This is a genomic window from Clostridium sp. YIM B02551 (assembly GCF_022324735.1).
GTDB classification, from domain to species: Bacteria; Bacillota; Clostridia; order Clostridiales; family Clostridiaceae; genus Clostridium_T; species Clostridium_T paridis.
Genome location: NZ_JAKGTF010000004.1, coordinates 57,672 through 115,342, shown reverse-complemented (window position 1 = coordinate 115,342; position 57,671 = coordinate 57,672). Strand labels below are relative to the sequence as shown.

General features: G+C 30.4%; 56 protein-coding genes (2 of these 56 cut by a window edge). 1 reads left to right on the top strand and 55 read right to left on the bottom strand.

From position 1 onward, the window contains the following. The 38 genes from L1S47_RS06315 to L1S47_RS06130 form a co-directional block, all read right to left on the bottom strand. Positions 1 to 125, bottom strand: partial view of a pyridoxal phosphate-dependent aminotransferase gene (locus L1S47_RS06315; RefSeq protein WP_238882612.1) — the beginning only. 1,069 nt of this gene lie to the left of the window's left edge; 125 of the gene's 1,194 nt are visible here — the first part of the coding sequence; its start codon is at positions 123 to 125; its stop codon lies beyond the left edge, outside the window. Next, the gene (locus L1S47_RS06310) at positions 122 to 961 is read right to left on the bottom strand and encodes a PHP domain-containing protein (protein WP_238882611.1); all 840 of its coding nucleotides are present in this window, start codon (positions 959 to 961) and stop codon (positions 122 to 124) included. The genes L1S47_RS06315 and L1S47_RS06310 overlap by 4 nt, the downstream gene beginning before the upstream one ends. Positions 962 to 1,106: 145 nt before the next feature. Continuing rightward, the gene (locus L1S47_RS06305) at positions 1,107 to 1,367 is read right to left on the bottom strand and encodes a stage V sporulation protein S (protein ID WP_202766278.1); all 261 of its coding nucleotides are present in this window, start codon (positions 1,365 to 1,367) and stop codon (positions 1,107 to 1,109) included. Between the two features lie 182 nt (positions 1,368 to 1,549). Further along, positions 1,550 to 3,082 (bottom strand): ribonuclease Y, encoded by a 1,533-nt coding sequence (rny, locus tag L1S47_RS06300; RefSeq protein WP_373689039.1) that lies wholly within the window; start codon positions 3,080 to 3,082, stop codon positions 1,550 to 1,552. A 221-nt stretch (positions 3,083 to 3,303) separates the two neighbouring features. Further along, a complete protein-coding gene (locus L1S47_RS06295; protein WP_238882609.1) occupies positions 3,304 to 4,263 on the bottom strand; it encodes a hypothetical protein in 960 nt (319 codons plus the stop codon). Between the two features lie 144 nt (positions 4,264 to 4,407). Further along, positions 4,408 to 5,478, bottom strand: coding sequence for a recombinase RecA (gene recA / locus L1S47_RS06290; RefSeq protein ID WP_238882607.1), 1,071 nt, complete (start codon positions 5,476 to 5,478; stop codon positions 4,408 to 4,410). 143 nt (positions 5,479 to 5,621) lie between these two features. Then, a complete protein-coding gene (gene pgsA, locus L1S47_RS06285) occupies positions 5,622 to 6,209 on the bottom strand; it encodes a CDP-diacylglycerol--glycerol-3-phosphate 3-phosphatidyltransferase (protein ID WP_238882606.1) in 588 nt (195 codons plus the stop codon). After that, a complete protein-coding gene (gene rimO / locus L1S47_RS06280) occupies positions 6,193 to 7,527 on the bottom strand; it encodes a 30S ribosomal protein S12 methylthiotransferase RimO (protein ID WP_238882604.1) in 1,335 nt (444 codons plus the stop codon). Before rimO ends, pgsA begins: the two co-directional genes overlap by 17 nt. A gap of 77 nt (positions 7,528 to 7,604) precedes the next feature. Continuing rightward, the gene (locus L1S47_RS06275; RefSeq protein WP_238882603.1) at positions 7,605 to 9,932 is read right to left on the bottom strand and encodes a DNA translocase FtsK; all 2,328 of its coding nucleotides are present in this window, start codon (positions 9,930 to 9,932) and stop codon (positions 7,605 to 7,607) included. A 95-nt stretch (positions 9,933 to 10,027) separates the two neighbouring features. Beyond that, on the bottom strand, positions 10,028 to 10,756 hold the full coding sequence (locus tag L1S47_RS06270; protein WP_238882601.1) for an ATP-dependent Clp protease proteolytic subunit: 729 nt from the start codon (positions 10,754 to 10,756) through the stop codon (positions 10,028 to 10,030). Between the two features lie 109 nt (positions 10,757 to 10,865). After that, positions 10,866 to 12,062, bottom strand: a complete 1,197-nt coding sequence (dapG, locus tag L1S47_RS06265) for an aspartate kinase (RefSeq protein ID WP_238882599.1) — start codon at positions 12,060 to 12,062, stop codon at positions 10,866 to 10,868. Positions 12,063 to 12,083: 21 nt separating this feature from the next. Then, positions 12,084 to 12,359, bottom strand: coding sequence for a YlmC/YmxH family sporulation protein (locus L1S47_RS06260; protein WP_202766269.1), 276 nt, complete (start codon positions 12,357 to 12,359; stop codon positions 12,084 to 12,086). Between the two features lie 89 nt (positions 12,360 to 12,448). Continuing rightward, positions 12,449 to 13,747: a pitrilysin family protein gene (locus L1S47_RS06255; protein ID WP_238882598.1), complete on the bottom strand. Its 1,299-nt coding sequence runs from the start codon at positions 13,745 to 13,747 to the stop codon at positions 12,449 to 12,451. A 49-nt stretch (positions 13,748 to 13,796) separates the two neighbouring features. Beyond that, complete coding sequence (locus L1S47_RS06250; RefSeq protein WP_238882596.1) at positions 13,797 to 15,902, bottom strand: polyribonucleotide nucleotidyltransferase; 2,106 nt, start codon at positions 15,900 to 15,902, stop codon at positions 13,797 to 13,799. A 90-nt stretch (positions 15,903 to 15,992) separates the two neighbouring features. Beyond that, positions 15,993 to 16,256 (bottom strand): 30S ribosomal protein S15, encoded by a 264-nt coding sequence (gene rpsO / locus L1S47_RS06245; RefSeq protein ID WP_202766266.1) that lies wholly within the window; start codon positions 16,254 to 16,256, stop codon positions 15,993 to 15,995. A 120-nt stretch (positions 16,257 to 16,376) separates the two neighbouring features. After that, positions 16,377 to 17,306, bottom strand: coding sequence for a bifunctional riboflavin kinase/FAD synthetase (locus tag L1S47_RS06240; protein WP_238882594.1), 930 nt, complete (start codon positions 17,304 to 17,306; stop codon positions 16,377 to 16,379). A 19-nt stretch (positions 17,307 to 17,325) separates the two neighbouring features. Continuing rightward, positions 17,326 to 18,204 carry a tRNA pseudouridine(55) synthase TruB gene (gene truB / locus L1S47_RS06235; protein ID WP_238882592.1) on the bottom strand — a complete coding sequence of 293 codons (879 nt, stop codon included), beginning with the start codon at positions 18,202 to 18,204 and terminating at the stop codon, positions 17,326 to 17,328. Then, on the bottom strand, positions 18,204 to 19,142 hold the full coding sequence (locus L1S47_RS06230) for a bifunctional oligoribonuclease/PAP phosphatase NrnA (RefSeq protein ID WP_238882591.1): 939 nt from the start codon (positions 19,140 to 19,142) through the stop codon (positions 18,204 to 18,206). The genes truB and L1S47_RS06230 overlap by 1 nt, the downstream gene beginning before the upstream one ends. A 2-nt stretch (positions 19,143 to 19,144) precedes the next feature. Then, on the bottom strand, positions 19,145 to 19,495 hold the full coding sequence (gene rbfA, locus L1S47_RS06225) for a 30S ribosome-binding factor RbfA (protein ID WP_202766263.1): 351 nt from the start codon (positions 19,493 to 19,495) through the stop codon (positions 19,145 to 19,147). A gap of 12 nt (positions 19,496 to 19,507) precedes the next feature. After that, entirely contained in the window at positions 19,508 to 21,589 is a 2,082-nt protein-coding gene (infB, locus tag L1S47_RS06220; protein ID WP_238882590.1) for a translation initiation factor IF-2, read from the bottom strand. Between the two features lie 23 nt (positions 21,590 to 21,612). Continuing rightward, entirely contained in the window at positions 21,613 to 21,927 is a 315-nt protein-coding gene (locus tag L1S47_RS06215) for a ribosomal L7Ae/L30e/S12e/Gadd45 family protein (RefSeq protein ID WP_207753582.1), read from the bottom strand. Beyond that, entirely contained in the window at positions 21,917 to 22,186 is a 270-nt protein-coding gene (gene rnpM / locus L1S47_RS06210; protein WP_238882589.1) for an RNase P modulator RnpM, read from the bottom strand. The genes L1S47_RS06215 and rnpM overlap by 11 nt, the downstream gene beginning before the upstream one ends. A 22-nt stretch (positions 22,187 to 22,208) precedes the next feature. Beyond that, positions 22,209 to 23,261, bottom strand: a complete 1,053-nt coding sequence (nusA, locus tag L1S47_RS06205) for a transcription termination factor NusA (protein WP_238882588.1) — start codon at positions 23,259 to 23,261, stop codon at positions 22,209 to 22,211. Between the two features lie 19 nt (positions 23,262 to 23,280). Continuing rightward, positions 23,281 to 23,736, bottom strand: a complete 456-nt coding sequence (rimP, locus tag L1S47_RS06200) for a ribosome maturation factor RimP (RefSeq protein ID WP_238882587.1) — start codon at positions 23,734 to 23,736, stop codon at positions 23,281 to 23,283. A gap of 290 nt (positions 23,737 to 24,026) precedes the next feature. Beyond that, a complete protein-coding gene (locus L1S47_RS06195; protein WP_275297791.1) occupies positions 24,027 to 28,352 on the bottom strand; it encodes a PolC-type DNA polymerase III in 4,326 nt (1,441 codons plus the stop codon). Between the two features lie 54 nt (positions 28,353 to 28,406). Then, positions 28,407 to 29,456 (bottom strand): flavodoxin-dependent (E)-4-hydroxy-3-methylbut-2-enyl-diphosphate synthase, encoded by a 1,050-nt coding sequence (ispG, locus tag L1S47_RS06190; RefSeq protein WP_238882586.1) that lies wholly within the window; start codon positions 29,454 to 29,456, stop codon positions 28,407 to 28,409. A gap of 12 nt (positions 29,457 to 29,468) precedes the next feature. Next, entirely contained in the window at positions 29,469 to 30,500 is a 1,032-nt protein-coding gene (gene rseP / locus L1S47_RS06185) for an RIP metalloprotease RseP (protein ID WP_238882584.1), read from the bottom strand. 11 nt (positions 30,501 to 30,511) lie between these two features. Continuing rightward, a complete protein-coding gene (locus tag L1S47_RS06180; protein ID WP_238882582.1) occupies positions 30,512 to 31,666 on the bottom strand; it encodes a 1-deoxy-D-xylulose-5-phosphate reductoisomerase in 1,155 nt (384 codons plus the stop codon). A 203-nt stretch (positions 31,667 to 31,869) separates the two neighbouring features. Beyond that, positions 31,870 to 32,664, bottom strand: a complete 795-nt coding sequence (locus L1S47_RS06175; RefSeq protein WP_238882581.1) for a phosphatidate cytidylyltransferase — start codon at positions 32,662 to 32,664, stop codon at positions 31,870 to 31,872. A gap of 13 nt (positions 32,665 to 32,677) precedes the next feature. Beyond that, entirely contained in the window at positions 32,678 to 33,445 is a 768-nt protein-coding gene (locus L1S47_RS06170) for an isoprenyl transferase (protein WP_238882579.1), read from the bottom strand. An 85-nt stretch (positions 33,446 to 33,530) separates the two neighbouring features. After that, entirely contained in the window at positions 33,531 to 34,088 is a 558-nt protein-coding gene (gene frr, locus L1S47_RS06165) for a ribosome recycling factor (RefSeq protein WP_238882577.1), read from the bottom strand. 20 nt (positions 34,089 to 34,108) lie between these two features. Further along, the gene (gene pyrH / locus L1S47_RS06160) at positions 34,109 to 34,816 is read right to left on the bottom strand and encodes a UMP kinase (RefSeq protein WP_238882576.1); all 708 of its coding nucleotides are present in this window, start codon (positions 34,814 to 34,816) and stop codon (positions 34,109 to 34,111) included. 61 nt (positions 34,817 to 34,877) lie between these two features. Next, positions 34,878 to 35,792: a translation elongation factor Ts gene (gene tsf / locus L1S47_RS06155; protein ID WP_202766250.1), complete on the bottom strand. Its 915-nt coding sequence runs from the start codon at positions 35,790 to 35,792 to the stop codon at positions 34,878 to 34,880. A 73-nt stretch (positions 35,793 to 35,865) separates the two neighbouring features. Next, the gene (gene rpsB / locus L1S47_RS06150; protein WP_202766249.1) at positions 35,866 to 36,567 is read right to left on the bottom strand and encodes a 30S ribosomal protein S2; all 702 of its coding nucleotides are present in this window, start codon (positions 36,565 to 36,567) and stop codon (positions 35,866 to 35,868) included. 233 nt (positions 36,568 to 36,800) lie between these two features. Then, positions 36,801 to 37,577, bottom strand: coding sequence for a GTP-sensing pleiotropic transcriptional regulator CodY (gene codY / locus L1S47_RS06145; protein ID WP_202766248.1), 777 nt, complete (start codon positions 37,575 to 37,577; stop codon positions 36,801 to 36,803). A gap of 144 nt (positions 37,578 to 37,721) precedes the next feature. Then, complete coding sequence (gene topA, locus L1S47_RS06140; protein WP_238882574.1) at positions 37,722 to 39,812, bottom strand: type I DNA topoisomerase; 2,091 nt, start codon at positions 39,810 to 39,812, stop codon at positions 37,722 to 37,724. A 40-nt stretch (positions 39,813 to 39,852) separates the two neighbouring features. After that, positions 39,853 to 40,926: a DNA-processing protein DprA gene (dprA, locus tag L1S47_RS06135; protein WP_238882573.1), complete on the bottom strand. Its 1,074-nt coding sequence runs from the start codon at positions 40,924 to 40,926 to the stop codon at positions 39,853 to 39,855. Continuing rightward, a complete protein-coding gene (locus tag L1S47_RS06130) occupies positions 40,923 to 42,437 on the bottom strand; it encodes a YifB family Mg chelatase-like AAA ATPase (RefSeq protein WP_238882572.1) in 1,515 nt (504 codons plus the stop codon). The genes dprA and L1S47_RS06130 overlap by 4 nt, the downstream gene beginning before the upstream one ends. Before the next feature lie 90 nt (positions 42,438 to 42,527). On the opposite strand from L1S47_RS06130, the gene L1S47_RS06125 reads away from it, so the two are divergent. Beyond that, positions 42,528 to 42,893: a YraN family protein gene (locus tag L1S47_RS06125; RefSeq protein WP_238882571.1), complete on the top strand. Its 366-nt coding sequence runs from the start codon at positions 42,528 to 42,530 to the stop codon at positions 42,891 to 42,893. Positions 42,894 to 42,966: 73 nt separating this feature from the next. On the opposite strand, the gene L1S47_RS06120 is transcribed toward L1S47_RS06125, so the two are convergent. From L1S47_RS06120 to L1S47_RS06040, 17 genes are all read right to left on the bottom strand, one after another. Further along, positions 42,967 to 43,779 carry a ribonuclease HII gene (locus L1S47_RS06120; protein ID WP_238882569.1) on the bottom strand — a complete coding sequence of 271 codons (813 nt, stop codon included), beginning with the start codon at positions 43,777 to 43,779 and terminating at the stop codon, positions 42,967 to 42,969. Positions 43,780 to 43,790: 11 nt separating this feature from the next. Next, positions 43,791 to 44,636 carry a ribosome biogenesis GTPase YlqF gene (gene ylqF, locus L1S47_RS06115; protein ID WP_202766242.1) on the bottom strand — a complete coding sequence of 282 codons (846 nt, stop codon included), beginning with the start codon at positions 44,634 to 44,636 and terminating at the stop codon, positions 43,791 to 43,793. Between the two features lie 73 nt (positions 44,637 to 44,709). Beyond that, on the bottom strand, positions 44,710 to 45,057 hold the full coding sequence (gene rplS / locus L1S47_RS06110; RefSeq protein ID WP_202766241.1) for a 50S ribosomal protein L19: 348 nt from the start codon (positions 45,055 to 45,057) through the stop codon (positions 44,710 to 44,712). 124 nt (positions 45,058 to 45,181) lie between these two features. Next, on the bottom strand, positions 45,182 to 45,892 hold the full coding sequence (gene trmD, locus L1S47_RS06105) for a tRNA (guanosine(37)-N1)-methyltransferase TrmD (RefSeq protein ID WP_238882568.1): 711 nt from the start codon (positions 45,890 to 45,892) through the stop codon (positions 45,182 to 45,184). Further along, positions 45,882 to 46,379 (bottom strand): ribosome maturation factor RimM, encoded by a 498-nt coding sequence (gene rimM / locus L1S47_RS06100; protein ID WP_238882566.1) that lies wholly within the window; start codon positions 46,377 to 46,379, stop codon positions 45,882 to 45,884. The genes trmD and rimM overlap by 11 nt, the downstream gene beginning before the upstream one ends. A gap of 170 nt (positions 46,380 to 46,549) precedes the next feature. After that, on the bottom strand, positions 46,550 to 46,777 hold the full coding sequence (locus L1S47_RS06095; protein ID WP_202766238.1) for a KH domain-containing protein: 228 nt from the start codon (positions 46,775 to 46,777) through the stop codon (positions 46,550 to 46,552). Between the two features lie 45 nt (positions 46,778 to 46,822). Next, positions 46,823 to 47,071, bottom strand: coding sequence for a 30S ribosomal protein S16 (rpsP, locus tag L1S47_RS06090; RefSeq protein WP_202766237.1), 249 nt, complete (start codon positions 47,069 to 47,071; stop codon positions 46,823 to 46,825). 43 nt (positions 47,072 to 47,114) lie between these two features. After that, on the bottom strand, positions 47,115 to 48,464 hold the full coding sequence (gene ffh, locus L1S47_RS06085) for a signal recognition particle protein (RefSeq protein WP_238882565.1): 1,350 nt from the start codon (positions 48,462 to 48,464) through the stop codon (positions 47,115 to 47,117). 10 nt (positions 48,465 to 48,474) lie between these two features. Next, positions 48,475 to 48,813 carry a putative DNA-binding protein gene (locus L1S47_RS06080; RefSeq protein ID WP_238882564.1) on the bottom strand — a complete coding sequence of 113 codons (339 nt, stop codon included), beginning with the start codon at positions 48,811 to 48,813 and terminating at the stop codon, positions 48,475 to 48,477. A gap of 177 nt (positions 48,814 to 48,990) precedes the next feature. Further along, positions 48,991 to 49,899 (bottom strand): signal recognition particle-docking protein FtsY, encoded by a 909-nt coding sequence (ftsY, locus tag L1S47_RS06075; protein WP_238882563.1) that lies wholly within the window; start codon positions 49,897 to 49,899, stop codon positions 48,991 to 48,993. A 14-nt stretch (positions 49,900 to 49,913) separates the two neighbouring features. Further along, positions 49,914 to 53,471 (bottom strand): chromosome segregation protein SMC, encoded by a 3,558-nt coding sequence (gene smc / locus L1S47_RS06070; RefSeq protein WP_238882562.1) that lies wholly within the window; start codon positions 53,469 to 53,471, stop codon positions 49,914 to 49,916. A gap of 442 nt (positions 53,472 to 53,913) precedes the next feature. Further along, positions 53,914 to 54,957 carry an elongator complex protein 3 gene (locus L1S47_RS06065; RefSeq protein WP_238882561.1) on the bottom strand — a complete coding sequence of 348 codons (1,044 nt, stop codon included), beginning with the start codon at positions 54,955 to 54,957 and terminating at the stop codon, positions 53,914 to 53,916. After that, positions 54,950 to 55,639, bottom strand: coding sequence for a ribonuclease III (rnc, locus tag L1S47_RS06060; protein WP_238882560.1), 690 nt, complete (start codon positions 55,637 to 55,639; stop codon positions 54,950 to 54,952). Before rnc ends, L1S47_RS06065 begins: the two co-directional genes overlap by 8 nt. A gap of 98 nt (positions 55,640 to 55,737) precedes the next feature. Next, on the bottom strand, positions 55,738 to 55,968 hold the full coding sequence (acpP, locus tag L1S47_RS06055) for an acyl carrier protein (protein ID WP_202766230.1): 231 nt from the start codon (positions 55,966 to 55,968) through the stop codon (positions 55,738 to 55,740). A 103-nt stretch (positions 55,969 to 56,071) separates the two neighbouring features. Then, complete coding sequence (plsX, locus tag L1S47_RS06050) at positions 56,072 to 57,070, bottom strand: phosphate acyltransferase PlsX (RefSeq protein ID WP_238882559.1); 999 nt, start codon at positions 57,068 to 57,070, stop codon at positions 56,072 to 56,074. Between the two features lie 126 nt (positions 57,071 to 57,196). Next, complete coding sequence (gene rpmF / locus L1S47_RS06045; protein WP_202766228.1) at positions 57,197 to 57,379, bottom strand: 50S ribosomal protein L32; 183 nt, start codon at positions 57,377 to 57,379, stop codon at positions 57,197 to 57,199. 12 nt (positions 57,380 to 57,391) lie between these two features. Next, positions 57,392 to 57,671, bottom strand: the 3' portion of a protein-coding gene (locus L1S47_RS06040; protein ID WP_238882558.1) for a DUF177 domain-containing protein. Its footprint extends 218 nt past the window's final position; only the last 280 of its 498 coding nucleotides appear in the window; its start codon lies beyond the right edge, outside the window; its stop codon occupies positions 57,392 to 57,394.

The following is a 57,671-nucleotide window of genomic DNA, read 5'->3' as shown; positions in this document are numbered from 1 at the left end:
AAATCTGGCTCACCTGCTCCAAAACTTACTACATCTATTCCATTAGCCTTCATTTCTTTAGCCTTTGCTGTAATAGCTAATGTAATTGACGGCGATATTGCTTCCCCTTTTTTTGATAAAATCATAATGTACCTCCATTTTTACTTTTGCTTATTAAAAGTTTATTTAATTGACATTCATTGATGCCATATTCACCTATAATACTTTCTTCTTTTGAAACAATAGTGTGACAATCGCTTCCCCCAGTTACAAGAAGTTTGTATTTGCTTGCAAAATTATAAATGCAATTTATTTTTTCGCAATTATGACTTGGATGAAATACTTCTATGCCTTTAAGTCCATGACACTTTAATCTTTTGATAGTATTCTCCAGCTCCATTGGTCTATTCATTTCACCTGGATGTGCTAAAACAGAAATTCCTCCAGAGTATTCTATAATATCTAAAATTTCTTTGTAAGGAAGTTTTTCTCTTTTTACATAAGCTGGCTTTCCTTCAATAAGATAATTAACAAATGCAGATTTGAATGTGTCTGCATATCCTTTTTTGACTAATGCAGAAGCAATATGCGCACGACCTAAAGAGCATAATTTATTAGCATTTAAATCTGAAAAATCAATTTTTATGTCAATTTTATTTAACTTATCTAATATTACTTCAACCCTTTTTGATCTTGATACCTTTAAATCATCCATCAATCCTAATAAGTGACTGTTTTTTATGTCTATGAAGTACCCCAATATATGTATTTCAATATCATTAAATTCAGTAGATAATTCTATACCTGGAATTATTGATAAGTTATCATACATATTTTCCGTTATGTATTGTGATTCTAGGGTATCATGATCAGTTATGGAAATGTAATTTATTTTTCGCCTCATTGCTAATTCAACAATTTCCTCAGGTGTTAATTTGCCGTCAGAATATGTTGAGTGAATATGTAAATCAGCGTATTTCATAACTTTCACCTGATTTCTCTTACTATATATAAAAAATATATCATTTTATCATTATATTGTAAACTTTAATATGTGAAAGTCTTATTAAAAGGAAAAAACTCGACATTGTCGAGTTAAATTCAAAAATAATTTATAAATATTATTATTACCTAGGTTGTACAATTAGTTTGATAGCTGTTCTTTCTTCTCCGTCAATTACAATATCAGTGAAAGCAGGAACACATACGATATCCTTTCCACTTGGGGCAACAAAACCTCTTGCTATAGCGATGGCTTTTACCGCTTGATTAATAGCTCCGGCTCCAACAGCTTGAATCTCAACTATATTTTTTTCTTTTATAATTGCTGCCAGTGCACCTGCTACTGAATTTGGATTAGATTTTGTTGAAACTTTTAATACTTCCATTATTTTGACCTCCTAGTCTTACTAAATTAGCATACGTTTACATATTGCATAATAATTACTTTACACCATATTATATATTCTATAAATTTCATTAAATTCCTTCTTCATAAATAAAAAAAATTAAATTTTTATTAAGAAAAAATAAAATACATTTTGTTTTCACAAAATGTATTTATTATCGATTATTTTGCATACTCTACAGCACGAGTTTCTCTAATTACATTTACTTTTATCTGACCTGGATATTCCAATTCTTCTTCAATGCTCTTTACAATATTTCGTGCCATCTCAGTTGCGACTGCATCATCGACTTGATCTGGTTTAACCATAATTCTAATCTCTCTTCCAGCTTGAATGGCATATGACTTTTCTACGCCTTCATATGAGTTTGCAATCTCTTCTAATTTCTCTAACCTCTTAATATAAGCTTCTAGTGTTTCCCTTCTAGCACCTGGTCTTGCTGCTGAAATTGCATCAGCTGCCTGAACCAATACTGCCTCCAACGAAATCATCTCAACATCTCCATGGTGAGCCGCAATAGCATTTACCACTACAGCTGATTCATGATATTTCTTAGCTAAATCTCCACCTATTAATGCATGAGGACCTTCGTACTCTTGATCTACACCTTTTCCTATATCGTGTAGCAAACCAGCTCTTCTTGCAATGTTAACATCTAGTCCTAACTCAGAAGCCATCAATCCAGCTAAATAAGCAACTTCTATGGAATGTTTTAAAACATTCTGACCATAACTTGTTCTGTATTTTAATCTACCTAACAACTTAATAATCTCAGGGTGCAATCCATGTACCCCAGTTTCAAAAGTGGCTTGCTCGCCTTCCTCTTTTATATCGTTTTCTACATCTTTTGTAGCTCTCTCAACCATTTCTTCAATTCTAGCAGGGTGTATTCTACCATCTACTATTAATTTTTCCAAAGCTAATCTTGCTACTTCTCTTCTTATAGGATCAAAGCTTGATAATATTACTGCTTCAGGAGTATCATCTATAATCAAATCTACCCCAGTTAGTGTTTCAAGTGTTCTAATATTTCTACCTTCTCTACCTATAATTCTGCCCTTCATTTCATCATTTGGAAGCGCTACAACGTGTACTGTTGATTCAGAAACGTGATCTGCAGCACATCTTTGAATAGCAGTTGTAATTATTTCTCTTGATCTCTTATCTGCTTCTTCCTTGGCCTTAGTTTCAACCTCTTTAATCATAATGGCAGCTTCATGTTTAATTTCTTTGTTTACTTCTTCAAGTAAAATATTCTTAGCATCTTCCGAGCTTAAACCAGATATTCTTTCTAGTTCCTCTCTTCTTTGCTTTAATAAGTCTTGAACATCAGCTTCCATTACATCAATTTCTTGCATTCTTTTGTTAACAACGTCTTCTTTCTTTTCTAACACTTCACCTTTTTTGTCAAGTGTTTCTTCTCTTTGAATTAATCTTCTTTCAAGTCTTTGAATTTCATTTCTTCTTTCTCTTGAATCTCTTTCAAAGTCATTTCTTAATCTATGAACTTCTTCTTTAGCTTCTAAAATAGCTTCCTTTTTCAAAGATTCTACATCTTTTTTAGAATTCTCAAGAAGTTCATGTGCTTCTTTTTCTAAGTTTTCAACTTTATTTTTTGAAACTTTTTTCACAACCATATATGTAGCAACTGCTAAAACAGCTAATACTACAATATCTATTAATATAAGTTTCATTTCCATTTAAACACCTCCTTCGCATCTATTTGAATGTATATAAAATTTAAATAAGATAGCGTAGAAAGGTGTCATATATATTCTCACTGTAAACTAGTGAATTTGATAAACCAGTATTTGTTATTATTGTATAGCAATTTTTTTCTTATGTCAAGCGACAACAATTGCTAGGTGAATTAACCATGGTATTATAAGCATAATATACCTAGCAAAAAAATTGGTTATTTTTTAATTTGAATTCCTACATTTGAAAATTCACAACTTGAGCAATCATAGTTTTTAATTTTAAGCTTTCTGTAATTATTATTAACTATAAATCTATACTTATTCAATTTATATTCGTCTCCGTTTATATGAATTGCATACTCGTAAAATTTTATTACTAGTGGAAGTAGGTCTTTAATATTTTTATTAAATAGATTACTTTTCTCTACTGGTGTATATATTGCTTGTATACCAAAAGAATCATATACTTCTATTCTATCTGTAGATGTACTTATTGATTTTATATTACCATTATCATAGAATTCTAAAGAGTTATTTTCCCCATGTATTCCTATTGCACTATAATCGTATGCATTTATATTTCCTATTGGTGTGATTATCTTTGTTATATCACTTGGTTCGCATGATTTAATACTCCCATTTTCATATAAAGATATGCCTATTCTTATTTTTATATCTTGTTCATTAGCTTTAATTAATATATTATCCTTTGGCCATAAGGTAATACTTTTGATTTTCTCATTTTCATAAAATTGAAGAGCCATAAATTTGGATTTAAAAGATCCAAAGCTAAAATGAAAATCATATTCTTGAGCAAGCTTATATTCATTTTCTTCACTCCAATATGCTGTGAGCTTGCCATTTAAGTGAAATAATCTTTTTATATAACCATTATCATAAAAAGTTATTTTCTCTGCAGAAAAATATTTGTCTTTAATTTTTATATTTGTATTCTCATTTAATGATATTACCTTTAGATTCCCACTTTCATAGAAAGATAGTGAATTAATATATTTTTTTCTTACCTCATCATATTCATATTGTGGGATCAATTGTCCATAAGAGGTTTCTAAGATGTTTTTCTCATTTAAAATACATTCTTTCAATTGACCATTATTATAATATATGGTTGAAGACATTCCTTTAATAACACCGTACTTTGTATTTATCTCCATATAATGTACCTCCTGTATCTTTCTAAAAATATATATTTTTATATAACAAAAAGGAGCAGTGAATTTCACTGCTCCTTTGCAACACCATTATATGGTATTAATTTTAGCATGATTTAGCTTTTATGTCATCTTAAAAAATTAAAATTATTTTACTTCTTCTTTAGCGGTCTCTTTAGCTTTAGTTTTATCTTTTTCAGCCTTAACAGGAACCACAGCTAATGGCAATTCATATTTTTTTCTAATTGTATTTTCTATTTCTAAAGATAGCTCTGGAGTATCTTTTAAGAACTGTTTAGCATTTTCTCTTCCTTGGCCTAGTCTAACATCGCCATAAGAGAACCAAGCTCCGCTTTTTTGTATTATGTTCTCTTTAACACCTACATCAACAATGTTACCTTCTTTTGATATACCTTCGTTATACATTATATCAAATTCAGCTTGTTTAAATGGTGGTGCCACTTTATTTTTAAGAACTTTAACTCTAGTTCTGTTACCAACTATGGTATCACCAAGCTTTATAGAATCTATTCTTCTTATATCCATTCTTACAGAAGCATAGAATTTTAGAGCTCTACCACCAGGAGTAGTTTCTGGATTACCAAACATAACACCAACTTTTTCTCTTAATTGGTTTATAAATATAGCTACACATTTAGTTTTGCTTATAGTTCCAGTAAGTTTTCTAAGCGCTTGAGACATTAATCTTGCTTGAAGACCTACATGAGAATCTCCCATTTCACCTTCAATTTCAGCTCTTGGAACTAAAGCTGCTACAGAATCCACAACTATAACATCAATTGCTCCAGAACGAACTAAAGCTTCAGCAATCTCTAACGCTTGCTCACCTGTATCTGGTTGAGATACTATTAAATCATCAGTTTTTACACCTAAGTTACGTGCATAGTTAGGATCTAACGCATGTTCTGCATCTATATATCCAACAGCTCCACCTGCTTTTTGTGCTTCTGCAACAATTTGAAGAGCTACTGTAGTTTTACCTGAACTTTCTGGACCGTATATTTCTATTATTCTTCCTTTTGGAACTCCGCCTATTCCTAAGGCTATATCTAAATCAAGACATCCAGTTGATATAGCTTCTATTCCGCTAGTAGTATGCTCGCCTAATTTCATTATTGAGCCTTTTCCGAACTGTTTTTCTATTTGGCCCATTGCAGCCTCTATTGCTTTTAGTTTATCCATATCTAAATTTGCCATGAGATTCCATCCTTTCTCGAACATCTGTTCTATATACTAATTATATGTTACTTTTTTATTTATGTCAACAATGGATATTATAAAAGTTCCAATAAGAATTGGAACTTTTATCTAAATTATTATCATTTATTTTTTTTTATATACTACTTATTTGTATCTATTGTATTTTTGTTTTTGTTGAAATAGTCAACCCCAGAAAGGATAGTAATTGCTACAGCTATATATAATAATACATCTGGTAAATAATTATATAAAGCATGAAGCGTATTATTAGTCATAAAAGTATTCAAAAGCATACTTGAATTATTTATATTTACTTTTAATAATAATGTTATTATTGCAATAATTTGAATTACAGTTTTAATCTTTCCCCACCAAGAAGCTGCAATAACAGTTCCTTCTGCAGCTGCTATAGTTCTTAAACCAGAAACAGCAAATTCTCTAGCTATAATTATAACTGCAGCCCAACTAGGTATGATTTGTAATTCAACTAAGGAAATTAATGCAGAAGTAACTAACAATTTATCTGCTAATGGATCCATGAATTTTCCAAAGTTAGTAATTTGATTTCTACTTCTAGCAATATATCCATCTAGCTTATCAGTTAATGATGCTAGTATAAATATAAAAGTAGCTATATATGTTCCATAATCAATTTTCAGTGCAATAAACAGTAAAAATACTGGTACTAAAACAATTCTAATAAGTGTCAATTTATTTGCAAGATTCATCACAAACAACCCCTAATAAATCATATTCCAAAGCCTCGGTAATTTTAACCTTAACAAACTCTCCAACCTTTAGGTCTTGATCTTTTATAAATACATTTCCATCAATATCTGGAGCCATTTCTTCACTTCTACCAAAGAAATATTCTCCATTATATCCTTCCACAAGAATATCATAGATTCTTCCAATTTTCAAACTATTTATTTCAGAAGAAATATTCTGTTGAATAAGCATGACTTCTTCTTCTCTTTTAGCCTTTAAATCTTCAGAAATTTGATTGCTCATAGTTGCAGCAGGAGTACCCTCTTCTTGAGAATATCTAAATACTCCAACTTTCTCTAATTTGTATTCTTGAAGAAAATCCTTTAGGGTATTAAAGTCTTCATCGCTTTCACCTGGGAACCCTACAATTAATGAAGTTCTTATAGTTATATCAGGTATAGATTTTCTTATAGTATTAATTTTATCTATTACATCTTCCTTTGATGTTTTTCTTCCCATAAGTTTAAGTATATTTGAAGAAATATGTTGTAATGGCATATCTATATATTTACAAATCTTTTCTTCTGAAGCCATAACATTTATAAGTTCTTCAGTTATCTCTTCTGGATAGCAGTACATAAGTCTAATCCATTTAAGATCATTTATTTTGCAAAGTTCTTTTAGTAACTTATGAAGTGTTTTCTCACCATATAGATCTATACCATAACGTGTAGTATCTTGAGCTACAAGAATTATTTCCTTTACCCCATTACTTACTAATGCTTCTGCTTCTTTTAAAATGTTTTCTACTGATCTACTTCTAAACTTTCCTCTTATTTTTGGAATTATACAGTAGGTACAGAAATTATCGCATCCTTCAGCAATTCTTAAATAAGCCGTTGCTTTATCAGTAGTTATAACTCTATTACCTTCATTTATATTTTCGTCTGAATAATCTATTGAGACAACTCTTTCATTACCAGCAATAAAGTCTTCTATATACTGATTAATTTTCTTATAATCATTTACTCCAAGCATTATATCTATTTCAGGCATAAGCTCTTCTAAATCTTTTCCATATCTTTGAGTTAAGCAACCAGTTGCAATTAAAAGCTTGCAATTATATTTATTTTTATATTTAGCCATTTCAAGTATTGTATCTATAGATTCTTGTTTAGCCTTTTCAATAAACCCACATGTATTTACAATAATTATTTCAGCTTCTTTTGGATTATTCGTAAATTCATAATTTGTTTTCATTTCACCTAGTAAGATTTCTGAATCTACTCTATTTTTGTCACACCCTAAACTTACTAAACCTACCTTATATTTTGTCAAAATTATTCCTCCTATGTTAGATAAATTACAAATTTAATTTTAAAACTCTTTATATTTTAAAACAAGTGTTTTTTTACTTAAAACTCCTCTAATTCGCTTTTTGATATTAATACCTGTCTTGGTTTTGTTCCGTCTTTTGCTGATATTATGCCTCTTTCTTCTAATTGCTCTATTATTCTAGCTGCTCTATTAAAGCCAATTCTCAATCTTCTTTGTATATATGAAGCAGAAGCTTGGCCGCTTTCAACTACAATATTTATTGCTTCATCTAGAAGTTCATCAGTATCATCATCAGAAATTTTATTATTTTCTACAGATTCACTATTTATATGGTCAATTATTTCCTCTTTATATTGTATGTTATTTTCATCTGATTTTATGAAAGAAACAACTTTTTCAACCTCTTCTTCAGAAATGAATGCACCCTGTATCCTTAGAGGTTTCGATTCACCAACGGGATAGAATAACATATCTCCTTTACCTAATAATTTCTCAGCACCAGAAGAATCTAGTATTGTCCTTGAGTCAACTTGCGAAGAAACTGCAAAGGATATTCTGGATGGTATATTAGCTTTAATTACGCCAGTTATAACATCTACTGATGGTCTTTGTGTTGCAAGAACTAAATGCATACCTGCTGCTCTTGCCATTTGTGCTAATCTTGCAATGTATTCCTCAACATCATTTGGACATACCATCATTAGATCTGCCAACTCATCTACAATTATCACTATATAAGGAAGCTTTGCTTCAATTTGTCCTTTTTCTAAAAGTGCATTATATGATTGTACATTTCTTACACCTAAATCAGCAAATAGCTTATATCTTCTTGTCATTTCATTAACAGCCCAATTTAACGCTGCAGCAGCTTTTTTAGGATCAGTTACTACTGGTATTAATAGATGAGGAATTCCATTATAAACATTTAACTCTACAACCTTAGGGTCAATCATAAGCAATGCCACATCTTCAGGAGAATATTTATATAAGATACTCATAATTAAGGTATTAATACATACTGATTTTCCTGAGCCAGTTGCACCGGCAATTAATAAGTGAGGCATTTTGCTTAAGTCTGTTACAATACACTGACCTGCAATATCCTTACCTAATGCAAAGGCAACATTACTTGTAGAATTTTTAAATTCATTGGATTCTAGCACTTCTCTTAAAAATACAGGGGTTACCTTTTTATTAGGAACCTCTATACCTACAGCAGACTTTCCGGGTATTGGAGCCTCAATTCTTACTCCAGAAGCAGCCAAACTTAATGAAATATCATCAGATAGGTTTACAATCTTTGAAACCTTAACTCCAATATTAGGTTGAAGCTCATATCTTGTAACAGCTGGTCCTTTTGTAACTTGTAAAACCTTTGCTTCAACTCCAAATGAACTAAGGGTCTCTTCAAGTTTATTAGCTGAAGCTATAAGTTCTTTTTTATCTTCCTTATTAATCTTAAGACCACTATTAGCATTTAAATAGTCTAAATTAGGTATAATATATTCCTTTTCTGCTTTTACCTCAGATATTTTTTCAACTATTTCTTTATTTACATCTTCTTTAACATTATTTTCAAGTTTTTTACTTTTAGTTGATTCACTTTTTACATTAGAAACATCAGAAGCTAGGTCACCCATTTGAAACACTGCAATTTCTTTATTTTTCTCTTCAGCAGACGGCTCATTATGAATTTCAGCATTTTTCATAAAATCTAATATTTTTATCTTCTTGTTTATACCATCTATATATTCATTTTCAACTTTGCTTTTTTCAACTTCTAAATTAATATCTGGTTCTCTTTCTTTTAATTGGATATTTTTATTTTTTAAATCTTCTTTAACTCTCTTACCTTTATCTTTTATATTTTTCCCCATATCTCTAATTGAGAGATTAAATGTTATTACTATACATATAACATATATAGCCATATAAACAATTATTGAACCTACAAATCCTAAAATTTTATATAGAGGATATGCTAATGTAAAACCTAAAATCCCACCATCTAATGGTGATGAGTTCTTAATTATGTCTCCTATAATTGTAAAAAAGTCAGATGTGTTATTACTACGTATGTCCATATTTATTGAGGCTACTAATAGTAATGTATTAATTGCTAAAAAGGTTATAGGGTAAAATTTATACCCTAGTTGAAGCTCACCTTTATGATATATTATCATAGCACCAAAATATATTAGATATAATGGCATTACAAATGCTCCTATTCCTAAAAGAGAGAATAAAACATTCTTTGAAAAAGCAGAAAAGTATCCTGCTAAATTAGTATATATACCTATTGCTAAAATGAATCCTATAACAATCCACATAAAACCTTTTATCTCTGAATATTGCTTTATCTCTGTTTTTTTCTTCTTTCTTGCTCTAGTCTTTCTCCTTGCCATTTTACCACCCCTATCTCTCTATTCTATATTATAAATTAATATCCTTTTTTACACAAATAAACCATAGGATTTTTCCTATGGTTTATTCAACATTTCTATTCTATCATAGATTCAAGTTTATCTAAAGCAGATTTCACTCCACCCACTTCATCTATTAATCCAATATCAACTGCTTCTTTTCCAATGAGTATAGTTCCCATATCATTGAGAAGTTCATCTGTCTGCAACATTAAACGCTTTAATTCATCCGTTTCTATTCTAGAAGTTCTAACAATAAAATCATTTATTCTTTGTTGCATCTTATTGAAATAATTAAAGGTTTGAGGAACTCCTATTATTAGTCCGTTCATCCTTATGGGATGAATAATCATTGTTGCTGACGGAGATATAAATGATGCTTTAGCAGAAGTTGCTAATGGAGCACCTATGGAGTGGCCTCCACCAATTACTAATGAAACTGTTGGTTTAGACATACTATTAATCATTTCAGCTATTGCAAGCCCAGCCTCTACATCTCCACCAACGGTATTAAGTATAAATAAAACCCCTTTAACATTTGGATTTTGTTCTATTGATAAAAGTTGAGGTATTAGATGCTCATACTTTGTAGTTTTGGTGTTTGGCGGTAAAATCATATGCCCTTCAATTTGACCAATTATTGAAATAACTTGAATTCTTTCATCTGGTTTTACTGGTTCTGTATTTCCAACTTCTTTAATTGATTCAATTTCTTCATTTTTTTCTTCAGCTCCAGATTCAGCAGAATAAAAATTATTTTTATTAGTATACTTTTTATTTAAATTTATAGGATCATCATAAGTCATAACAAACATTCCTCCTGTACCTTTATATTTTGTACAGGAGGAGTATTTTTATACTATAGGAAACCTAATTTATTCTTGTTTGAATAAGTTATTAGTTAAACTTAAAAATCTATAATTGAAAAGTCTGGTGTAAAATATTTGTAGCTTCATTTACCTTATCACTTTCAATTAAACACCAAATAGTGCTATGAGAGTCAGCAGTTTGAAGTACATCTATATTACTATCACTTAACGCTTTTATTATCTTTGCCATTACTCCAGGTATTCCTGCCATTCTTGAGCCTATGACAGAGATCTTACTACAATTTTCTATTAAGGTATATTTAATATTAATATTTTTAAATATTGTTTCTAGCATATTTTTCTTGCTGCTATCAATTGTAAATATTTTTTCTTTTGGAAATATATTTATTAAATCTAAACTGATATCATTATTTGCAACAATATCTAATAGTTCCTTATAATGAGGGTTGCCTTGATTATCCTCTAATTTAATAGAAACTTGTATTCTATTGTTCAAATATGTAATTCCAGTTATTATTCTTGTGCTATTTGAATCACCTATGCTATTTATTAATGTACCAGAACAATTATTCATTGTGTTCTTAATTACTAGTGGCACATTCCCTCTCATAGCAATTTCTACTGCCTTAGGATGAATTACCTTAGCACCTTGGTCTGCTAATTGGAAAACTTCACTATAACTGATTACATCTATTAATGAAGCATCTTCTACAATTCTTGGATCAGCAGTCATTATTCCATCTACATCAGTATATATTTGAATCTCGTGAGCATTTAAAGCAACACCAATTAAGGAAGCAGAAGTATCACTACCTCCTCTACCTAAGGTAGTTATAAAGCCTTCCTTTGTCATTCCTTGAAATCCAGTTATTACAGGTATATATCCCTTGGATGTTATGTCACTCAACATTGTAATATCTACATTAGTTGAGGTAGCGTTAGTAAAGTCATCGTTAGTTAATATACCAGCTTGTCCACCTGTTAATGGCATAGCCTTTAGCCCAATCTTATTTAATTCATTACTCATTACTACTGCACTTATTATTTCACCACAACTCATTAATAGGTCTGTAGCTTGTTTATTTTCTTCTTTAAATTTATCATCAAGCAAAGATAACAATGTATCTGTTGCATAAGGTTCACCTTTTCTGCCCATAGCAGAAACAATAACTACAGGTGAAAATCCTTCATCTATAGCTGCTTTTACTTTTTCTACTACAAACTTTCTTCTACTTTCAGTTGATACAGATGTGCCACCGAATTTTTGTACTAAAAATTTCAAAATATCCACTTCCTCTTAATTTTATAACCTTGCTCGTTTAATATTCTCTTCTTCTACATCTAGAATGATAGTTTTTGATCCTATTTTTTTTACATACTCCCAAGGTATTTCTAAATATTCACTACCTCCGAAAAATGAAAATTTTGAGTTGTTTAAATTAATAATTAAAAACTTAAGATTCCCATCATCATCAATTATAATATCATTATTAGATAAATAACTATATTTTTCTCCGTCATTTACGTTAATTATTTCAAAACGTTCCATTTCACTTAATGTTTTAATATTTTCACTCATAGCATTACCCCCTTAAAACATAATATGAGTTAAGGAGGTAATTTATAACTAAATACATTCATAAAATTTACATAATATTATATTGTCAACTATACTAATGTTGCATTTATAGAATTATAAGCAAAAACATCCTTCTCGCATTGAGCAGATAATTCATCAAGAGAAATACTCTTCCCAACAAAGGCTCCATTTACAATTCCATCATTAAAACAAACACTTTGAACTTCTTTTATGGTATCTTTATTAATTCTATCTATTTTTTTTATTATATCTTCTGGAGTATTTATTTTATTTTGGAATAGTACGGATTTACCGTTATTAAACATCCTTGCAGAGGTACTCTCTAATCCTAAAATATAATGTGCTTTAATCTTCTCTTTATTAATATTTATCTCTTCTTGAGTAAATTCTCTTGTTTTAAATTTATTCAATTCCTCTTTAATAACAGAAATAGCTTTACCAGCATACGTTGGACTTAACCCGGTGTATACATTAAATGCACCAACATTTTGAAATGGTAGCAGATATGAGTATATTGAATAGCATAACCCTAACTCTTCTCTAACTTTTTGAAATAAAATAGAGGATGCTCCGCCGCCTAGTATATTATTTAGAAGAACTAAACTATAACCTCTTTCATCACCATTCGGAACACCATTTAGTCCAAAGTTAATATGAAGTTGTTCTATATTTTTTTCAGTATATAAAAAGTTTTCTTCTAATTTAGACTTTGAATATTCAAAAGATCTATTTGAAGTCTCTTCCCATACACCAAAATAATTTTCTATTAAAGCTTTTAATTCAGATTCATCAAAATTTCCACATATTGAAATTACAGTGTTTTGGGTAGTATAGTTGTCATTTATGAAATCTTTTAGCTTTTTTGAATTAAAGCTTGATACAGTTTTAGGAGTACCTAAAATTGCATAGGATAAAGAATCATCACCAAAGGCAGCTTTAGCGTATACATCACCTAAGACTTCTTCAGGTGTATCCTCATTCATATTTATTTCTTCTATTACTACTCCTTGTTCTTTAGATATTTCTTCATCATCCAATTTAGAGTTTAGAATCATATCTGCTAAAATGTCTATAGAAAGTTCTAAATGTGTATTTAAAGCTTTAATATAATAACATGTTGATTCTTTGCTAGTATAAGCATTTATTTGACCACCAACATTCTCAATCTCTTCTACGATTTCCTTGGCAGTTCTTTTATTTGTACCTTTAAATAACATATGTTCAATAAAGTGAGATATTCCATTAATACTTGGATTCTCATTTCTAGAACCATTATTAACTAAAACACCAATGCTAATGGAATTAATGTAGTCAATTTTTTCAGTTACAATTCTTAATCCATTTTTTAAAGTATATAAGTTATACATAATGCCTCCATTTAAAAAATAAAAAGGCAACTAATAATTGCCCTTCTATTTATTCTTCATCTTTTTTTTCAGTATCTACAATCGCATCTTTTCTAGAAAGGTTAACTCTTCCTTGAGCATCAATTTCAGTAACTTTTACTAATATTTCATCTCCAACTGATACAACATCTTCAACTTTATTTACTCTATTCACATCAAGTTTTGAAATGTGAACTAATCCTTCTTTTCCAGGTAACACTTCTACAAATGCTCCAAATGCAGCTATCTTAGTTACTTTACCTAAATATACTTCTCCAACTTTAACTTCTTTTGTTAAACCTTCAATTATACTCATTGCTTGCTTAACTCCTGCTGAGTCTGAAGAAGATATAAATATCTTACCATCATCTTTAATATCAATTTTAACACCTGTGTCAGCAATTATTTTATTAATTACTTTTCCACCCGCTCCTATTACATCCCTTATTTTATCAGGATCTATTTGCATAGCAGAAGTCTTTGGTGCAAATTCTGATACTTCTTCTCTTGGACCAGATATGCAAGCATTAATTTTATCTAAAATTTCCATTCTAGCTTTCTTAGCATTTTGTATAGCTGTTCTGATAACATATTCTGATAATCCAGCTAGCTTTGTGTCAACTTGTATTGAAGTAATACCTACTTCTGTACCTGCTACTTTAAAGTCCATGTCTCCAAAGAAATCTTCTATTCCTTGAATATCTGTAATAACTCCTTCTTCAGTTAAATCTTCAGAAGTAATTAATCCCATTGCAATACCTGCAGCTGGTCTTTTTATTGGTACACCAGCATCTAATAATGCTAAAGTAGATCCACAAACTGAAGCTTGTGAAGTTGATCCATTTGAGCTTAAAACTTCTGAAACTAATCTTATAGTATATGGGAATTCTTCTTCAGAAGGTATTAATGGTTCTAAAGCTCTTTCAGCTAACGCTCCATGACCAATTTCTCTTCTTCCTGGTCCTCTTAAAGGTCTAACTTCTCCAACACTGTATGCAGGGAAATTATAGTGATGCATATATCTCTTTGAAACTTCTTCACCTATTCCATCAAGAACTTGAACATCACCAATTGCACCTAATGTAGCAACTGTCATAACTTGAGTTAATCCTCTTGTGAATATACCAGTACCATGAGTTCTTGGAAGTACATTAACTTCGCAGTTTATAGGTCTTATTTCATCAAATCTTCTACCATCAGGTCTTCTATGTTCTTTTAATAACATGTGTCTTACTACTTCTTTTTGGATGCTATAAACTACCTCTCCAACATCACTCATGTTATCAGGATATTTTTCTTTAAATGCATCAAGAACTTTAGCTTTAGCTTCATCTACTGCTAAGTTTCTCTCATTTTTATCAATAATATACATTGCAGACTTTAATATTTCATATGAGTAATCTCTTACTTCTTGAGCTAGAGCTTCGTCTACTTTGTGTAATTCAGGAACTATCTTTTCTTTACCGAATTGTTTAACGCACTCTTCTTGGAATAAAGCAATCTTTTTACATTCCTCAAATCCAAAGTTGATAGCATTGATCATAGTTTCTTCTGGTATTTCATTTCCACCAGCTTCAATCATCATTACCTTGTCTTTTGTTGCACAAACAGTTAAAAACATTTCAGATTTTTCTCTTTGAGCTGACGTTGGATTAATAATAAAACTTCCGTCAATTAGTCCTACTTGAACACCTGCTACAGGAGTTGTAAATGGAATGCTTGATATAGCTAATGCTGTAGATGCTGCATTAATAGCTAAGATTTCTGGAAGATTATCGTTTTCTACAGATACAACAGTACAAACAACTTGCACATCATTTCTGAATCCCTTTGGAAATAAAGGTCTTAAAGATCTATCAATAGCTCTACCATTTAAAATAGCGTTTTCTGAAGGTCTTCCTTCTCTTTTAATAAATCCACCAGGTATTTTACCTACTGCATATAGTCTTTCTTCATATTCAACGCTTAATGGAAAGAAATCTATTCCATCTCTTGGTTTTTCTGAAGCATTTACATTTGTTAAAACAACTGTATCACCATAGCTCATAAACATAGCACAATCAGATAGCATACCAATACTACCAAATTCTACTTTCATTTCTCTTCCGGCAACAGTTGTTGAATAAATATGGCTCATAAATTAACCTCCTTTAGGTTATGTAAAAATCTACATAATTTTACAAATTTTGCCCTTCTAAAACAATAGAGCGGATATACCGCTCTATAATTATCTTCTTAATCCTAATTGTTGGATGATTGTTCTGTATCTTTCGATATCGATGCTGTTAAGGTAGTTTAATAAACCTCTTCTTTGTCCAACCATCATTAAAAGACCTCTTCTTGAATGGTGGTCTTTTTTATGTGTTCTTAAATGCTCAGTTAAAGAGTTTATTCTTTCACTTAATAGAGCAATTTGAACTTCTGGAGAACCAGTATCTCCTTCATGTCTTGCATATTTTGCGATTATTTCTGCCTTTTTAGTTTTATCCATGTAAATACACCTCCGTAATTTATCCCCTATTTCCAAGAAGAAAGTCGGCTAGTCTTAACTCTTAGAAGTAGGTTCCTAAAGAGTATTATAACAAAAGAAATTTCCATTGTAAATGAATTTTTACAAATTAATACTTAAAGACTCTTTTACAGCAAATTCTTTGTCAGAATTTAATTGAGCTATTAATTCATCTAAAGATGCAAAGTTTTCTTCATCTCTTATTCTTTTGATAAAATAAACCTTTAGCATTTTATCATATATATCTTCATCAAAATCTAATATATATGTTTCTACAGTTAAACTTTCACCCTTAACGGTAGGGTTATAACCAACTGATGTGATTCCTTTATATTGTTTTTCATTAATAACTACATTTGTATAATATACACCTATCTTAGGTAAGATGAAGTCGGAAGAATATTCAAGATTTGCAGTTGGAAATCCAAGCTGTCTTCCCAGCTTTTTACCATGAATCACTTTCCCTTCAACATAATAAGTTCTTGAAAGCATTTCATTAGCATCTTCGATATTTCCACTACTTATCTCTTCTCTAATTCTTGATGAACTTACTATCTCATCTTTATATTTATAAGCATCTAAAATATGTAACTTAAAATTATATTTTTCTTCTAAACTTTTTAAAAGCTCTATGTTACCTTTGTTTTTATACCCAAATCTATAATTAAATCCAACAATTATTCCTTTTGCATTATACTTTGTACATAATAAAGAAATAAAATCTTCTGGTTCAATTTTCATAAAGCTTTCATTAAAATCAACTAAAGAAAATATATCAATATTTAAATCACTTAGTATTTTAATCTTTTCTTCATTACTCATTAAAAGCTTAGGTGCTAATTCAGGTCTAATTAATGAAAGGGGATGATTCTTAAAAGAGAATACCATGCTTTTCCCGTTATTTGCGTTAGCTAATTCTCTAGCCTTCTTTATTAAAGTCAAATGTCCTTTATGTAAACCATCAAAACTGCCTAATGCAATATAAGTATCTTCTTTGATTGTTTCACTATTAATTTCATTAATTATAATCATTTATATATTCCCCTTTTTGTTACTCCATAAGATTTTTAAGTAGTTTGAATCCTTGGTCAGTACCTTTTCCAATACCTAAGAATTCATTTTTGGAATTATATACTTTATATAATTCATCTAATTCAAAAAAGCTCTTTGTAAAATTAGGATCTAGAAGTTTCACACCATTTATGAGTAGTTTTTCATAACCTTCTTCTAATATAACACTTTCATACATTGAAAGTGCTTCTTCAGAAGAAATCATATGTTTTAATAAAATTTCTAAATCCAAGCTTTCTAAATCTACGGAATCTTTTATATCAAAAGGTTCTGATGCCATTCTAGTTAATTCTCTCATTACAGCACCTACATTAAGACTTTTACCTATATCATAACATAAGCTTCTAATGTATGTGCCTTTAGAACAACTTACATCCATAGTTATATATGGCAAATCTATCTCAATATTCTCAATATTAAAGATAGAAATTGGTCTTTTTTCTCTCTCAACTTCAATGCCTTTCCTTGCTAACTCATATAGTCTTACTCCATTTTGTTTTAATGCAGAATACATTGGTGGTTCTTGCATTATATCACCTTTAAAGGAGTTAATAACATGTAAAACCTCTTCTTTTGTTATAAAGGAAGTATCATGTTCTTCTAATATGGTACCTTCTGAGTCATAGGTATCAGTTATTATACCTAATTGAAATTTTACTCTATATTTTTTTTTACCTGACATTATATAATCAATTAATTTTGTGCTTTTTCCTAGACAAATAGGTAGAACACCAGTTGCCAAAGGATCTAGTGTTCCAGTGTGACCTATTTTTTTTTCTCCAGAAATTTTCTTAATCTTATAAACAACATCAAAAGAAGTAATTCCTTTAGGTTTATTTATATTAATTACGCCATTCATTAAACCAACTCATTTTCTATAGATGTTAAAATAAGTTCTTTAACATCTTGGATAGTTTTATTTCTAAATGTAATTCCTGATGCTTTGGTATGTCCGCCACCACCAAAAACTTCAGCAATTTTTCTTACATCAAATTCATGTTTACTTCTTAAGCTAACTTTGACACCATCTTTTATTTCCTTAATAAAAACTGCAACTTCAACACCTTTTATTTTAAGGCCAAAATTAACAACATCTGATACATCTGTAGACTCATCACAAATTTCCTTTGTTAACTCAAGGTAAGAAACTTTTCCATCAAAAAACACTTTAATTCCTTTTAATATTTCTCCAAGAATTTTAAGGCTATTTAATGGTTTATTATCAAATATTTCAGAATGTATTGAAGAGTTATCAATGCCTAGTTCAATTAACTCTCCAGCAATTTCATGAGTTCTCTTAGTAACATTTGAAAATTTAAATGAACCAGTATCAGTAACTAGGGAAGTATACAAACATGTTGCTATATCTTTATTTATAATTATATTCATTGTCTTTAAAAGGTAATATATTATCTCAGCAGTTGCAGCAGCATTCACATCTATATAGTTTATAGTTCCATATTCATCATTAGATAAATGATGATCTATATTTATTATAGTACCTGAATAGTCACCTAAATCTGCTGAAATTCTTTCCAAATTACCGCAATCAACAACGATTACTAAGTCTGTATCTTCCTTAGGAGTTACTTGAAAGCCATTAACTTCAGATGAACATGGTAAATATCCCATGTCATCTGAAACTATGTCTTTTGAAATTATATATGCATTTTTCCCATATTTCTTAAGTCCCATCAGTAATGCCAGTGCACTTCCTAATGCATCACCATCTGGGGAAACATGATAAGTTATGCCTATATTTAAAGATTCATTTATTTTTTTTATTACTTCATCCATGATTACTTCTCCTTAATCTTTTCAATTAAAGAATCGATATACATACCATTAGATATTGAGGAATCTTCTTCAAATAGTACTTCAGGTGTATATCTTAGATTTATTTTATGACCTAACTCTCTTCTAATAAAACCACTTGCACTCTTTAGAGCTTGCAAAGTTGCCTTCTTTTCTTCTTCATTATTCGTAAAGATAGAAACGAAAACTTTAGCATATCTTAAATCTTTTGTTACATTAACATCTGTAACTGAAACCATGGCTGACATTCTAGGGTCTTTAATCTCGTATTGAATTAGGGAAGAAATAATTTTCTTAACTTCCTCATTAATTCTTCCGCCTCTGTAATTAGCCATAAAATCACCTCTTTATAGTTCTTTTCTCTTAATAGCTTCTATTGTAAATGCTTCTACAATATCTCCCTCTTTAATGTCATTGAATTTTTCAACTGTAATACCACACTCATATCCAGCATTAACTTCTTTAACATCATCTTTGAATCTTTTTAAAGAACCTAAAGTAGATTCAAAAATTACGATTCCATCTCTTATTATTCTTACCTCAGAATTTCTTACTAACTTACCATCAAGTACGTAAGAACCAGCTATAGTACCAACATTAGAGATTTTGTATGTCATTCTAACTTCTGCCTTACCTAATACAACTTCCTTATAATCTGGGTCAAGCATTCCAATCATAGCTGATTTAATATCTTCTATTGCATCATAGATAATTCTATAAGTCTTCAAATCTACGGCTTCTTTTTCAGCAACAATACTTGCATTAGTATCAGGTCTAACATTAAATCCTATAATTATTGCATTTGATGCAGCAGCTAGTGTTACATCTGTTTCAGTAATTGCTCCAACTCCACCATGAATAACTCTAACTTTTACATCATCTGTAGAAAGTTTTTCAAGTGAGGATTTGATAGCTTCTACTGAACCTTGAACATCAGCCTTTACTACTACAGGAAGTTCTTTTATCTTACCTTCTTTTATTTGAGAATATAAGTCTTCTAATGAAACTCTATGATTTGAATTAAGTTGTTCATCTCTAACTTTTTCTTTTCTTGATTCAGCCATAGTTCTAGCAGTCTTTTCATCTTTAACAACGTTAAATCTATCACCTGCAGCAGGAACTTCTGAAAGACCAAGTATCTCAACAGGGATTGATGGTCCAGCTGACTTTATCTTCTTACCTTTATCATCAAACATAGCTCTGATTCTTCCATATGTTGAACCAACTATAATAGAATCTCCTACATGTAATGTACCATTCTGAACTAATAAAGTAGCTACAGCACCTCTACCTTTATCAAGCTCAGCTTCTACAACTGTTCCTTTAGCTCTTCTATCAGCATTTGCAGTTAACTCAAGCATTTCAGCAGTAAGAAGTACCATTTCTAATAAAGTATCAAGGTTTTCTTGAGTTTTGGCAGAAACATTTACACATATAGTATCTCCACCCCAGTCTTCTGCTACTAATCCATGTTCTGTTAATTCTTGTTTAACTCTATCTGGGTTAGCACCAGGTCTATCCATTTTATTTATAGCAACTATCATAGGAACTCCAGCAGCTTTACAGTGGTTAATAGCTTCTTTAGTTTGAGGCATTATTCCATCATCTGCAGCAACAACTAGAATTACTATATCAGTAATTTGAGCACCTCTAGCACGCATAGCAGTAAATGCTTCGTGACCAGGAGTATCTAAGAATGTTATTTTTTCTCCATTAACTGTAACTGTATAAGCACCAATATGTTGTGTAATACCACCAGCTTCTCTTTCAGTTACACTTGATTTTCTTATTGCATCTAGTAATGAAGTTTTACCATGGTCAACGTGTCCCATTACAGTAATAATAGGTGGTCTTTTCTTAAGATTCTCTTCTGATTCTTCAACTTCTTCTTCAACTTTTTCTAAAGTAAGATCATCAGATTTTCTTTCTAATAAAATTTCAAATTTTTCAGCTACCTTTTCAGCAGTTTCAAAATCTATTTCTTGGTTAAGAGCAGCCATTACGCCAGAGAACATTAAAGTTCTTATAACTTCTGTACTTGGCTTGTTAAGTTTGTCAGCAAGATCCTTAACAGTAATACTATCTCCTATTTCAATAACTTTATTACTACCATCTGCGTCACCATTAGCAGCATCATCTTCGTTTTTCTTGCCTTTGCCTTTTTTCTTCTTCTTTGATTGATTGTTTACTTCTTCAGCAACCATATCTTCATATTCGTCTACTATAGTTTTTGGTTCAGAAGAATCAGAAGTTAATTCGGATTTTGAGCTTCCTGATAAAAGTTCTTTTATTAGTTCAGCATCTTCATCCTCTATAACACTCATGTGATTCTTTACAATTATTGAAAATTCTTCTTCCAACAAAGTAATTAAGTCTTTACTTGATACACCTAATTCTTTTGCTAATTCATATACTCTAATTTTAGACATATATTCACCCCCGAATATTTTGGTTAAATTTGTTTATTTTCTTCATATAGTGATAATAGCTTCTTTGAGATATTATCATCTGTAACTCCAATTATATTAACTTCTGCACGACCAATGGCACTCCCAAGATCTTCTTTATAAAAATCTAGTATATAGGGAATATTATTTTTTTCACAATAAGTTATAAAAAGCTTTTTAGTTCTTTCTGATATATCGAGAGATAGAATAAATAAAAAGATTTCTCTTTTATTTAATGCATCATTACACTTGTTATATCCTTCAAGTAATTTCCCAGCCCTTTTTGACAAACCTAAAAATTGAAAAAACTTATTTATCATTATTTATTTCATCCTTTAGCTTTTCATAGACATCGTTACGTATCTCACTTTGTAAGTTCTTATTAAGTCGTCTAGACTTATATGCTTTTTCAAGACATTCTAAGTCTTTGCATATATAAGCGCCTCTACCAGCTTTCTTTCCAGTAAGATCTACTGAAACATCACCTTCTGGCGATTTAACGATTCTAATCAATTCTTTTTTTGGTTTCATTTCCATGCATCCATTACACATTCTCATAGGAATCTTTTTAACTTTCATTAAAAACACCTCTCTATTCTTTTTATTCTTCTACTTGAGATTTGCTTTTAATGTCAATTTTCCAGTTAGTTAACTTTGCAGCAAGTCTAACATTTTGGCCTTCTTTTCCTATTGCTAGTGAAAGCTGAGAATCGTCAACTACAACTTTAGCTGATTTATTATCTTCATCAACTTGAACATCTAAAACTTTAGATGGGCTTAGAGCATTAGCTATAAATTCTTCAGGTTCCTTGCTCCATTTAATTATATCTATCTTTTCATTTTTTAGTTCATTAACAATATTTTGAACTCTTTGACCTTTAGGGCCTACGCAAGCTCCCATTGGATCAACATCTTCTTCATTTGAGTGTACAGCAATCTTAGTTCTTGAACCAGCTTCTCTAGCTATTGATTTTATCTCAACAACACCTGAATATATTTCAGGAACTTCAAGTTCAAAAAGTCTCCTAACTAATCCTGGATGAGTTCTTGAAACTAATACTTGTGGTCCTTTTGAACCATTTTTAACTTCAACTATATATAACTTTAACATCTCATTAAAATTGTAAGCTTCTCCAGCCATTTGTTCATTAGGTCCTAGGATTGCTTCTAGTTTTCCTAAATCTACAAAAACGTTACCTCTATCTTTTCTTATAACAGTACCAGAGATGATGTCGAATTCTTTTTCTTTGAAATCATTGTAAACTATTTTACGTTCTGCTTCTTTAATTCTTTGCAAAACAACTTGTTTAGCTTGCATAGCAGCTACTCTTCCAAAATTTCTTGGAGTAACTTCAATTTCAACTATGTCACCATATTCATAATTAGGATTAATTTCTTTTGCATCTGGTAGTTCTATCTCAGTAAGAGCATCGTATACATCTTCAACAACTTCTCTTTGTGAGTAAACATGAAGTTCACCAGTTTCCCTATTGATGCTAATTCTTACATTTTGTGCACCTCTGTCACTACCAAATGAATAATTTTTCTTATAGGCATTTATTAGAGCATCTTCAATAGTAGCAAAAATTAAATCCTCGCTTATCCCTTTATCTTTGATTATCTCTTTTAATGCTGTAATGAATTCCTCATTCATTAATATACCCTCCCTTAATTTATATCTCACCTATAATATTTATGGTTTTAATCTTTTCTTTAGATATTGTAACTGTATCATTATCATTTTCTACAATGATTTCATTATCACTAGCTTCAAGTAATTTTCCTTTTAAGTTCTTGTGACCATTAATTGCCTTTGATAATTTTACTAAAACTTGTGAACCTATACTTTTTTCAATATGTTCATTAGTAAATAATTGTCTATCAATACCTGGAGAAGAAACTTCTAAGTAATAAGCATCCTTAATTGGATCAGTTGTATCTAACATATCACTTACGGCTCTGCTTACTGTTTCACAGTCATTAAGTGATATTCCATTAGTAGAATCTATATATATTCTTAAATAATAATCATTTTGCTCTTTAACATATTCTACATGATATAGCTCGTATCCGTTTTCTTCTACTATTGGTTTAACTAGTTCATGTATTTTGTTTTCTATTTCTCTCATAATGTACCTCCTTTTAAAATTTATTATAATTTATATTTAGTATAGCCTAAGCTAAGGGTTTTAATAGAGAAAATTAATTTATACTGTACAATATATAAATTAATGATTAAAACTAAGACTATATTGAATACAAATTATGAAACCCAACTAAAAACGCAACCTTAGGAGTTGCGTTTCATAAAATAGAAAGAGCGGACAATTGTCCACTCCCTTCCTGTTTCTATTAATTAAGCTTCATAAATTATGATATCATAGGTAGAAATTTATTACAATACCCTTTGAAAAGAAATTTATCCAAATAAGGATATTTGATTTGTTTCACCTAATCCTTCTAAACAGCCATGATTAGATAAGGTTTCTATTACAGTTTTAGAAACTTTCGCTCTTAATCTTAAGTCTTCTTTTGAAATAAATTCTCCGTTCTCTCTACATTCAGCAATACTCTTAGCTGCATTTGCACCAACACCTTGTAGAGAATTTATTGGTGGTCTTATAAATCCATCTTCAATTAAGAATTTTGTTGCATGGGATTTATATAGATCTACCTTTAAGAATTTAAAGCCTCTCTTAATCATTTCAAAGGAGATTTCTAAAATAGTAGTTAGTCCTTTATCTTTTTGAGTAACATTGTTACCAAGTTCATAAAGTTCTTGTAATTTATTTTTTATAGCAGATTCCCCTTTGCATATTAAATCTGCATCAAAATCATCAGCTCTAACTGTAAAGTATGTTGCATAATAGGCTAATGGATAATATACCTTATAGTATGCTATTCTCACAGCCATCATAACATAGGCAACTGCGTGGCCTTTAGGGAACATGTATTTAATCTTTTTACAAGATTCAATGTACCATTCTGGAACATTATTTTCCTTCATTATTTGCTCATATTCCTCTGATACGCCTTTTCCTTTTCTAACTTTCTCCATTATGTTAAAAGCGGTTTTAGGGGGAACCCCTTTATAAATTAAGTAAACCATAATATCATCTCTTGTTGAGATACATTCACCTAATGTAGTATATCCTTCTTTTATATAATATTGAGCATTATTAAGCCATACATCAGTACCATGAGAAAGGCCTGATATTCTAACTAAATCAGCAAAGGTCTGTGGCTTAGTATCTAAAAGCATTTGTCTAACGAATTTGGTTCCGAATTCAGGAAGTCCATAAGTACCTACTTCACATTCAAGTTCTTCCTTTGTTACGCCTAACGCATCTGGGCTAGTAAACAAGCTTAAAACTTTTTCATCATGAAGAGGGATTGTCTTTGGGTCTAAACCAGTTAAATCTTGTAACATTCTTAAAACAGTAGGATCGTCGTGACCAAGTATATCTAATTTTAGAAGTCTACCACTTATTGAGTGATAATCAAAATGTGTTGTTACTACATCTGATTCACTATCATCTGCTGGATGCTGTACGGGACAAAAATTATGGATATCATTATCTCTAGGTACAACCATAATTCCCCCAGGATGCTGCCCAGTAGTTCTTTTAATTCCTGTACACCCTATTGTTAGACGTTCTATTTCTGCTGATGATGTAATAATATTTCTCTCATCAAGATATTTCCTAACATATCCATAGGCAGTTTTTTCCGCAACAGTACCTATTGTACCTGCTTTGAATGTATAGCCTTTTCCGAACAGAACTTCAGTATACCTATGGATAACTCCCTGGTTATCTCCAGAGAAATTTAAATCTATATCAGGTTCCTTATCACCTTCAAAGCCTAAGAAGGTTTCAAATGGAATATCATGACCATCTTTTATATATAGAGTTCCACAATCAGGACAATTTTTATCAGGTAAATCTGCACCTGAACTTATAGATCCATCTAAAAAGAATTCAGATTTTTTGCAATTAGGGCATACATAATGTGGAGGTAATCCATTAACCTCAGTTATATCTGACATTGTAGCTACGAAGGAAGAACCTACAGATCCTCTTGAACCAACTAGATATCCATCAGAAATTGATTTAGCAACAAGCTTTTGAGCAATTAAATAAAGCACTGCATAACCATTAGAGATGATAGAATTTAATTCTTTATCTAATCTCTTCTGAACTACTTCAGGTAGGTTATCACCGTAAATACTATGAACTTTATTTAAAGTCATATTTTTAATATCATCTTCTGCTCCATCGATTTTAGGAGGATATGTTTCATCAGGAATTGGCTTGCATGAATCAACAGAGTCCGCAATCTTGTTTGGATTTGTTATAACAACTTCTTTTGCTATATCAGTTCCTAGATAGCTAAATTCCTTAAGCATTTCATCAGTAGTTCTAAGATATAAAGGTGGTTGACTATCAGCATCACCAAAACCCTGTCCAGCAAGTATAATTGCTCTATAGATTGCATCTTCTGGATCTATAAAGTGAACGTCACATGTTGCAACTGTATCCTTTCCATACTTTTTACCTAAATCATAAATTCTTCTATTTATATTTTTAAGCTCTTCCTCATCTTTTACATTCCCTTTTTCAATAAGAAAATTATTATTAGCTATAGGCTGAATTTCTAAATAGTCATATGATCTAATAGTATCTTCTAACTCTTCATCACTTTTGCCAGCTAGAATCTCTTTATATACTTGACCAGCTTCGCAGGCAGAACCTATAATTAGCCCTTCTCTATACTGCTCTAGTAATGTTTTAGGTATTCTCGGTCTCTTAAAGAAATTATCTAAATGTGAAATACTTATAAGGTTATATAGATTTTTAAGTCCAGCTTGATTTTTGGCTAATAATATTATGTGGTAAGCTGGAAGTTTTTTAATATCTACATTACTTAAAAATTCCTCATTTAATTTCTTTAAATCAAATATGTTTAAATCATCTTTAATCTTCTCAAAACATTTTAATAATATTTCAGCTGTAGCTTTTGCATCATCAACAGCTCTATGATGATTTTCTAGTGAAATACCTAAATGTTTTGCTACTATATTTAGCTTCACTCTTTTAAGCTCAGGATATAAGAATCTAGCTAAAGGAACTGTATCTATAATAGTAAAATCAAAAGGTAATGAATATTTACTGCAGCTTGTTTTTATAAAAGATGTATCAAAATTAGCATTATGAGCAACTAAAACACTATCTGTACAAAATTCTAAAAACTTAGGTAGAATCTCTTCAATTGAAGGTGCATTTGCAACCATGTCATCTGTAATTGAAGTTAATTCTGTAATATTATAAGGAATACTTCTTCCCGGATTAACAAATGTAGAGAAGTTATCAATAATTGAACCATTTTGAACTTTTACGGCACCTATTTCAATAATTTCATCATTTTTTGAGGAGAAACCTGTGGTTTCTAAATCGAAAACAACATAAGTATCATCTAAAGATTCTCCTTTTTCATTAAGTGCAATAGGTACACCATTATCAACTAAATATCCTTCAACTCCATAGATCACTTTTATACCGTGTTTTTTTGCAGAATCCATAGCTTCAGGGAATGCTTGAACTACACCATGATCTGTAATGGCTATAGCAGGATGTCCCCATTTGGCTGCTCTTTCAATTAGTTTTGATGCAGAGGTAACAGCGTCCATTGTACTCATTGTAGTATGACAATGTAACTCTACTCTTTTTTCTTCACTTAGATCTTGCTTTTGTATTTTTTGCATTTTTACAATATCTTTAACATTGAAGGTTACTTCCCTTGAATAATTATCATATCTAGCTTCCCCACGTATTTTGCAGTATAATCCCTTTTTAACATTTTCCAAAACTCTTTCTTGTACTTTTGGATTAAGGAAGGCTTTAGCAATAATAGAAGAGGAATAATCAGTTATAAAGAAAGTAAGTAGTATTTTACCACTCTTAGTTTCTCTAGCTTCAACCTTAAAGATTTCACCTGTAATTGCTACGGTTCCAGACTCTTCACTTATACTTTTTATAGGAACAGAGTTTTCCATAATAACTCTACCCATTATTAAATTTTCATTATCAATTTTTGCATCTTTATTTTCCTGATTAGAATACTTTTGTTGATTTTCTTTTGGTTTTGAATCTTTAGTAACTGAGGTTGCAACTACAGTCTTTATTACTTTTATAATTTTCTCAGTTTCTTGTTTTTTAAAGGATTCGTATTCCTTACTTATTGCAGCATCTATATTTTCATCAAATTTAAATGATACTATTGCTGTTATGCCGAAAAGATATGAAATATACCTTTTTAATAAGTCTTGAATCTTTTGAGACTTTGCAACCTTTATTAATATTTCTGAACCATAAGAAATAACTATAGAATTATCATTAACATCTTTCTTACCTGATAGAAGTATTTCTTTAGCTAGAGGATGTTTCTTTATTATCTCTTGAACTAATTCATTCCAATGTTTATTAACCACTTCTTGTAATGTTATGTTAGAAATATCTATTAAGGTTATTACATCAATATGTAAACTAAGATTTAATTTTTTTGTTATTATATCTTTTACTATCTTTTCTTCCTCATTTGAAAGAGATTCACTACTTCTAATTACAGCCTTCAATTTATTACTTTTTTTCATAAACTGAAAACCAGAAATTCGAATATTCTTATCTTCTAAGGCTTCTATTTTTTCTATTTCATTTTTTATTGAATCAATAAATTCCTTACTCAAGAATAAATCCTCCCATAGTTAAAATATTTAAAGAAGGGATTACCCTTCTTTAAATTATAATTTATCAATTTCCTTCATTAGCTCTTCAACTAAATATTCTTCTTTTACTTTCTTTAAAATTTCACCTTTTTTAAATATAATACCTTCGCCTTTTCCACCAGCTATTCCAATATCAGCTTCCCTTGCTTCACCAGGCCCATTTACTACACAGCCCATTATTGCAACTTTAATGTCTTTTTTACACTCAGCTAGCTTTTGTTCAACTATATTGGCAATCTTTATAAGATCTATTTGAGTTCTTCCGCAGGTAGGACATGATACAAATTCTATTCCGCCTTTCTTCAAATCAAGGGCTTTAAGAATCTCATTACCAACTTTTACTTCTTCTATAGGGTCTCCAGTTAAAGATACTCTCAAGGTATCCCCTATTCCTTCAGATAAAAGCGTACCTATGCCTATAGAAGATTTAATTGTACCTCTCCAAAGTGTACCTGATTCCGTTACACCCAGATGAAGAGGATAATCAGATTTTTCACTCATCAATCTATAACTTTCTATCATTGTATTTACATTAGATGATTTAATGGATATTACAATATCTCTAAAATTCACACTTTCTAAGATTGCAGCACTTTTTAAAGCACTTTCAACAACTGCCTCAGGACATGGTTTTCCATACTTCTCTAAAAGTTCTTTCTCTAAAGATCCAGAATTTACTCCGATTCTTATAGGAATTCCTTTATCCTTACAAGCTTCCGCAACCATTTTTACTCTTTCCATTGAACCTATGTTACCAGGGTTTATTCTTATAGCTGCAACGCCATTTTTGATAGACTCTAAAGCTAATCTATAATCAAAGTGAATATCAGCTACTAAAGGAATACTAATTCCTTTAACAATTTTAGAAATTTGTTCAGCTGCCTCCATATCAGGAACTGCAGATCTTATTATATCACATCCTGCTATTTGTAGTGCTCTTATTTGTTTAATAGTACTTTCAGCATCTCTTGTATCTGTATTGGTCATGGATTGAACAGTAATTCTGCTATCTCCACCTACATATATGTTACCAACCTTTATTTTTCTTGTTTCTTTTCTATTCATTTATTTACACTCCTAAAAATTAACTGGGAAAATTATATCTTTAATTGTTACTAAGACCATCAAACCTAAAAGAACCATTAATCCTACAGAATTAACTGCATTTAGGAATCTAGGTGGTATTTTCTTTCCAGTTATTAATTCAATTAATATAAAGAAGGCCCATCCACCATCTAATGCTGGAAATGGCAGTAAGTTCAATACAGCTAAATTCACTGATATTAATGCAACAAAGAATAAAAGATTCCATATACCAGCTTTTGCTGCAGCTCCACTCATTTTGATTATTGTCACTGGTCCGCCAACATCAGTTTTAAGATTTGCTTTACCAGAGAAAATTTGTTTAAAGCCTAAGAAAGTTTGTTTTACTAAAGATACGGTCTCTTTCATGCTATAAGTTACACTTTGACCGAAAGAAGGCTTTTCTATTCCATTAAAGTAAAATCCTATCTGATAGGACCCTGTATCTTTATTTAATTTAGGGGTTAAGGATAAGTCTTTTATTTCACTTCCGCTTTGTACCCTAACTTTCATCTCACTGCCTTTAGACATGGCTACTGCCACTGTTACATCATCAGAAGTTAATATGTTAACATCGTCTATTTTAAGGAATTTATCTCCTTGCTTTAATCCAACTTGCTCTGCAGCTGAGTTTGGAATAACTTCTTTGATTTCTGGTAATGTAATACCTAAATTCAAGGCCATTACTAGGAAAATAATAATTGCTAATAGATAATTCATTGCTACACCAGCGATTATTATTGAAATTTTTCTTAAGGGATGTTTAGCATTTAAGCTTCTACTATAATCTACACCCTCAGCTTCATCATCGCTACCTTCTTCTCCAAGCATAGCAACTCTACCACCAAAAGGAAGAATCCTTAAGCAGTAATCTGTTTCACCAATTTTTACGCCTATAATTCTAGGGCCAAATCCTATAGAAAACTCATCTACTCTTACCCCATTAACTTTAGCCATTATAAAATGACCTAATTCATGTACGATTATTAAAACTGAAAAAGCTAATATCGCTAAAATTATATACACAGAATTTCCTCCTAACTATAAATGCTATATAAGTAATCTCTAACTTCTTTATCTTTTGTTAAAATTAAATCTAAGGTTAAAGGACTCTTTACATAAAATTTATTCATGCAATCTTCAATTATTTCTGGAATTTCTAAAAATTTAATCTTATCCTTTAAGAATAATTCAACTAATACCTCATTTGCGCCATTTAATATTGTAGGCATGATACCTCCTACTTTCCCAGCTTTATAAGCTAGGGATAAACATTTAAAAGTATCAAAATCTGGTTTTTCAAATGTTAATTTATTTATCTCCCAAAAATTTAAAGCTTCAGATATATTTTCTTTTCTTTCTGGGTAGTTTAATGCATATTGAATGGGTAAGCGCATATCAGTACTTCCTAATTGAGCTATCACACTTGAATCAGTATATTCAATCATTGAGTGAATTATACTTTGAGGATGTACAATTACTTGTATATCTTCATAGGAAACATCAAAGAGAAAATGAGCTTCAATTACCTCTAAGCCCTTATTCATTAAAGTTGCAGAGTCTATTGAAATTTTTTGACCCATATTCCACTTTGGATGTTTAAGTGCGTCCCTATATGTTACATTTTCTAGATCTTCTATTTTCTTACCTCTGAAAGGTCCACCAGATGCAGTTAAGAGAATTTTTTTAATTTTATTATCTGCTTTTCCTTGAAGGCACTGGAAGATTGCACCATGTTCAGAATCAACCGGTAAAATTTTCACACCGTGTTTTTTAGCTTCAGCAATTACTAATTCACCAGCAACTACTAAAGTTTCTTTATTAGCTAAAGCTATATCTTTTCCAGCTCTAATTGCAGCTAAAGTTGGTTTTAATCCTATCATACCCACAATTGATGTTAAAACTACATCTACTTCTTCTAATGATGCAATTTTTTCTAATCCTTCCATGCCAAACAATAAGTTTATGCATAGGTTGTTATTTTTAATATACTCATTAACTTTTTCATATGCCAACTCATCAGTCATAACTATATAATTAGGCTTAAATTCATCTATAATTTCAATAGTTTTTTCCCAATTCTTATGAGCTGAGGCTGCAACAAGCTTTAAGGTTTCTTTATGAAACCTAATAACATCTAGTGTCTGGGTTCCAATTGAGCCTGTAGCGCCTAAAATACTTATATTTTTCATTATTTACCTCCTAAAATACGTCGAACTTAACTGCCTTCTTTCATAGTATTATTATATCAAACATATAAATCATATCAATGAAGTTTTTAATAAACTTATTGTATAAGTAGAAAATTATAGCAACTAAGTATTAATAGTAACTATTTTTTGCAGAAAAAAAAGTGCCTCACTTGATATGAGACACTACATGTATTGTGTATAGCTTATAATTTCACAATAAAAGTTAAGTAATAAAATACAATTATTCCTGAAAATAAAATTGAATCAAATCTATCTAATATTCCACCATGACCAGGTATTAGATTTGAGTAATCTTTAATTCCTGCATATCTTTTTATTGATGATGCTACTAAATCACCAAATTGCGAGAATACTCCACATAAAGCTCCAATTATAAAATAATGATATAATTGAACTTCAGTAAAATATCCTTGTACAAAAATTCCAAATAAACCACAAAAGACTGATGCACCTATAAGCCCGCCTATAGATCCTTCAATAGTTTTCTTAGGACTTACTTTAGGAATCAATTTATGCTTTCCAAATAGCCTTCCTGCATAGTATGCACTAGTATCACATAACCAAGACCCTATAAATATCAACCATACCAAAAATTCTCCGCCAGGTTTTTTATTTACTAGATAAATAAATGAGAAAAACACACCTACATAGATAAATCCTAATAATGTTAACGCTACATCTATAAAAGTTACTTTCAAGTCAATTATAGGAATACATAATAATATGAAGGAACTAATTATTATTATGTACATTAATATTTCAAAATTATTGTTAAATAAATAGAATAAGATTAAAAGTACATATCCGGCTGGGATTATTGGATTAAACTCTTTTACCTTCAATGTCTTATAAAATTCGTATAACCCAACTGCCGACAAGGCTATTGTGAAATACTTTAAATAATCTCCCCCTAAGTAAATAAATATTATAAAAGGTGCAATTATTACTGCTCCCAAATACCTATTATTGGATTTCATAAAGATACCTCCGCTATTTTATTCCACCGTATCTTCTATCTCTATTTTGATAGTCAAAAATAGCCTTACGTAAATCATCTTCGTTAAAATCAGGCCAATTTATGTTAGAATACCAGAATTCTGAATAAGCACATTGCCATAATAAGAAATTACTTAATCTTTGCTCTCCAGAAGGTCTTATAATTAAATCTGGATCTGGCATATTTTTTGTATATAGATAAGAAGAAAACATCTTTTCATTTAAATTATTTATTGTTAGTATACCATTTTCTATTTCTTCTATTATTTTTTTTGTGGCATCAACTATTTCAGTTCTTCCACCATAATTGATAGCTAAATTCATGGTAACTCCAGTATTATTCTTTGTTCTCTCATAAGCAGATATTAACTCTTTCTGGCATTCTAAAGGCAATCCAGTGATATCTCCAATATGATTTATAACAACATTATTTTCATTTAACTCATTAAATTCTTTTCTTAGATATTCAACTAAGATGTTCATCAATACATTCACTTCATCTTTAGGCCTTTTCCAATTCTCTGTTGAGAATGCATAAAGTGTAAGATATTTAACACCAAGTCTATTACATTCTTTAATTACTTTTCTTACTGTTTCAGTTCCAGCTTTATGTCCAAAACTTCTTGGTAGACCCTTCTGTTTTGCCCATCTTCCATTTCCATCCATTATTATTGCTATATGTTTTGGAATCTTATCATAGTCTAAAGCAATATCTAAGCCTTTGTTTGAGTTATTTTCTTTCTTTTTAAAAAAATTAAACATAATATATCCTCCCATAATAAATATGGCAAAAAATCCTCAAGAAAACACAATTCCTAAAGAGTAAAAAACCTGCTTAAGAGCAGGTTTATATAGACATAATCTCTTTTTCTTTATGTGCAACTATACTATCTACTTCTTTTACAAAGTTATCAGTTATTTTTTGTACATCATCTTCGCCTTTTTTTATTTGGTCCTCAGATACTTCTCCGTCCTTTTTTAAGGCTTTAATTTTTTCGTTAGCATCTCTTCTGATTGATCTTATTGCAACTTTAGCCTCTTCCCCGTATTTTTTAACTGTTTTAACTAAGTTCTTTCTTGTTTCTTCAGTTAATTCTGGAACAACTAGTCTAATTACTTGACCATCATTAGAAGGATTGATTCCTAAATCTGACTTTAATATAGCTTTGTCTATTTCCTTTAACATAGCCTTTTCCCATGGTGTAATCATAAGTACCCTTGGTTCTGGGGCAGATATGTTAGCTACTTGGCTTATTGGACACATACTACCATAATAGTCTACTTCGATTCTATCAAGCATAGTAGGATTAGCTCTTCCAGCTTTTAAAGTAGCTAAATCTGATCTTAGAACACTTAATGTCTTATTCATTTTCTCTTCTGAAGTTTTAATAACGTCTTTAATCATAAAAATGCCTCCTTATATTATTAAGAAACTATAGTTCCTATTTTTTCACCAGTTATGGCCTTTTTAATATTTCCAGGTTCATCTAAAGCGAATACTATTATTGGAATATTGTTGTCTTTACAAAGTGATGATGCTGTGGAATCCATAACTTGAAGTCCTTTTTCTAATACTTCTAAGTGACTTAAAGCATCAAATTTAACTGCATCGTCATGCTTATGTGGATCTTTATCATAAACTCCATCAACTTTTTTAGCTAATAAAATAACATCTGCTTCAATTTCTGCAGCTCTTAAAGCAGCAGCAGTATCAGTTGAGAAATATGGATTTCCTGTTCCAGCAGCAAATATCACAACTCTTCCTTTTTCAAGATGACGCATTGCTCTTCTTCTTATAAATGGCTCAGCGACTTCTTTCATTTCAATGGCAGATTGAACTCTTGTCATTACCCCTAAACTTTCTAAAGAATCTTGTAATGCTAATGCGTTTATACATGTTCCAAGCATTCCCATATAATCAGCAGTAGTTCTGTCCATATCTTCACCTTGTCTGCCTCTCCATATGTTTCCAGCACCAACTACAGCACCAACTTCTACACCCATATCAACTAATTCCTTAATTTCACTGGCAATTCTTAGTGCTACGTTAAAGTCTATTCCGAATCCGTTAGCTCCAGCTAATGCTTCTCCAGATAACTTTAGCATTACTCTTTTATATTTACACTCTGACATATTTCATCCTCCAATTGAATATTATTTTAAAAAAAGAGAACACTTTGTGTTCTCTTTTAAATTATTTTGCTCCAATTTGTCTTGCAACTTCTTCAGCAAAGTTTTCTTCTTTCTTCTCGATACCTTCTCCTCTTTCGAATCTTACGAAAGAGTTTACAGTAATTTGAGAACCAACTTCTTTAGATTTCTCTTGAAGATATTTAGTTATAGTTTTGTCTCCATCTTTTACCCAAGCTTGATCTAAAAGACAAACTTCTTTGTAGTATTTTTGGATTCTTCCCATAACCATTTTTTCTACTATGTTTTCAGGCTTTCCTTCATTTAAAGCTTGAACTCTGTAGATTTCTTTTTCTTTTTCAAGTGATTCGTTATCAACTTGATCTTTATTTAAGAATGCTGGGTTTGCAGCAGCAACTTGCATACAAATATCCTTAGCTACTTCTTCAACAACATTTCCTTGAACTTCTGAACCAACTTCAACTAAAACACCGATTCTTCCGCCACCGTGTATGTAACTAGCTACAACACCGTTTTCAACTGATAAGTTCTTGAATCTTCTTACAGTCATGTTTTCTCCAAGCTTAGCAATTAAAGCAGTTAAAGCTTCTTGGATTGTTTGTTCATCATTGAATTTTTCGTTTACAAAAGCTTCTACATCAGCAGCAGTTGTAGTTGAAGCCATTTCAGCTAATCTATCAGCGAAAGCAATGAATTCATCGTTTGCAGCAACGAAATCTGTTTCACAGTTTAATTCAACAATAGCTCCTTTTTTCTTATCAGCAGAAATGTAAGTTTTAACAATACCTTCTGCAGCAACTCTTCCTGCTTTTTTAGCAGCAGCTGCAAGACCTTTTTCTCTTAATATTTCAACAGCCTTATCCATATCTCCATTACATTCTGTTAAGGCTTTTTTGCAGTCCATCATACCTGCGCCAGTTCTTTCTCTTAATTCCTTAACTGATTGTGCAGTTATCATCTTAATTCCTCCTTAAATTTATTAAGTCAAAAGGTAAATGAAGAAATTCTTCACCTACCTTTATTTTCTTAAATTATTCAGCTAATTGTTCGCCTTGTCTTCCTTCTATTATAGCATCAGCTAATTTAGCAGTTATTAATTTTACTGCTCTTATAGCATCATCGTTTCCAGGTATTACATAATCAACTTCATCTGGATCACAGTTTGTATCAACTATAGCTACAACAGGAATTCCAAGAATTTTAGCTTCAGAAATAGCATTCTTTTCTTTTCTAGGGTCAACAACGAACATTGCTCCTATGTTAGAAACATTAACTTCTTTCATTCCGCCTAAGTTTTTGATTAACTTTTCTTTTTCATTTTTTAGATTAGTTACTTCTTTCTTAGGAAGAACTTCGAAAGTTCCATCTTGTTCCATTTGTTCTAATTCAGCTAATCTTCTGATTCTTGTTCTTATAGTATTGAAGTTAGTTAACATTCCACCTAACCATCTATTATTAACGAAATGCATGTTTGATCTTATAGCTTCTTCTTGAATAGCTTCTTGAGCTTGTTTCTTAGTACCAACGAAAAGTATATCTTTTCCTTCTGTTGCTACTTCTTTGATGAAGTCATAAGCTTCTTCTACCTTCTTAACTGTTTTTTGAAGATCTATTATATATATTCCATTTCTTTCTGTGAATATATATGGAGCCATTTTAGGGTTCCATCTTCTTGTTTGATGTCCAAAGTGAACACCTGCTTCTAATAATTGTTTCATTGAAATTACTGACATTATTGTTACCTCCTATTGGTTTAACCTCCATCATCGGCATTTTTACAGATCTTCCCTTAGGGCACCACTCTATAAATAAGATGATGTGTGTATTTTCTTACCTTAGATAGTATAACATAGAGGATTTTAAGTATCAACATAAAAATTTAAAATTTTTACTTTTTTTTGACAAATAAAAATATCTATGGACATTAAAAAAGGAATTTAGTACATACTAAATTCCTTTATGTTTATTATTTAATCTTTTTTAACTCTTCTAATAGCTTATCATTAAGTATACGGATATGAGTTCCCTTCATACCAAGTGATCTTGATTCTATTACACCAGCACTTTCAAATTTTCTTAGTGCATTTACAATAACAGATCTTGTAATCCCAACTTTATCAGCTATTTTAGATGCTACTAAAAGTCCTTCATTTCCTTCTAATTCATCAAAGATGTGTTCTACAGCTTCTAATTCTGAATAGGATAGTGTACCTATAGCCAATTGAACTACGGCTTTCTTTCTAGCTTCATCCTCAAGTTCAACTTGTTTTGCTCTTAACATTTCCATACCTACTATAGTTGCAGAATATTCAGCTAGAACTAAATCTTCATCATTAAATGGATTTCCAAATCTAGCAAGTAAAAGAGTTCCAAGTCTTTCCCTGTTACCTATGAGAGGTACAATAGTAGTAATTTTATTATCTAAATTACAACCGCCTTGTCCATCAAAAACACATATTCCTTTGTTATGTAAGTTTGGTAAAGATTCATGAATGTTAAGTAGTTTGTTGTTATAGTCCTCAGGAAATTTCTTTTCTTCAAGTACTTTTCTCTTCATGATATCGCACTCAAATCCAACTGAAAATGTATGCCCAAGAATTTTTCCTCTTCTGCTCACTACATAAACATTACATTCCATAACATCACTTAACATTTCACATATATCTTCAAAAGCAACTGGCTCAGTACCGGATTTTTGTAGTATTTTATTTAACTTTCTTGTTTTTGAGAGTAGGGTTGACATAGAGCTCCTCCTAATAGTTTTAAACTATAAATATATTAATATTATTTGAAAATTTCAAATAGTTGAAATTTTACGATTATTTTTACTATTTATAATATACCACAAGAAAATATCATTTTCAACCTACTCTTTTATATTTCGACATTATTGTTCTTCATTTTCGGTGTTTACTGGTACCTTATTCCCACATTCTGAGTTAGTACATTCCAAATATTTACCTTTTGATTTAGAATATCTGTAGACCATAGGTGAATTACATTTTTCACATTTTTCCTTTGCAGGCTCATGCCAACTTACAAAGTCACAACTAGGGTAATTTGAACAACCATAGAATTTATTGCCCTTCTTACTTCTCTTAAGCAATACTTTTCCACCACATTTTGGACATGGTGCATCTATTTCATGAACAATTGGTTTAGTATTTTGACATTCCGGATACCCAGGACATGCAAGGAAATCTCCAAAACGTCCATGTTTAATTACCATCATTCTTCCACACTTATCACATGGAACATCGGAAACCTTGTCTTCAATTACAATCTTTGATACTTCAGTTTCAGCTTTTTCTATTGATACTTTCAATGGAGTAAAGAATTCCTCGACAATTTTTTTCCAGTTGTCTTTTCCTTCTTCTATATTATCTAACTTTGATTCCATTTCTGCTGTAAAATCAGTATCTACAATTTCATTAAAATAATCTGACATAATATTATTTACTATAAATCCTAAGTCAGTAGGAATTAAATTTTTCTTCTCTCTTAATACATATTTTCTATCTATTAAGGTTGATATCGTTGGAACATAGGTACTAGGTCTCCCAATACCCTTTTCCTCTAATAATTTTACAAAAGATGCTTCAGTATATCTACTTGGAGGTTGTGTAAAGTGTTGTTTAGGCGAGATTGAATCTTCTTTTAACTCTTCACCTGATTCTATTTCCGGAATAGTAACATCTTCATTTTCCTCGTCAGTAGTATATTCATATATTTTCATAAATCCATCAAATTTTATATTAGAACCTGATGCTCTTAATTTATAATCTCCATTTTCGATTAAAACTGAAATAGTGTTTAATTCGCATGAAGACATTTGACTTGCAACAAATCTTTTCCATATAAGTGAGTATAGTTTATAACCTTCAGGTGTAAGATTATCTTTAGCTATCTCTGGAGTTATTTCAATGTAAGTTGGTCTTATTGCTTCATGAGCATCTTGAATATTTTTTTTACTTTTGAAAACTCTTGGTGTTTTTGGAGAATATGATTCTCCGTATGTCTCTTTAATAAATTCAAGAGCTTTTCCTTGAGCTTCAGAGGAAATTCTAACTGAGTCAGTTCTCATATAAGTAATTAAACCTATTGTACCTCTTCCTTTTATTTCAACACCTTCATAAAGCTTTTGTGCTACAGACATTGTTTTCTTAGTCATAAAATTAAGTTTTTTATTAGCATCTTGTTGTAATGTTGAAGTTGTGAAAGGTGGCAATGGATTTTTAAGCTTACTACCCTTTTTAACTTCTTTTACTAAATAATTTCCTTCATTTAAATCATCAATTATTTTTAATGCTTTTTCTTCAGTATTTATTTCTATTTTTTTATTTTTGTATTGTGATAGCTTTACTTGAAATTTTTTATTGTTCTTTTTTAAGAAACAATCAACAGTCCAAAATTCCTTAGGCTCAAAAGCTTTTATTTCCTCTTCTCTATCACAAATAAGTTTAAGGGCAGCAGATTGAACTCTTCCTGCACTTAATCCCCATTTTACATTTTTCCATAATATAGGGCTTATTTGATATCCCACAAGTCTATCCAATACTCTTCTTGCTTGTTGTGCATCTACTAAATTTTGATTTATTGGTCTTGGCTTTTTTATTGAAGCCTTAACAGCTTCTTTTGTTACTTCGTTAAATTCTATTCTACAAGACTCTTCACTGGATATCTTCAAAATATTTGCTAAATGCCATGAAATAGCTTCCCCTTCTCTATCAGGGTCAGTAGCAAGAAATATCTTGTCACTCTTCTTAGCAAGTTTTTTCAATTTATCTAGTAAATCCCCTTTTCCTCTAATAGTTATATACTTAGGGGAAAAATTTTCTTCTATACTTACGCCTAATTGACTCTTAGGAAGATCACGTACATGTCCCATTGATGCTTCAACTACGTAGTTTTTACCTAAATATTTGCCAATGGTTTTTGCTTTAGCTGGTGACTCAACAATAACTAAATTTTGTCCCATTACTTACCTCTATGCTAGAGGTGTTCACCCCCTTAAAAATTTAACTTATCCTAGCAAAATAGTTTCCATTTAAACTAATTACTACTTTTTCAAGTTGCAATTCAAATAATAAACCATAAATCGTATTTATGTCAATATTACATTTTTGTGCCAACTCATTAATGTGAATAGGAGTTTTTCCTATCATGCTTAATAGAATGGCCTTCTCTCCAGTATATTTATTACTATTTTTAGCCACTTTTTTAATTTTTAATAGTTCATATAAGTCATCGATTTCTGGAAGAATTTTAGCTCCATCTTTTATAAGCTGATTACACCCTTTGCTATTTTGACTTAATGGATTTCCTGGAACTGCAATAATATCACGTCCAAGTTCTAATGAATAGCCTACCGTTATTAAGCTGCCACTTTTTTCAGTAGCTTCAGTAACAATTAACGAATCTCCAAGAGCACTAATTATTCTATTTCTTCTAGGAAAATTATACGCGTATGGTGGCGTTCCAGGTAAAAATTCTGATATAATTACGCCATTTTCTAATATACTTTCATATAGTTTTTGATTTACCTTTGGATATACTAAATCAATACCACAGCCTAAAACTGCGCATGTTGGGCTATTGTAGGAGATAGCACACTTATGAACTATTGTATCAACTCCATAAGCACCACCACTAACTAAGGCTATATCATTCTTTGCTAGTTCAATAGCAATCAATTTAGTGATTTGAGCACCGTAAGCAGTAGGTTTTCTAGAACCAACTATAGATATTCTTCGTTTACTTGAAAGTTTATTTAAGTCTCCTTTATAGAATAGTATATAAGGAGGTTCTTTAAGATGTTCAAAATCTTTAATATAATCCATGTCGTCATATGTAAAAAATGATATAGAATTATTATTTATGTAGTCAATTAAATTATATACATCTTCATCTTTTGTTGATAATATTTTATCTGTAAATTTATAATTAAAAGAGTCATTTTTAAACCTTTTATAGAAATTATATATATTTTTTTCGCTCTTAAATTTATTTTTTAAATATATCTTTTGTGCGTTAGGTATATTAATAGTAGCTAACCATAGCTTATAGAAAGTCTCGTTATTTTCATTATTCATATTACCTCCTGCCCTATAAATTTCCTATAATTTATAGCTTCAAAAATATGGTTTTGGTTTAGCTTTTCATCTCTTTGTAGATCTGCGATAGTTCTAGATAGTCTTAAAATTTTATAATAGCCTCTCATTGTTAATCCAAGACTTTCATATAAAAGATTTAATTTCTCTAATGCAGTTTTTTCAATGTTTATATTTCTCATTAGCTCTTTAGTTGTTACTAATCCATTGTATTTATCCTTACATTTAGAATACCTATCATTTTGAACTTCAGTTGCATATTTTATGTCCTCACATATTGATTTGCTTAAAGGTTTTTTATTGTTTTTTGAAAGAGCTTTGAATTCAACTCTAGGAACATAAGTAAACATATCTATTCTATCTAGAATTGGTTTACTTATTTTATTTAAATATCTAATTCTTTCCCCTTCAGTACAAGTGCAATTACGTGTAAGGCTTAGATAATTTCCACAGGGGCATGGATTAAAGGCAATTAATAATAGAAATTTAGCTGGAAGCTTAATATTACAATTTAGTCTACTAATATTAATTTCTTTACTTTCTAAAGGTTCCCTAAGTTCTTCGATACACTCTTTTTTAAAATGTAGGAATTCATCTAGAAAAAGAACCCCATTATGAGCTAAAGTTATTTCACCAAGCTTACCTTTAATGCCTCCAGTTAAGGATGCAACTGTGCAGGAATGGTGAGGACTTCGAAAAGGTCTTTTTAATGATTCAAAAAGTTCTTTTGAGTTTTCTGACATACTATATATTTTGAAGACCTCATAAGCCTCCTCGTAACTCATACTAGGCAAAATCTCTTGAATTTTTTTAGCAATTAAAGTTTTACCTGCACCAGGTGATCCATATAAAGCAATGTTATGAAATCCAGCAGCAGATATTTCAATAGATCGTAAAACCCCTTCTTGCCCAATAATATCATCTAAATCTCCACTTATCATAGGGGGAGTTTTAAAATCTGCTCTATCTGAAGGTAATTGATCTCTATAAATTAGATAATTGACTGTATTTTTAAGATTATTCATTAAATAAATATCACCCTTGTAGAAAAAATCGCTTTGATAAGAATTTTCTTCTGGAATAATGAACTTATTAATTCCTTTATCAATTCCTTCTTGTAAAATAGGAAATAATCCTTTGATCTCTTTTACATCTCCTCCCAAACTCAGCTCACCTGCTATTAGAAACTTCTCTATATTCTCTACAGAAATTTGATTACTGGCAAGTAAAATACCTATAGACATTGGGAGGTCTAATACGGAACCTATCTTTTTAATATTGGCTGGTGCTAAATTTATAACTATTTTACCGAGAGGAAACTTAAAGCCCGAATTTATTATTGCCGCCTTTATTCTCTCTTTAGATTCCTTAATTGATTGGTCAGCTAAACCTACTATTGTAAAGGAGGGAAGACCCTTAAATATTTCTACTTCAACATCAACTAGTATTCCTTGAAGATTTAACACTGTTCCACTCTTGATTATTACAGCCATTTTATCACCTCAATGTCATTATTGACAAAAATATTGATATCATTACCATTTTTATAAAAATTGTCAATAATATTATTTGAGGTGATTTAAGTGAAAAACAAGAAAAATATAGGTAATTATGGAGAAGACTATGCATGTGAATTTATTAAAAATAAAGGATATGCTATTTTAAATAGAAATTATTTTTCTAAAAATGGGGAAATAGATATTATTGCATTAAAAGAGGATGTTTTAATTTTTATTGAAGTTAAAACAAGATGCTTTTCAAATTATGGATTAGGAGAAGAGTCAATTAATTACTTTAAGAAAGTGAAATGTATAAAAACTGCAAGATATTACATACATAAAAATAATTTATATCATTTAAACGCAAGATTTGATGTAATAACAATAACTTTAGATATAGATAAAAATAAAAAAAGCATCCAATATTACGAGGATGCCTTTAGCTTATAGGGTCTTAAGTTGAACTATTAACTTATTTATGTAAGTATAAGTTAAGATTCCTATAAAAAAAACCTATAATTAATTACAATATATTTTTTAAGAAACTCAATCTATGTATTTCACAGGGACCATGCTTTTTAATGGCCTCTACATGCTTAACTGTGCCATAACCAGCATTCTCATTAAAATAATACATAGGGTATTTATTATGATATTCTTCCATTAGATTATCCCTAAATACTTTAGCCACAATTGAAGCACAGGCAATTGATGCACTTTTTGTATCGCCTTTTACAACACCAGTATTTTTTATATCTATACCCCTTATTGGATAACCGTCAGATAAAATAAATTCAGGTTTATGTTTTAAGCCTTTACAAGCTTCTATGAATACTTTATTATTGCAAACTCCGATTCCTTTTTCATCAATCTCCAAATTGTCACACATGGCTATTGAGTAAGAAAGAGCTTTTTCTTTTATGATTTCACTTAATTCTTCTCTTTTTTCCTTAGATAAAGCCTTAGAATCCTTAATTCCAAGTATAATATCAGTGATATCAACATTTAAATCTAAAACTACAGCACAAGAAACAATAGGTCCAGCCAATGGGCCTCTGCCAACCTCATCTACTCCAGCAATGATATTATAGTTACCATGACTTTTGTCAAAAGAATACATGTTAGATACACGGTCTTGTTCTTTCTTATATTTATCAATATCTCTTAAGAACTTTTTACCTAAATCATTAAAATTCTTTCTGCTATCATTTAGTAGTAAATCAATAAATTTTGTAAATTCATCATTTGAAATTATTTCTGTAAGTGAAATGTCTTTCACCATTTCTTTTAATTCTTTAAATGAATATTCACCTATAGTTTTATTTAATATAAACATATTAGCTTCTCCTAATCAGGAATCTCTAGAGTGATGTTCCCTATTTTTCCACCTCTAAACTCATCCAATAAAATAACTGCAATTCTATTATAATTGATTTCCCCGCCAGAAACTATACATCCTCTTTTTTTAGCAATTAAATCTAGAGTTTCTAATGGAGTTTCTCCTAGGTTTTCTATTTTATATCTAGTTTTTAAGTTTTCTGGATAATGAACTTGAAGTCTTTCAACAAGCTTTAAAGCTAATTCCTCAATATCCATTATTTCATCTTTAATTGCACCAGTAAAAGCTAAGTTTAATGCTACGTCTTCATCTTCGAATTTAGGCCAAAGTACTCCTGGAGTGTCCATAAGTTCAATTCCTATAGAAGTTTTTATCCATTGTTTACTTTTAGTTACACCTGGTCTATCACCAGTTTTTGCAATATTATTTTTAGCCATTTTATTTATAAAAGTTGATTTACCTACATTAGGGATTCCAACTACCATTACTCTTGTAATTATTTTAACTAAACCTTTTCTTCTTTGTCTCTCGTGCTTTTCTTTTAATAATTCGTCTAGTGCTGGTTTAATACTTCTAATTCCATCACCTTTTAATGAATTTAACGCGATAGTTTTTACATTTTCGTTTGATAAATAATCTATCCATTTTCTAGTTGAAGCTGTATCTGTTAAATCACTCTTATTTAGAATAATTACTCTCGGTTTGTCTTTGCATAGTGCATCTATATCTGGATTTGCAGATGCTTTAGGGATTCTTGCATCACGTATTTCTATAACTGCATCTACAAGTTTTAAATTCTCTTTTATCTCTCTTTTAGTTTTAACCATGTGTCCAGGAAACCAGTTAATAGCCATAAAATCACTCCTCTACACTTCATGATATTTTATAAATAAAAAAGGGACTTATAAAGCCCCATTTCTATTTGAATTATTTTATTAATTCTTTTACTTTAGCTGCCTTACCAACTCTATCTCTTAAGTAGTAAAGTTTAGCTCTTCTTACCTTACCGTATCTTACAACTTCGATTTTTTCGATAATTGGGGAGTTTATAGGGAAAGTTCTTTCAACTCCTGTACCGTAAGCTACTCTTCTAACAGTGAAAGTTTCTCTAGCTCCACCGTTTTGTTTCTTAATAACAGTTCCTTCGAAAACTTGAACTCTTTCTCTGTTTCCTTCTTTGATTTTAACGTGAACTTTAATAGTATCACCTATACCAAAGTTTGGAAGATCACTTCTTAATTGTTCTTGTTCTATAGCTCTTATAATTTCGTTCATGTGCATTCCCTCCTAAATATTAATGTGACGTTCTTAACAATAGTGTTTGTCAGAGGACCGCCCGTACTAGCACAACGATTATTTTACCATAAAGAGTATATTCATGCAACATAAATTTACAATGCTATTCTTTTTTTAATAGCTTAATATCCTCTTTGGTCAAAGTCACTTCTTTAAATAGATCAGGACGTCTTTTTTTAGTTATATCTAAAGACATTTTTCTTCTCCATTTTCTTATATTTTCATGATGTCCAGATAACAGGACTTCAGGGACTTTCTCATCTTCAAATGTTTCTGGTCTAGTATATTGAGGATATTCAAGAAGACCTTCATAAAAGGATTCCTCTTGAAAACTCTCTTCTTTTCCTAGCACTCCAGGAATTAGTCTTGCAATGCTATCAACTATAGGAATGCAAGCCATTTCTCCTCCTGTTAATACAAAATCTCCTAAGGAAATCTCCATATCAAAGTATTTATATGCTCTTTCATCGATTCCTTCATAATGACCGCATACAAAAATTAAATTATCCTCTTTTGATAATTTCTTAGCTAGTGATTGATTGAAGGTTACTCCTCTCGGTCCAAGAAATATTACTTTGCCATTGTTAATTTCTTTTAATGCTTTTATAGCCGAAACAACTGGCTGGGCACTCATTACCATTCCAGCTCCTCCACCATAGGGATAATCATCAACCTTCTTATGTTTATTTTCAGTATAGTCTCTTATATTAATTGGTTCTATAGAAAGTATGTTATTTTCTTTAGCTCTTCCTATTATAGAATGATTAAAGATATTAAACATTTCAGGGAAGAGAGTTAATATACTAATCTTCATCTTGCCATTCACCTATAGGTTTAATAACAATTTTTGCATCTTCTATATTTATATCTAATACTATTTCCTTTAACACAGGAATTAATACTTCTTTAGGTTCTTTAATCCAGTAAACATCATTGCTACCAGTTTTAATTACATCATATATCTTTCCTATTAAAGTATCATTAGTATCATAAACATTACAACCAATTAAATCTGCAATAAAATATGTATCTTCAGGTAACTTTACAGCATCTTTTCTTTGAACTTTAAGATATTTAGTTTTTAGTTTTAATGCAGAATTCATATCTTCAATACCTTCAAGCTTTAGTATCACTCTATCTTTTTGAAATTTGCATGATTCAATCTTATATTCTATATCGCCAATCAGTATAGATTTAAGCTTTTTAAATCTCATAACATCGTCAGTTAAAGGAAGTACCTTAACTTCACCTTTAATACCGTGTGAATTTACAATTTGACCTATATTAAAAAATTCTTTCAAAATTATCACTCCTTATATTCAAAAATTCCTAAGTTATATTAAAACATAAAAACTTAACTTTGTATACTAATCTTAGGAATTATAAGGTTTTTTTATAAAAATCGTCATTATTAAAATATTATAAATCCCCAAAGTGTAAAATAAAAGAGCTAGGCACAAACCTAACTCTCTTAGATAATTTCTACAACTACACGCTTATTTTCTTTGATTGCTGCAGCTTTTACTACTGTTCTTATTGCTTTTGCTATTCGTCCTTGCTTACCTATTACTTTACCCATGTCTTCTGGGGCAACCTTAAGTTCAAGGATAAGGGATTGCTCACCGGCAACCGCCTTAACTTCAACAGCATCTGGATTGTCAACTAAAGACTTGGCGATAATTTCAACTAAATCTTTCATAGTAACTGTTAAGATAACTCTCTTAACAGATTCACCTCCCAGATATTACTTATTGATTCCTGCTTTAACAAATAACTTTTTAACTATATCAGTTGGTTGTGCACCATTTCCTAACCATTTAGCTGCTTTTTCAGAATCTATTTTAATTTCTGCATCTGGTTGAGCAACTGGGTTGTAGTATCCAATTTCTTCGATGAATCTTCCATCTCTTGGACTTCTTGAATCTGCAACAACAACTCTATAGAAAGGAGCTTTTTTAGCACCCATTCTTCTTAATCTGATTTTTACTGCCATTAATTTCACCTCCTTTAAGGTATTAAATACTAATATATATTATCTAAAAAGGAAGTTTTCCAAACAAGCCTTTTTTAGAGTTCTTAGTCAATGATTTCATTTGCTTCATTTGTTTTCTAGCGGCTTCAAAGCCTTTTAACAACTTATTTATTTCTTGAATACTTGTTCCAGAACCATGAGCTATTCTCTTTTTTCTTGAAGAAGAACCCGAAACTAATTGAGGATTTCTTCTTTCTTTTTGAGTCATTGATTGAATAATAGCTTTTGTTCTCCCCATTTGTTTTTCACCAGCTGCAAAGTCAACTCCTTGAAGTTGTTTCGCATTAATTCCTGGCATCATTTCAAGTATTTTATTTATTGGACCTAATTTATTCATCTGCTCCATAGCAGTTAAGTAATCTTCGAAGTTAAAATCTGAACCAAATACTTTTTTTGCTAAATCTTCAGCTTCCTTTTCATCTATAGATGCTTGAGCTTTCTCTATTAGTGAAAGAACATCTCCCATGCCAAGTATTCTTGATGCCATTCTATCAGGATGGAAAACTTCAAGATCATTCATCTTTTCTCCCATACCTACAAATTTTATTGGCTTTTCAGTAATACTACGAATAGATAATGCTGCTCCACCTCTTGTGTCACCATCAAGCTTTGTAAGGATAACACCTGTTATATCTAGAGTGTTATTAAAGCTTTCAGCTACATTTACAGCATCTTGACCAGTCATAGAATCAACAACTAAAAGAATATCATTTGGGTTAACCCCAGCTTTAATGTTCTTTAACTCATCCATTAATGCTTCGTCAATATGAAGTCTACCAGCTGTATCTATGATTACAACATTATGTCCATCTTCCCTTGCCTTAGCTATACCAGCTTTAGCTATATCAACTGGACTGATTTTATCTCCCATAGTAAATACAGGAATATCTATGCCTTTTCCTACAACTTCTAATTGTTTAATAGCTGCAGGTCTATAAACGTCACAAGCTACTAATAAAGGTTTCTTATTTTTCTTTCTTAAGGAAAGAGCTAACTTACCACACATGGTAGTTTTACCTGCACCTTGAAGTCCTACTAACATTATTACTGTAAGTCCAGAATCTGAAGTGTTAAGTTTACTTTCAGATTTACCCATAAGTTCAGTTAGTTCATCGTTAACTACTTTAATAACTTGTTGTCCAGGAGTTAAGCTTCCTAAAACATCTTCTCCTACACATTTTGCACTTACGCTTGAAACAAAGTTTTTAACAACTCTGTAGTTAACATCTGCTTCTAAAAGGGCTAGTTTAACTTCCCTCATGGCTTCTTTTATATCTTTTTCAGTTAACTTTCCTTTACCTCTAAGTTTCTTAAAGGCTTCTTGTAATTTTTCTGATAAACTTTCAAAAGCCATGTAAATCCTCCTAAGAATTATTTATATCTTCAAATAATTTATTTATATAATTAATTGCTTCTTCAGAAAGCTTAAAGCGATCTTTTATGTCATCTAATGCAGTTTTATATTTATCTTCTCTAATATTATATTTACTTAAAAGCGAAAGCTTTTCTTCATAGTTTAACAATAATTTATAACACCTTTTAGTTAGATCATGAATAGCCTGCCTCGAAGTATTATTAATTTCAGCAATTTCTCCTAATGACAGATCTTCATTATAATATAACTCCATAATAGTTTTTTGTTTAGGAGTTAATAAATTGCCGTAAAAGTCTAACAAAAGCGATATTTCAAATCTATCTTCCATATCATCACCCGACCACGAATATTATAATATCAGAATATAAAAATAGTGTCAAGTATTTTTACTTAACACTATTAAATATAATGCATTAAAGAATTTACAGGTCACTGTTCAACTCTTAGACATTTTAACAAAGAGTTGGACAGTGAGATGTAGTATGATTTTTGCATTATATATTTTTTAGAATAAAGCTTCTACAAAATCCTCTGCATTAAATTCTTGAAGGTCATCTATACCTTCCCCTACTCCAATATATCTAACAGGTAAGTTAAGATTTTGTTTTATAGAAATCACTACTCCACCTTTTGCGGTACCATCTAGCTTAGTTAAGATTATTCCATCAATAGGGCAAGCCTCCATGAATTGTTTTGCTTGAATTACAGCATTTTGCCCTGTTGTAGCATCTAAAACTAAAAGAGTTTCTCTTGCTACTCCATCCATTTCTCTATCAATAACTCTATTAATCTTAGCTAATTCATCCATAAGATTTTTCTTATTATGAAGTCTACCAGCCGTATCTATTAAAAGTCTAGTAACCCCTCTAGATTTTGAAGCTTGTAATGCATCAAAAACTACAGCTGCTGGATCTGAACCTTCTTGATGTCTAACTATATCTACACCAGCTCTTTTGCTCCAAATTTCTAATTGATCAATAGCTGCAGCTCTAAATGTATCTGCAGCAGCCATCAATACCTTATGTCCTTCTGATTTAAATTTTGCAGAAAGCTTTCCTATTGATGTAGTTTTACCTACTCCGTTAACTCCAATTATTAAAATGATTTTCTTATCAGGTTCTGTTTTTTCAGGGGCCCCTTCTAAAAGAATTTCTTTAATAACTTCTTTGATAGCTGGCCATACCATAGCAGGATCTGCAATTTTTTCTTTTCTTATTTTTGCTCTCAATCTTTCAATTATATTTAAAGTTGTATCCATTCCAATATCTGAAGTAATAAGAATTTCTTCTAATTCCTCATACAAATCTTCATCTATTGTTACTGCTAATTTTAATGCCTCATTGATTTTATCTGTTAAGCTATCTCTAGTTTTTGATAATCCACTTTTTAACTTATCAAAAAATCCTCCAAACATATTAAGACCTCCTATTAATTTTCTAAATTGACTGAAACTACTTTTGATACTCCCTTTTCTTCCATTGTTACTCCATACATAATGTCGGATGCTTCCATTGTTCCTTTTCTATGAGTAATAACAATAAACTGAATATTGCTTGAGAATTTTTTCAAAAATTCTGCATACCTATAAACATTTGCATCATCTAGTGCTGCTTCAATTTCGTCCAAGATACAGAATGGTGTAGGCTTCATCTTTAAAATAGCAAATAATAATGCTATTGCAGACATAACCTTCTCTCCACCAGACATTAGATTTATGTTTTGAACTTTTTTACCTGGGGGTTGAACATTAATATCTATATTGGCAGTAAGCTCATCACCTTCACCTAATATAAGTTCTGCACTACCACCTTTAAATAACTCCTTAAATGTTTCGCTAAAATATAAGTTTAAAACTTTAAAATTATCTTTAAATAATTCCTTCATCTTATAAGTCATATCATCGATAACATCTAACAAATCTTTTTTTGCATTTTCTAAATCATCTTTTTGAGAATTCATAAAAGTAAATTTTTCTTTAACTTCTTTATACTCTTCTATAGAACTTACATTAACAACTCCAAGAGAATTTATATCTCTCTTATATTTATTAATTTCATCCTTATGAGAATTTAAATTTTCTATTTCAGATGCTAGCTCAACAGCTTCTGCATAAGTTAAGTTAAGATCTTCATTTAACTTAGTGTAATAGCTATCCTTCTCAATGTCAAATTTAGCTTTTCCCATTTCTTTCTTATGATATTCATCTTCGTTCTTTTCTAGTAGCTTAACTAATGTTTCCTGTTCACTTTCAATCGTATTAATCTTTTCTTTTAGAGAAGCTTTGAGCGCTTCTGTTTCTTTCCACTTTTCATCAAAAGCATTAATATGTAAAGTTAATTCTTCAATTTGTTGTTTATTAGTTACAATTTTCTCGTTAAATAGTATTTTAGATTCATTTCCACTTTTAACTGAGTTAGTTAAATCCTGAATCTTAGCAATAGCTTCATTATATTCAGATTCAAGTCTTTGACTCTCAGAGGATCTATTTGAAATAAACTCTTCTACAGTTGCTTTTTTAATTTTAAAGTCAGTTGTTTTATCTCTTTTTTCAATAACAACTGCGTTTAATTCTTTAATTTTTTCTTCTATCTCTTTAATTAAATCCTTGTTTTTGAAGGTAGAAGAATTTGAGTCATTGATTAACTTTTCAATTGAGTCCATTTTGTTTATTAGCTCAACTGTTCTATTTTCAATTTCTTTCTTTTGATTTGCAGCTGTTACAAGAAAATCATTAATCTTAAGCCATTCATTTTGGATATTTTTAATTTCTCCTTGAAGCTTGGCTATTTCTATATTATTAAAATGAATTTCATCTCGCTTATTAAGATTATCTTCATCATATTTCATAGCTTTTTCTTTTATTTCAGAAATTTCTTTCTTCAATACGTCAGCTCTCTCTTCAAGAGAAGTAATCTTGTTCTTTAATTCTTCTAGTTCTCTTTTTCTACTAATGATAGAGCTATTTTTTCCACCATAGTTACCACCAGTAAGAGCTCCACCTGGATTAACGACTTCGCCAGTTAAGGTTACAATTCTATATGAGTAATTTCCTACCTTAGCAACCTTTAATGCTGACTCCATTGTTTCAACAACTAAAGTTCTTCCAAGAGAATATTGAATTGCACTTTCATACTTGTTGTTATATTTAACCAAGTCTGAAGCTATTCCAATATATCCTTGTATATCTTTTATTTTGTTATCTATATTAATTTTTTTACCTTGAATAATAGTTAGTGGTAAAAATGTAGCTCTACCTAACTTATTGGATTTTAAATAATCAATAAGATTCTTAGCAGTATTTTCATCTTCAGTAATAATATTAGAAATACCTGCACCTAATGCAATTTCTATTGCAACTTCATACTTCTTTGGAACTTGAATAGTTTCTCCGAGAATTGTTACTTTAGAATTTAAATTTCCTACAAAGCCTTTTGACATATGTTCCATAAGAACTTTTGTGGATTTATTATATCCTTCAAAATGTTTTTCTAAGTTATTTATCATCTTGAAAGTTGCATCTGATCTTGTAAGCTCACTATTTACATCTCTAAATTCTTGCTCTTTTTTTATAATTTCAGCTTGAATTCTTGATATCTCTTTTTTATTTAATCTTATTTTTTCTTCTAATTCTAATATCAATTTTTTATGTTCTTCTAACTTTTCATCTAGTAATATCTTAGTATTAGCATTTATAGTTGAAGAGTTTTTAAGATTAACACTGTTTTCCTCAATTTCTTTTAAATTTGAGTTTAAAGATTCTAGAGTATTTTCTATAATTTTTTTCTCATTTTCTAATTCAGCTATTTTTTTATATTCTTCTATTTCAGATTGCTTTAGTTTTCCAACCTTGTCCTCATTTTCTGAAATTTCATCAGTTATTATATTTGCATCTTTATCTAGTTCATATATGTTAAATTGCAAATCTAATAATTCTTGCTTTTTAGATTCCATTTCTAATACAAGTTTATCTTGTAAGTTAATAAGATTTTCTATTTTATCTGTTATATTAGTCTTTTCTTTATTATTATTTTTTATCTGTTCATCAATATTGGCAATTCTCTCAACTAATAAGTTTATTTCAGCATTTAATTCTGTAATATTTTCTTTACTTTTATAGTATTCAATTCTTTCTTCAGTAGTTTTGCCTTCAAGCACTTCTATTTCATTTTGATATTCAGATAGTTTGGATTTAGCTTTACTAATATCCTCTCTTAAAGAATTACTTTTATTTTTCACCTCAATAAGCTCGTCATTATATGTTTTAATGTTATATTCAACACTTTTTATATGATGAACTAAAAGATCAATTTCCCTTGATTTTAACTCGTTTGATAACTCTAAAAATTTTGCAGCCTTTTCACTTTCAATTCTTAAAGGTTCAATTCTTTCTTCATATGTAGAAAGAATATCTTTAATTCTAACCAAATTTTCTTCTGTGTTTGAAAGTTTCTTTTCTGCTTCATCTTTTCGAGACTTATACTTTACGATACCAGCTGCTTCTTCTAATAACGCTCTTCTTTCTTCCGCTTTACCACTTAAGATAGCATCTATTTTACCTTGTCCAATAAGAGAATACCCTTCTTTACCTATACCCGTATCCATAAATAATTGTGTTATATCTTTTAACCTACACACAGAATTATTTATTAAATACTCACTTTCGCCAGATCTATAGATTCTTCTAGTTACTGTGACATCAGAAAAATCTATTCCAAGCTCTTTATCAGAATTATCTAAAGTTAGGGATACTTGTGCTAGTCCAACAGGCTTTCTAAATTGTGTGCCTGCAAAAATAACATCCTCCATTTTTCCGCCTCTTAATGTTTTTATACTTTGTTCACCTAAAACCCATCTTACAGAATCGGATATATTACTTTTACCACTACCATTAGGACCAACTACAGCAGTTACCCCTTTCTTAAATTTTAATTCAGTTTTATCTGCAAAAGATTTAAATCCTCTTATTTCTAGAGATTTTAAAAACATGTTGACACTCCTATCTTTTTAAGAAATTTGGAAGTAAACTAAGTATAAATGTTAAAAGCATAAAAATTATTAAAATATATTTAGCCTTATCTCTTGTCTGCTTTTTCATTCTCTCACTCCTATTCTTTAATAAGTTTAAAATAATATTGGTAAAAAGTAAATAATTTCAATAAAAAATCGTCAAGACGAACATAGCCGTCGATTTTTTTCGAGCATATGCCTTCCAAACACATGTGATGAAAAGTTGGCAGGCGACTAATTCAGTTTTTTACTCTTTAGTTTAGTCTAGTAAATCCTTAGATTATAATTCAAATTTATAATGTTATCTAAACACTTAAAATATTATAAATTCCTAAAGATTAAAAAAAGTCGTGTAAAATGCCTTTAGTTAATTATTTCTAGTTTATTAAGGCTATTATACACAACTACTATGTATTAAAGTTTATAAATTAATTTTAAATTCATCTGCACCAGATTTTATAATTATTGACTCTCTATCTATAGCTGAATCTTGAACTACATTAATATTTATATCTTTTAATTTAGAATTTAACTCATTAAAATATTTCTTCTTATCAGCATATAACTTAGATAAGTTTTTTGGATTTATTAAAATATCAAATGTGCTTGAACTGATATGTTCTTTTGCAATTGACACTAATTTTTCTTCTAATATACTTGCTTCAACCAATTCTCTAAACGCCGGGTGAAATGGACCCGCGATTATATCTTTTCCTAAAGTAATGTTTTCTGTAGGTTGAAGTCCTATTCTTATAACCTTAACATTATTGCTTTTATATTCTTTAAAAACAATCTTTGAAGCTTCTACTGCTTCCTCTAATGTATATGGTATAAATGTTCCTCTTTTATACATTATTTCCATTGGAGTATCTTTTATTACTAATGCAGGATATATTCTTGCAATATCCGGTTTCATCTCTATTGAATCTCTAACACTTTGAATATCTCTATCTAAAGTATCTCCCGGAAGTCCAATCATCAATTGATGCCCTAATGTAAACCCATAATCCTTAATCAAACGCGATGCATTTTCCACATCTTCTTTTGAATGTCCTCTCCCTGAAAGTTTCAATACATCCTCATTAAGAGATTGTACGCCAAGTTCAATAATATCTACTCCATATTCTTTTAAATAGTCCAGTATATATTCATTTATATAATCTGGACGAGTACTTAATCTAATCTTATCTATTAAGCCTTTATCTTTATAGTGTTTTGCGACCTCAAGCAATTCTTTTTGATTTTCTTCTCTAATTGCAGTAAAAGTTCCTCCGAAAAAGGATACTTCCACCGTTGAACTATTACTATTTATTGTTTCAAGGTACTCATCAATAGTCTTTATAGCAATTTCCCTAGTTACTCTTTCACTCTCACCAGTTATTCTTGATTGATTGCAAAAAACACAATTATGCGGACACCCTTCGTGTGGAACAAACAAAGGAATGATATAATAGTTTTTACCCATTTTTTGCCTCCAAGTTTTCTAAAGCCTTTTTAGCTGCATTTTGTTCTGCTTCCTTCTTTGAGTATCCTTCTCCTGACCCGAAATTTTCATTATTGATAAATACATCTATAAAGAATTTTCTTCTATGGGGAGGTCCTTCAAATTTAACTAGATGATAAGAAATTTCTACCTCACCTTTTTTCTGAAGCAACTCTTGCAATCGTGTTTTGAAATCCAAAATAATTTCATTTTTAATAGCCATCTTTATAATTGGATCAAAGTTAATTAAAATAAAATTTTTAGCAACTTCTAAACCTTTATCTAAATAGATTGCTGCGATTACAGCTTCCACAGCATCAGCTAAAAGCGAAGCTCTTTCACGACCACCCGTCAATTCCTCACCTTTACTCATTCTAATAAAGGAAGATAATTCTAAGGTCTTAGCAATTTGGAAAAGTGAATTTTCACAAACTATTAAACTTCTTATCTTAGTTAACTCTCCTTCACTTTTATGACTATATTTTTTAAATAAGTACTCAGTTATAGTCAACTGTAATACAGAGTCTCCTAAGAATTCAAGTCTTTCATTATGATCAACATTTTTGTATTGGTGAGCAAAAGAGGAATGTGTAAGGGCTGTTCTTAAAAAATTCTCATCAGCGAAAAAAATTTCAATCTTTTTTTCAAAGTTCATTAACTCCATATTATCTCTCCTCGAAGTATATTCTTCAAGTTGTTCATTTAACAAATTCAAGAATACACTAGTTTAAAATTAAAATCCCGCAATTAGCGGGATCTTATTTATTCATCACCCTGTGCTTTAATGTAGTTAACTACATCTCCTACAGTTGTAAACTTCTCAGCATCTTCATCAGGAATTTCCATTTCTAATTCATCTTCTAATGCCATAATTAATTCAACTATATCAAGTGAATCAGCTCCTAAATCTTCTATAAAAGATGATTCCATAGTAATGTCATCAACATTAACACTTAACTTATCAGCTATAATTTCTTTAATTTTCTCAAACATATTTTCACCTCCACTTCCGTCTACTTAGATAATATTATATATATTTTTTGCCGTCAATATTCTAAATTAGAATATGTTGTTATTTTAATAATATAAAAGTATTTTACCTATTTATTTTTTCAATTTCTATTTTTATCTTAGATAAAATATCATTTTCATAGAAAATTTTTGCTTGCCTTATTGCGTTTTTGAATGCTTTACCATCAGAACTTCCATGTGCCTTGATACAAATTCCTTGAACTCCTAAAAAAGGTGCACCACCTTCTTCTTTATAATCAAACTTTTTTTGAAGTTTTTTAAAGACAGGAAGTAAAAATAACGCACCAATTTTACCAATGGTTGAGGCTTTTATTTCGTCTTTAAGCATATTTAAAAGTGTTGATGCAACGCCTTCATAAGTTTTAAGTAATGTATTTCCTACAAATCCATCACATACTAATACATTAACATCACCCTTTGGTGCTTCTCTTGGCTCAACATTTCCTACGAAATTAATATCTGTATTTTTCAAAAGTGGATAGGCAGCTTTTGTAAGCTCGTTACCTTTTTCTTCTTCAGTACCTATATTAATTAATCCAACTGATGGTTCATGAACTCCAGTAACGCTTTTATAGTATACCTTTCCCATAAGTGCAAATTGTGGAAGATAGTGTGGTTTTGAGTCAACGTTTGCACCAGCATCAATAACCATAAAGTTACCATTCTTTCCAGGCATAATTGGAGCTAGTACAGGTCTTTCAATCCCTGGAATTCTTCCAACTATCAATGTACACCCTGCTAAAAATGCTCCTGTGCTACCAGCTGATATTATGCCATCACAATCACCAGACTTAACAAGATTTAGTGCTTTTACCATACTAGAATCTTTTTTCTTCCTTAAAGCCATAACTGGATGCTCATTAGGGGAAATTACTTCAGTAGCATCAACTACTTTTATTTTTGATTTATCATAAGTGTAATTTTCCAATTCCTTTGTTAGTTTTTCAGCTGGACCAGTAATGTAGATCTCAATATCTGAAAAAGTCTTTATTGCTTCAACAGCACCCTCAACTACAGCTTTAGGAGCATTGTCTCCGCCCATTCCATCAATAACAAATTTCATAAACCACACCCCATTTTTAAGAATTATAAAATAAATTGCATTTAATAATTTAAAAGACAAGGCTGTATAAATGCAATTTATTAAAATTCACTATAAAGTAAAGAAAAGAAAGTCATAAGACTTTCTTTAATTTTCAGAAGCTACAACTTCTTTACCTTTGTAATATCCGCATTTTTTACATACTCTATGAGCAAGTTTCATTTCATGACATTGTGGACATTCAACTATGCCAGGTAAGCTTAGTTTGAAAGTTTGTGCTCTTCTTGAATCTCTTTTAGCTCTGTAAGTTTTTCTAGCTGGATTTCCCATTGCTACACCTCCTTATTCTGTGAAAAAGTTCTTTAAGGCTTCTAATCTGTAATCAACTTCATAAGTTTCACAATTACATGTGCTCTTATTTAGATTGGTTCCACAATTTAAGCAAAGCCCTTTACAACTCTCACTGCAAAGTCTCTTAATAGGCAAGGTTGATATAATATCATTTATAACTACTTCAGTGATATCTAAGTTATCACCCTCAATGAAGATTAACTCTTCACCTTCTACAGTAGATTTATTTGTAAACTTCTCGTCAATAGTTAAATCTATTGGGAATGAAAAG

Coding starts and splice junctions, on each gene's coding strand:
- L1S47_RS06310 (WP_238882611.1), bottom strand. CDS start 961: ATGAAATACGCTGATTTACATATTCACTCAACATATTCTGACGGCAAA.
- L1S47_RS06305 (WP_202766278.1), bottom strand. CDS start 1,367: ATGGAAGTATTAAAAGTTTCAACAAAATCTAATCCAAATTCAGTAGCA.
- rny (WP_373689039.1), bottom strand. CDS start 3,082: ATGAAACTTATATTAATAGATATTGTAGTATTAGCTGTTTTAGCAGTT.
- L1S47_RS06295 (WP_238882609.1), bottom strand. CDS start 4,263: ATGGAGATAAATACAAAGTACGGTGTTATTAAAGGAATGTCTTCAACC.
- recA (WP_238882607.1), bottom strand. CDS start 5,478: ATGGCAAATTTAGATATGGATAAACTAAAAGCAATAGAGGCTGCAATG.
- pgsA (WP_238882606.1), bottom strand. CDS start 6,209: ATGAATCTTGCAAATAAATTGACACTTATTAGAATTGTTTTAGTACCA.
- L1S47_RS06275 (WP_238882603.1), bottom strand. CDS start 9,932: ATGGCAAGGAGAAAGACTAGAGCAAGAAAGAAGAAAAAAACAGAGATA.
- L1S47_RS06270 (WP_238882601.1), bottom strand. CDS start 10,756: ATGACTTATGATGATCCTATAAATTTAAATAAAAAGTATACTAATAAA.
- L1S47_RS06260 (WP_202766269.1), bottom strand. CDS start 12,359: ATGAGTGAAAATATTAAAACATTAAGTGAAATGGAACGTTTTGAAATA.
- L1S47_RS06255 (WP_238882598.1), bottom strand. CDS start 13,747: ATGTATAACTTATATACTTTAAAAAATGGATTAAGAATTGTAACTGAA.
- L1S47_RS06250 (WP_238882596.1), bottom strand. CDS start 15,902: ATGAGCCATATTTATTCAACAACTGTTGCCGGAAGAGAAATGAAAGTA.
- rpsO (WP_202766266.1), bottom strand. CDS start 16,256: ATGGATAAAACTAAAAAGGCAGAAATAATCGCAAAATATGCAAGACAT.
- L1S47_RS06240 (WP_238882594.1), bottom strand. CDS start 17,306: ATGATTATAATTAATGAAATTAATAGTGAAACAATCAAAGAAGATACT.
- truB (WP_238882592.1), bottom strand. CDS start 18,204: ATGAATGGCGTAATTAATATAAATAAACCTAAAGGAATTACTTCTTTT.
- L1S47_RS06230 (WP_238882591.1), bottom strand. CDS start 19,142: ATGGATGAAGTAATAAAAAAAATAAATGAATCTTTAAATATAGGCATA.
- rbfA (WP_202766263.1), bottom strand. CDS start 19,495: ATGGCTAATTACAGAGGCGGAAGAATTAATGAGGAAGTTAAGAAAATT.
- infB (WP_238882590.1), bottom strand. CDS start 21,589: ATGTCTAAAATTAGAGTATATGAATTAGCAAAAGAATTAGGTGTATCA.
- L1S47_RS06215 (WP_207753582.1), bottom strand. CDS start 21,927: ATGATAAATAAGTTTTTTCAATTTTTAGGTTTGTCAAAAAGGGCTGGG.
- rnpM (WP_238882589.1), bottom strand. CDS start 22,186: ATGAAAGTTAAAAAGATTCCTATGAGAATGTGTAATGGATGCATGGAA.
- nusA (WP_238882588.1), bottom strand. CDS start 23,261: ATGAATGAGGAATTCATTACAGCATTAAAAGAGATAATCAAAGATAAA.
- rimP (WP_238882587.1), bottom strand. CDS start 23,736: ATGAGAGAAATAGAAAACAAAATACATGAACTAGTTAAACCAATAGTA.
- ispG (WP_238882586.1), bottom strand. CDS start 29,456: ATGAATAGAAAAGAAACAAGAAAAATAAAGGTTGGTAACATATATGTA.
- L1S47_RS06180 (WP_238882582.1), bottom strand. CDS start 31,666: ATGAAAAATATAAGTATTTTAGGCGCTACAGGCTCAATTGGAACCCAG.
- L1S47_RS06175 (WP_238882581.1), bottom strand. CDS start 32,664: ATGAAATCCAATAATAGGTATTTGGGAGCAGTAATAATTGCACCTTTT.
- L1S47_RS06170 (WP_238882579.1), bottom strand. CDS start 33,445: ATGTTTAATTTTTTTAAAAAGAAAGAAAATAACTCAAACAAAGGCTTA.
- frr (WP_238882577.1), bottom strand. CDS start 34,088: ATGATTAAAGACGTTATTAAAACTTCAGAAGAGAAAATGAATAAGACA.
- pyrH (WP_238882576.1), bottom strand. CDS start 34,816: ATGTCAGAGTGTAAATATAAAAGAGTAATGCTAAAGTTATCTGGAGAA.
- tsf (WP_202766250.1), bottom strand. CDS start 35,792: ATGATAACTGCACAATCAGTTAAGGAATTAAGAGAAAGAACTGGCGCA.
- rpsB (WP_202766249.1), bottom strand. CDS start 36,567: ATGTCAGTAATTTCAATGAAACAATTATTAGAAGCAGGTGTTCACTTT.
- codY (WP_202766248.1), bottom strand. CDS start 37,577: ATGTCAACCCTACTCTCAAAAACAAGAAAGTTAAATAAAATACTACAA.
- topA (WP_238882574.1), bottom strand. CDS start 39,812: ATGGGACAAAATTTAGTTATTGTTGAGTCACCAGCTAAAGCAAAAACC.
- dprA (WP_238882573.1), bottom strand. CDS start 40,926: ATGAATAATGAAAATAACGAGACTTTCTATAAGCTATGGTTAGCTACT.
- L1S47_RS06130 (WP_238882572.1), bottom strand. CDS start 42,437: ATGGCTGTAATAATCAAGAGTGGAACAGTGTTAAATCTTCAAGGAATA.
- L1S47_RS06120 (WP_238882569.1), bottom strand. CDS start 43,779: ATGTTTATATTAAATAAAACTATAGGTGAATATTCATTTAAAGAATTA.
- ylqF (WP_202766242.1), bottom strand. CDS start 44,636: ATGGCTATTAACTGGTTTCCTGGACACATGGTTAAAACTAAAAGAGAG.
- rplS (WP_202766241.1), bottom strand. CDS start 45,057: ATGAACGAAATTATAAGAGCTATAGAACAAGAACAATTAAGAAGTGAT.
- trmD (WP_238882568.1), bottom strand. CDS start 45,892: ATGAAGATTAGTATATTAACTCTCTTCCCTGAAATGTTTAATATCTTT.
- L1S47_RS06095 (WP_202766238.1), bottom strand. CDS start 46,777: ATGAAAGATTTAGTTGAAATTATCGCCAAGTCTTTAGTTGACAATCCA.
- rpsP (WP_202766237.1), bottom strand. CDS start 47,071: ATGGCAGTAAAAATCAGATTAAGAAGAATGGGTGCTAAAAAAGCTCCT.
- ffh (WP_238882565.1), bottom strand. CDS start 48,464: ATGGCTTTTGAAAGTTTATCAGAAAAATTACAAGAAGCCTTTAAGAAA.
- L1S47_RS06080 (WP_238882564.1), bottom strand. CDS start 48,813: ATGGAAGATAGATTTGAAATATCGCTTTTGTTAGACTTTTACGGCAAT.
- ftsY (WP_238882563.1), bottom strand. CDS start 49,899: ATGTTTGGAGGATTTTTTGATAAGTTAAAAAGTGGATTATCAAAAACT.
- smc (WP_238882562.1), bottom strand. CDS start 53,471: ATGTTTTTAAAATCTCTAGAAATAAGAGGATTTAAATCTTTTGCAGAT.
- L1S47_RS06065 (WP_238882561.1), bottom strand. CDS start 54,957: ATGGGTAAAAACTATTATATCATTCCTTTGTTTGTTCCACACGAAGGG.
- rnc (WP_238882560.1), bottom strand. CDS start 55,639: ATGGAGTTAATGAACTTTGAAAAAAAGATTGAAATTTTTTTCGCTGAT.
- acpP (WP_202766230.1), bottom strand. CDS start 55,968: ATGTTTGAGAAAATTAAAGAAATTATAGCTGATAAGTTAAGTGTTAAT.
- plsX (WP_238882559.1), bottom strand. CDS start 57,070: ATGAAATTTGTTATTGATGGAATGGGCGGAGACAATGCTCCTAAAGCT.
- rpmF (WP_202766228.1), bottom strand. CDS start 57,379: ATGGGAAATCCAGCTAGAAAAACTTACAGAGCTAAAAGAGATTCAAGA.